Raw genomic sequence first — 48,176 nt, 5'->3', positions numbered from 1 at the left:
AACCATCTTCCTGGTCACGAACCCGGGTCGCTTCGACGTGATCGTCACCGACAACCTCTTCGGCGACATCCTGACCGACCTGGCCGGCGCCGTCACCGGTGGCATCGGCCTCGCCGCTTCGGGCAACATCAACCCCGACGGCGCGTTCCCCTCGATGTTCGAGCCCGTGCACGGATCGGCGCCCGACATCGCGGGAAGCCAGAAGGCCGACCCCACGGCCGCGATCCTCTCCGTCGCCCTCCTGCTCGACCACCTCGGGCTCGCCGACGAATCCGCCCGCGTCACCCGCGCGGTCGAAGACGACATCGCGACGCGTGAGGGGTCGCGCACGACCGCTCAGATCGGCGACGCGATCGCCGCACGGGTCCAGGCGTAACCTGGACCGATCGGCCCGTACCGCCCCCGGCACACGAAGAGTTTTGGATCACAGATGACCACGATCGACACCGACCCCGACACCGGACTCGACCCGCTCGAGTTCGCCGTCACCCGCAACCTCGCGGCCAAGAGCGCCGCCGAGCGCGACGCCATCCTCGCCAGCCCCGGCTTCGGGCAGAGCTTCACCGACCACATGGTCGACATCTGCTGGTCGGTCCGCGGCGGCTGGCACCGCCCGCGCGTCTCGCCGTACGGCCCGATCTCGCTCGACCCGGCCGCGGCCGTCCTGCACTACGGGCAGGAGATCTTCGAGGGCATCAAGGCCTACCGTCACGCCGACGGTTCGGTGCACACCTTCCGGCCCGATCAGAACGGCCGCCGTCTGCAGCGCTCCGCCCGCCGTCTCGCGCTGCCCGAACTGCCTGTTCCCTACTTCCTGCAGTCGCTGAAAGAACTCATCGCCGTCGACGGCGCCTGGGTGCCCTCGGGCGAAGACCAGAGCCTGTACCTGCGTCCCTTCATGTTCGCGAAAGAGGCCTTCCTCGGGGTCCGCCCGGCCCACAAGGTCGCCTACTACCTCATCGCCAGCCCCGCCGGCGCCTACTTCAAGGGCGGCGTGCAGCCGGTCTCGATCTGGCTCAGCGAGGACTACTCGCGTGCCGGCAAGGGCGGCACGGGTGCGGCGAAGACCGGCGGCAACTACGCCGCAAGCCTGCTGCCCCAGTCCGAGGCGTACGAGAACGAGTGCGACCAGGTCGTCTTCCTCGACCAGGACCGCAACGTCGAGGAGCTCGGCGGCATGAACGTCGTGTTCGTCTACAAGGACGGCACCATCGTCACCCCGCAGTCCGACTCGATCCTCGAGGGCATCACGCGCGACTCCCTGCTGCAGCTCGCCCGCGACCGCGGCCACCACGTCGAGGGGCGCAACGTCTCGCTGACCGAGTGGCGCGAGGGAGTGGCATCCGGAGACATCGTCGAGGTCTTCGCGTGCGGCACGGCGGCCGTCGTCACCCCCATCGGCACGCTGAAGGGGCGCGACTTCATCGACGAGCAGCCCTCGGGCACCCTCGCGCTCGAACTGCGCGAGGAGCTCACGAACATCCAGTACGGTCGCGCCGAAGACAAGCACGGTTGGCTGTACCGCCTCGACGCCTGACCCGCGTCGCGACAGGAGGGGCTCCCGGATGCCGGGGCCCCTCCGTGGTTCGCGGGTGCGTCGTGGCGGCGGCGGTCGCCTCCCGCGCGTGCCGCCAGCAGGGGCGATAAACGCTGTCCCGGCTGAGAAACGCTGTGAGACCGCGTTTCTCACCATGGACGGCGTTTATCGGCGGGGGTCTGGGCGGTGCCGTCGCTGCGTCGCACCCCGCGGATAGGCTGGCCGGGTGAAGATCGCTCGATTCAGCCACCAGGACGCCCTTCGTTACGGCATCGTCGACGACGACCACCTCGTCGTTCTCAAGGGCGACCCCATGTTCGCCGGGTTCGACACGACCGGTGAGCGCATCCCCCTCGCCGACGCGGCCCTTCTCGCGCCGGTCATCCCGCGCTCCAAGGTCGTCTGCATCGGCAAGAACTACCACGATCACGCGGCCGAGATGGGCGGCGAGGCTCCCGAGGAGCCTCTGATGTTCCTCAAGCCCAACACCTCGGTCATCGGTCCGAACGACGTCATCGTCCGCCCCACGCGCCTGAGCTCGCAGACCGACTACGAGGGCGAGCTCGCCGTGGTGATCGGGCGCATCGCGAAGAACGTCCCCGCCGAGCGCGCGGGGGAGTACATCTTCGGGTACACCGTCGCGAACGACGTCACCGCGCGCGACCTCCAGCGCACCGACGGGCAGTGGTCGCGCGCCAAGGGGTTCGACACGTTCTGCCCCGTCGGGCCGGTGATCGAGACCGACCTCGACGTGGCATCCGCTCGCATCGTGACCCGCGTCAACGGCGAGGTCCGGCAGGACGGTCCGGTGTCGGACATGATCCACGACATCCCCACGCTCGTCGCCTACGCCAGCGCGGTCTTCACGCTGCTGCCCGGCGATCTGATCCTCACCGGCACGCCGGCGGGTATCGGCTCGTTCTCCGCGGGCGATGTGGTCGAGGTCGAGATCGACGGCATCGGGGTGCTGCGCAACACCGCGCGCGATGCCTGAGATCGCCGCGCCGGCGGGCGTCGATCTCGTCGCGACTCAGAGGCGCACCGTGCGCGTACTCGCCGCGGGGCAGGTGCTCACCGGCGTCGCGTTCGGGGCGACGCTGTCGCTCGGCGCCCTGCTGGCGGCCGACCTCTCGGGGCAGGAGGCGCTGTCCGGCTTCGCCACCGCGTCGGTCACGCTGGGAGCGGCGCTGACGGCGATCCCTCTCGCGCGCCTGGCCGGCCGCCGCGGTCGGCGATTCGCCCTCACGACGGGCAACCTCGCCGCCCTCGCCGGCATCGCGGTCGTCATCACGGCCGCGGCGACGCGCGCGTTCCCGCTCCTGCTCGTGGGGATCGCCCTCATCGGCGCCGGCAACGCGGGAACCCTTCAATCCCGTTTCGCCGCGACCGACCTCGCCCCCGCGACCCGGCGCGGACGCGACCTCGCGACCGTCGTGTGGGCGACCACGGTCGGCGGGGTGGTCGGCCCCTTGCTGCTCGCGCCCGGCGAACTGCTCGGAGCGAGCATCGGCATGCCGCGGCTGACCGGTGCCTACCTGTTCTCCTTCGCGGCTCAGGCCGTGGCGTACGCGCTCTACGCGCTCGTCCTGCGGCCCGACCCGCTGCTGCTGGCCCAGCGTCTCGACCGCGAGAGCGCGGCATCCGCGCCGGTCGCGCCGCAGCCCGACCGTCCCGCGCTCGCGCGGTTCGCGATGCTCGCGGTGGCCGCCTCCCACGTGACCATGGCGTCGGTCATGGCGATGACCCCGGTGCACCTGTCGCACATCGTCGCTCCGGATGCCGTGACCCTGGCCGTCGGGGTCACGATCGCGCTGCACGTGTTCGGGATGTACGGGCTGTCGCCGGTGTTCGGCGTGCTCGCCGATCGCTGGGGGCGCATCCCCGTCATCCTGCTCGGTCAGGCGCTGCTGGCGGCCTCCCTCGTCACGGCCGCCGTGTTCGCCGACGCGCAGATCGGCGTCCTCGTGGCGCTCGTGCTGCTCGGTCTCGGGTGGAGTGCCGCGACCGTCGCCGGGTCGGCCCTGCTCACCGAGGCGACACCCCTCGCGCTGCGCCCGCGCCGCCAGGGACGCAGTGACACCCTGATGACCGCGTGCGCGGCGGTGGGGTCGGTGTTGGCCGGGATCATCCTCGGGCTGTCGGGCTATGCGGGTCTGGCGCTGTGGGCACTGGTGTCCGTCGCCGCCGTGTGCGGGGCCGCGATCCTCGCCCGACGCTTCTCCGTTGCTCCCGCTCTCCCGTAGCGATCGGCAGGGCCCCGCTCGCTCGCGAGACGTGCCGTATCGCCTCCCTGAGCGCGAGCACAGACGGCAGGCGTCAGATGGCTGCGGCTCTCACGCGGAGGAGGGAAAGTCAGATCGCGTAGACCAGTCCGTCGAAGGCCGACAGGTCGTCGCCCCCGCGCACGCCGAGCGCGTGCAGCGCCCGGTCGACGTCGAGCTCGTCGTTGAAGACGTGGAACGCCACACGCGCCCGACCCGCGCGCCCGGATGCCGTGATGCCGTGTGCGGTGAGCTGGGCGAGCGCTTCGCCCGTGGCATCCGGCCACGTGACGATCGCCGAGGGGCGAGACGGATGGGGCAGTCCGAGTCCGTCGCGGAACCGCGCGGCGAGGCTCGTCGCGTGCACGTAGGTCGAGGTGATGTCGGCCTGCGCGAACATCTCGAGAGCGGGCGCCGCCCCGACGAAGGCCTGCCACGCGGGCGAGACGTCGAAGCGTCGCGCGTCGGGGGCGAGGTCGCCGCCGGTGCCGTAGCACGACGACCACGGGTCGTCGCCGCTGTACCAGCCGGCCTGGACGGGGCGGATCTCGTCGGCGAAGTCGGGGGTGAGCGTGAGGAAGGACACCCCGCGCGGGCAGCACAGCCACTTGTAGGCGTGGCAGACGGTCGCGTCGAACATCGTCGCGTCCACCGGCAGCCACCCCGCCGCCTGGGTCAGGTCGCACAGCGTGCGCGTGCCCGCGCGCGCCGCGGCGGCGGCGATGCCCGCGGCATCCGCCACCTCCCCGGTCGCGGACTGCACGAGCGAGAACGCGACGAGCCACGTGCCGGGCGTGATCGCGGCGGCGAGGTCGTCGAGGGGCGCGGTGCGCAGGCGGATGCCGCGACCCGCGCGCGCGAAGGGCGCGACGAGGGAGGAGAAGTCGCCCTCGGCGCACAGCACCTCCGCGCCGTCGGGGACCGAGGCGGCGATGAGCGCGACCTGCACCGAGGTCTGCGACCCGATCGCGACGTCGCCGACCGGGGAGCTGACCAGCCGCGCGTACGCGGCGCGGGCCTTCTCGACTGCCTGCGACGCCGCGACGACATCGGGACGACCGGATGCCGCGGCGTCCAGGTCGGCGCGGACGGCGCGCACGGTCTCGCGCGACGGCAGACCGAGGGTGCAGGCGGCGAGGTAGTCACGGCCGCCGGCGAAGTGCGAAGCGAGGCTGCTCATGGATCCAGGCTCCCGCGTGGTCGCTCATTGCACTAGAGCAGGTGTTGCATGAAATGCATCTGATCTGGTTATGTATCCGCATGAGCGAGGGAGAAGACGGTCTCGACGCCCACGGACTGCGCGTGGTCAAGGCCATCGCCGACACCGGGTCGATCACGGGTGCGGCCCGCGCTCTCGGATACAGCCAGCCCGCCGTCAGTCAGCAGGTGCGCCGCCTCGAGCAGCGTGCGGGACTGCCGCTCGTCGAGCGCGTCGGGCGCGGCATCCGGCTGACCGAGGCGGGCCGGGTGCTCGCCCGTCACGCGGCGACCGTGACCACCGCCCTCGACGCCGCCGCGGGCGACCTCGCCGAACTGCGGGGACTGCGCGCGGGGCGCGTCCGCATCGCCGCGTTCCCCTCCGCATCGTCGACCGTGGTCCCGCGCGTCATCGCCGCCGTCACCGCGCGCCGTCCCGGCGTCTCGATCAGCTTCGTCGAGGCCGAACCTCCCGAGGCGATCGCCGCCGTGCGAGAGGATCGCGCCGACATCGCCCTCATCTACAGCTACCCGGGCGACCGGCGCGAACAGCTCACCTCGGCGGCCGCCGGTCTGTCGGTGCGGCACCTCGCCGACGACGACACCGTCGTGGTCGTCCCGGCCGAGCACCCGGCGGCATCCGACGATCCGATCGACCTGTCCCAACTCGCGGGGGAGCGGTGGATCGCCGGCTGCCCGCAGTGCCGCGGCCACCTGCTCGAGGCGTGCGGGCGCGCCGGTTTCGTCCCCGACATCGCCTTCGAGACCGACAACTACATCGCGGTCGAGAACCTCGTCGCGCTCGGCGTGGGCATGGCGATCCTGCCGCGCATGGCCGTGGCATCCCTGCCCCTTCCGGCCGGCATCGCCGCGCCGCGCCTCCCGGCCGCCGAAGCGCGCACGCTGCACGTCGTCACCGCCCGCGGCGCGGAGAGCGTCCCCGCGGTCGGCGCGGCCCTCGAGGTCGTGGCGGAGGTGTTGGGCGACCATCGGCCCGGCAGCGCCCGCCGGTAGGATCGAGGGGATGTCTGCCACGCCCGATCCCCGCACCACGACCGCCTCCGGCGCCGACGTTCGCGTCCGCTTCTGCCCGTCTCCGACGGGTCTGCCGCACGTGGGTCTCATCCGCACCGTCCTGTTCAACTGGGCCTACGCCCGGCACAACGGCGGAAAGCTCGTCTTCCGCATCGAAGACACCGACGCCGCGCGCGACAGCGAGGAGAGCTACCAGCAGCTCCTCGACGCGCTGCGGTGGATGAACATCGACTGGGACGAGGGTGTCGAGGTCGGTGGCCCGCACGCTCCCTACCGCCAGTCGCAGCGACACGAGATCTACCGCGAGGTGCTCGACAAGCTCGTCGCCGCGGGGGCCGTGTACGAGAGCTACTCGACCGCCGAAGAGATCGACGCCCGCAACGAGGCCAACGGCCGCGCCAAGCAGCTCGGCTACGACAACTTCGATCGCGACCTCACCGAGGAGCAGAAGGCCGCCTTCCGCGCCGAGGGCCGTCAGCCCGCGTGGCGCCTGCGCGTGCCCGACCACGATCTGAGCTACGTCGACCTCATCCGCGGCGAGGTCACCTTCCCGGCCGGGTCGTTCCCCGACTTCGTGCTCGTTCGTGCCGGGGGAGTGCCCCTCTACCCCTTCGTGAACCCGGTCGACGACGCCCTCATGGGCATCACCCACGTCATCCGCGGTGAGGACCTGATGCCGTCGACGGCGCGCCAGCTCGCGCTGTACTCCGCGCTCGTGGATGCCGGGGTCACGACCTTCATCCCGCGCTTCGGTCACATGCCGCTGGTGCTCGGCGAGACGGGCAACAAGAAGCTGTCGAAGCGCGACCCGCAGGCCGACCTCTTCCTGCAGCGCGAGAAGGGCTTCATCCACGAGGGTCTGCTCAACTACCTCTCCCTCCTCGGGTGGTCGCTCGCGAGCGACCGCGACGTCTTCTCGCTCGAGGAGATGATCGCCGCGTTCGACATCGCCGACGTCAACCCGAACCCCGCGCGCTTCGACCAGAAGAAGGCCGAGGCGATCAACGGCGACCACATCCGGATGCTGGATGCCGACGATTTCGCCGCGCGCATCGTGCCCTACCTCGCGGGTGCGGGGTACGTCGCCGAGGAGCCCTCGCCGGATCACCGCGAGATCATCGCCGCCGCAGCTCCCCTCGTGCAGGAGCGCGTGCAGTTGCTCGGTGAGGTGCCGGGCATGCTCGGGTTCCTCTTCGTCTCCGACGTCGACTACGCCGAGGATGCGCTGAAAGGTCTTCCGGCCAATGCGGGTGAGGTGCTCGTCGCGTCGGTCGGGGCTCTCGAACTCGTTCCCGAGACGGAGTTCACCGCCGCCGCGGTGCAGGAAGCCCTGTCGAAGGCGCTGGTCGACGAGCTCGGCCTCAAGCCGCGCGTCGCGTACGGCCCGCCGCGCGTCGCACTCACGGGCCGGCGGGTCTCGCCGCCCCTGTTCGAGTCGATGGAACTCCTCGGCAAGCCCGAGACACTGCGGCGCCTCGACGCCTTGGTCCGGCACCTCGGCTGAGCCCGGGCCGCCCAAGCGTGCGGCGCCCGACACGCGCAGAACGGCGAGAACCTCGCAGATTCCCCGGTGGATCCTGCGAGGTTCTCGCGTTTCTGCGCGTTCTCGCGAGCTACCCGAGCGCCCTCGCGACGCGCGCGGCCCGGCCTCGCGACGCGCGCGGCCCGGCCTCGCGACGCGCGCGGGCCTGCCTCGCGACGCGCGCGGGCCGGCCTCGGTTTGGCGAAGGGCCCCGCGTCACGTAAGCTTGATCCTCGGCACGAGTTACGGCTCACCGCCTTGGGGTATGGTGTAATTGGCAACACGGCGGTTTCTGGTTCCGTTGTTCTTGGTTCGAGTCCAGGTACCCCAGCAAGACGAAAAGCCCCGGTCACCGCACGAAGTGCGAAGAGCCGGGGCTTTTGCTTTGCCGTCCGCGCCTGGCGTCCGACAAGAGACGCTGATAGGCAGGGGCCATGACGGCGACCACGACCCCTCCCCGTCGCCCCTCACCGGGCGAGCGTCGCGCGCGTCGAGAGCGCCTCGCAACCTGGATCACCCTCTCGGTGGTCCTCGTCATCTGTGCGGCTGCCGGTTTCGGGGCGTGCGCGATGGCGCTCTCGTGGTGGGTCGACGAGGCGCCGACCCCCGCGGCCGTCGACGGGATGTCCGCGACGGGTCGCGTGTCTGTCGACGCGGCGGGACGGATCTCGCTGGAGGACGTTTTCGCGCGCTGACGCGTTTCTTCGGAGCCCGCGCCCAGCTGACGCGCCAGAATGGGTCCATGGGACTCTTCGTGCAGCGTCCGGAGGAACCGAGTGAGTGGGCGGGACTCCCCGGTGAGCCCGTCCGGCCCCGCAGTCGGGCGGAGGTGCTCCCCGACGACGAACCCGTGAATGCCGCTTCGGCCGATCTTCTGGGGGTGGGGGAGACCTCCCTGTCGTCGATCACCATCTCCCTCGATGAGGTGGTGCCTCCGGCAGCCGAAGAGTCCTCCGCGGCGGATCCCGTGGCGTCCGCAGAGAGCTGACGCCGCTGCTCCCAGGCGCAGGATGAGCCCTCGGGTGAGTCCAGATGCCCGCGGACGGTGCGCCGCGCAGTATCACGCCGTGCTCGCCGGGTCGTCGCTACCGCCTTTGTGCTCGTCTGCCTCGCTCTCGCGGGGTGCAGCGGTGCCGTCGGAGCGGGCTCACAGGTCTCGGCATCCGGATCACGCACCCCCGGTGGTCAGCTATCCGCCGGCTCTGTGGCACCCGCCACCGAGCAAGCGCAGCGCGGGGGTGTGCGGAGTCACCGACGCGAGCTCCGGTCGGCTCGGACGTGCTCGAGGAGCAGTGGGGCGGATGCCAGGGCCGCGGCGCCCTGATCGCACACCGCATCGTTCCTTCCTCCCGCCGACGCATCCGCGCCTTCCCCGGGCGGGTGAGGCGGTTCGGGCGTGCTCGGCACCTCGTCTTAGGGTGAAAGCGTGCGCGCCCGTTCCCTGACCACTCTCCTTCTGGTTCTCGGCATCGCACTCGCCGGCTGCGCGTCCCCCTCGACGCCCCCGACCTTCCCGCCGTCGCCGACACCGAGCGCGAGCGTCACGTCGAGCGCTCCCGCGGCTGTCTCGTCATCCGGGTGCGGTTCCACCCCGCCCGCCCCCGTCGGCGCGACCACAGCCGGCACGATCACCGTCGACGGACAGAGCCGCAGCTACCTTCTGCGTCTTCCCGGGGGCTACGACGCCACGAAGCCGGCCCCCGTCATCCTCGCCTTCCATGGCCACGGAATGTCACAGAGCGCGCTCGAGAACCTCGGCGATCTCGACGGCAGCGGGTCGCTCGTGGCGTACCCGAAGGCGGCGGGAGTCTCGCCGAAAGACGGTTGGCAGGGCGCTCCGTATTCCTCGGGTGCCGACGACGTGGCCTTCGTCTCGGCGCTCATCGATACGCTCTCGAGTCGCTACTGCGTCGACAGCAATCGCGTGTCGGCGGTCGGGATCTCGAACGGGGGAGGGTTCGTCGCGCTCCTGTCGTGCGCGCTCCCGCATCGCATCGCGGCCTTCGCGGTCGTCGCTGGCGCGGTGTACCCCGCGTACAACCCGGGCTGCCCCACGGCCGACCCCGTGCCTCTGCTCGAGTTCCACGGCACGGCCGACCCCATCACGGCCTTCGAGGGCGGCGACCGCAACGGAACCCCTCTCGCATCGGTCTCGACCTGGCTGACCAGGGAGGCGCGGCGAAACGGCTGCGTCGCGACCCCGACGCGCACCGAGCTGGGCACCGACGTCGATCGGGACACCTGGACCGGATGCCAGGGCCGCGGCGCCCTGATCGCGTACCGCATCAACGGCGGGGGCCACACGTGGCCCGGCGCGGTCGCTCCGAGCGGCCCCGGCGTGACCACGCAGACGATCTCTGCGACCTCGCTCGTCCTCTCCTTCTTCGCCGACCACCCGCTCGCTTGACGGTCGCCCGTTCGCGGGACCGTCTGGCGGAGCGAGAACGTCGCTCGCCACCGCCCGCTCGTTTCGGGTGAGGGAGAGGTGCGCGGGGTAGCATCCGGGACAACAGTGCCGCGAGTCGTCGCGGCCGAGGAGGTCTGACGTGAAGCGTTCGTCGTTCATCGTGGCGGGGGCCGTCGCGGCGACTCTCTTCCTGGCCGGGTGCACGGCCACGGCGGATTCGTCGTCCAACGGAGGGGATACCGGCTCGTCGTCGTCGGTGAAGCCCGGACCGTCGGCGAGCACGCAAGCTCTCCCGCCCACCCTCGTGTCACCGGGCGACCTCGACGGGCGGGATGTGACGGTGATCGTCGGCACGTCGCTCGTGATCGCCGCGCCCGACGGGACGGACGCGGAATGGACGGGAACGACCGCCGACCGCACCGTTGCCGAGTTCTCCGCGGGCGGGGCGTCCGAGGGCGCGACCTTCCACCCCGGTTACATCGCGCGCGCGACCGGCACCACCGACGCAACCCTCACGGGCCCGGACGGCAAGGAGATCACCTTCCGCATCTCGGTCGTGGCTCCCTGACCCGGGAGGCGCTGTCCCGCGTCGGGTCGTGACGCCCGCCCCCGTCACGCCCCCGGGGCTTCCGGGTGCCGGCGGTCCGTGGACCGGAATCGCCGCGCCACAGTCATCCGCGGGGTCGCTCAGGCGTGGGCCGACATCGTGTGGCATTCGTATTGCTGTGTGTGGTTTCGTGTTGTATCGTGTGGGAATCTTCGAAGGAGATTTCCGTGTACGCAATGGAGCGCCAGCAGCTCATCGAGCGCGAACTGCGCGAGGTCGGACGCGTCAGCGTCGTCGATCTGGCCCGTCGCTTCGACGTGACCACGGAGACCGTCCGTCGTGACCTCGACCGGCTCGAGACGGTCGGTTCGCTCCGCCGCGTCCATGGCGGCGCGGTCGGCATCGATCGAGCCAGCACGGCCGAGTCGACGCTCACCGAGCGTCGTGAGCGACAGGGAGACGCGAAGCGCGCCATCGCCGCCGGCGCCCTCGCGGTGCTGGGGTCTTCCTTCCGCGGGTCGATCTTCGTGGACGCGGGAACGACGGCGGCTGCGGTTGCGGCGGTTCTCCCGGGCGCGCTCAGCGCGGGCACGGGCGTCGAGGTCGTCACGCACTCGCTCGAGGCGGCCCACCTGCTCGCGGGGGAGGAGCGTCTCTCGCTCACCACGATCGGCGGACGTGTGCGCGGGGTCACTGCCGCGGCGGTCGGCGCCCACACGGTGCGCGCGATCGGGCAGCTGCGCCCCGACATCGCCTTCGTCGGGACGAACGGTCTCAGCGCGGGTTTCGGGCTGAGCACCCCCGACCCCGAGGAAGCTGCGGTCAAGACCGCCATCATCCAGTCCGCGCGTCGGGTCGTGCTCGTCGCCGACGCGGCCAAATTCGGAGAGGAACTGCTCGTGAGCTTCGCCCGTCTCGATGAGATCGACGTTCTCGTCACGGACGCGTCACCGTCCGCACCCTTGGCCGAGGCCCTTGCCGACGCCGACGTGGAGGTACGTGTCGCATGATCATCACCCTGACCGCCAACCCTTCCGCCGACCGCGCTGTCGTGCTGGCGGAGGCGCTCGCCCCGGGGGAGGTGCAGCGCGCGCTCTCGTCGCGCGAGGACGCCGGCGGCAAGGGCGTCAACGTCGCCCGTGTCGTCACCGCGGCGGGAGCTTCGGCCCGCGCCGTCGTGCCGGTCAATGCCCACGACCCCTACCGCATGCTGCTGGAAGACACCGGCATCGCGCTCGACACCGTCGAGGTGGCGGGGCGGGCTCGGGCGAACCTCACGATCACCGACCCCGCGGGCGAGACCACCAAGCTCAACCTCCCCGGCGCCGAGCTCTCGACGGCTGAGGCCGACGCCCTCGTCGAGGGGGTCGTCGCCGCGGCGGAAGGGGCGACCTGGCTCGTCCTGGCGGGCTCCCTTCCGCCCGGGGTCCCCGCGTCGTTCTACGCCGACATCATCGTCGCCGTTCGCACGCGATGGGGGAGCGCGTCCCCGCGCATCGCGGTGGATGCCTCCGGGCCCGCTCTCGCAGCCGTCGTCGAGACCGCGCACCCGGACCTCATCAAGCCGAACCACGAAGAGCTCGCCGAACTCGTCGGCGAAGACGCTGCCGCCGACGCGGATGTTCTCGTCGAGGCCGCGCGGCGTGCGCGAAGCCTCGTACCCGAGCGTGTGGCATCCGCCCTCGTCACCCTGGGAGCCGACGGCGCGTTGCTCTTCTCGGCCGACGGCGCCTGGCGCGGACGCGCCCCCAAGATCCAGGTCGCCAGCACGGTCGGGGCGGGCGACAGCTCGCTCGCCGGCTACCTGCTGGCCGATCTCGACGGGGCCTCGGCCCCCGACCGCCTCGCGCGCAGCATCGCCTACGGTGCCGCTGCCGCGACCCTGCCGGGGACGCAAGCCCCCACTCCGGCCGATCTGCCCCCGGGCCCGATCGCCGTTTCCGCCTTCGCCACCCCACTCGCAACATCCTGACCACGAAAGGTCACTGACAATGTCCGACATCATCACTCCGGAGCTCGTCACCCTCGACGCGCCCCTGGGCACCGACAAGCAGTCGGTGATCCGCGCCCTCGCCGAGCGCGTCGTCGCGCAGGGCCGCGCGACGAGCGCCCAGGAACTCTTCGACGACGCGTGGGCCCGCGAACAGAAGGACGAGACCGGCCTGCCCGGCGGCATCGGCATCCCGCACGCGCGCAGCGCGTCGGTGACCGAGCCGACCCTCGCCTTCGCCCGCCTCACCCCGGGCGTCGACTTCGGCGCTCCCGACGGTCCCGCCGACATCGTGTTCCTCATCGCCGCCCCCGCGGGTGCCGATGAGGCCCACCTCGCGGTGCTGTCGCAGCTGGCCCGCAGCCTGATGAACGATCAGTTCATGTCGGGCCTGCGCGCGGCCTCGACCCCCGCCGACGCGGTGCGCATCATCACGGATGCCGTCTCCCCGGCGCCCGCGCCCGCTTCGACCGCCGCTGCCGAGGCCCCGGCCGCCACCCGCGCCGAGGCGCGCACCGCCACCGCCACGAAGACGAAGAAGATCGTCGCCGTCACCGCGTGCGCGACCGGCATCGCCCACACCTTCATGGCCGCCGACGCGCTCACCGCCGCCGGGGCCGAGACCGAGGGCGTCGACCTCATCGTCGAGCCGCAGGGGTCGAGCGGCTACAAGGCCCTCCCGCAGAGCGTGATCGACGACGCCGACGCCGTGATCTTCGCGGTCGACGTCGACGTGCGCGAGCCGCAGCGCTTCGCGGGCAAGCCCGTCGTGCGCGCCGGCGTCAAGCGCGGCATCGAGCAGCCGAAGCAGCTCATCGCCGAGGCCCTCGCCGCCAGCGAGAACCCGAACGCCGCCCGCGTGCAGGGCGGTGCCGCGGCGGCATCCGCCTCGGACGCCCCCGTGGTGCAGCAGTCGGTCGGCCGTCGCATCCAGCGCTGGCTGCTCACCGGTGTGAGCTACATGATCCCGTTCGTCGCCGGTGGCGGTCTGCTGATCGCGCTCGGCTTCCTGCTCGGCGGCTACCAGGTCACCAAGGATGCCGCGAACATCATCATCCAGAACTCGCTGTGGGACCTCCCCACCGAGAACCTGACCTCGCCGCTCGGCCCGATCGGCCAGTACCTCGGCTCGGTCGCCTTCATGATCGGTGCGACGTCGATGGGCTTCATCGTCGCCGTGCTCGCGGGCTTCATCGCCTACGCGATCGCCGACCGCCCCGGCATCGCGCCCGGCTTCGTCGCCGGTGCCGTCGCGGTGCTCATGAACGCCGGCTTCATCGGCGGCATCATCGGCGGTCTGCTCGCCGGTTTCATCGCCTGGTGGCTCGGTCGCTTCGACGCCCCGCGCTGGTTGCGCGGTCTCATGCCGGTGGTGATCGTGCCCTTCCTCGGCTCGATCTTCGCGTCGGGGCTCATGATCCTGTTCCTCGGCCGCCCGATCGCGGCCCTCATGGCGGCGCTCACCGAGGGCCTCACGGGCCTCGCCTCCAGCGGTGCCGGCGCGATCGTCCTCGGCGTCATCCTCGGTCTCATGATGTGCTTCGACCTCGGCGGACCGGTCAACAAGGTCGCCTACGTCTTCGCCACCACGGGCCTCGCCGCGGCGAGCCAGACCAACACCGCTCCGTACCTGATCATGGCTGCGGTCATGGCCGCCGGTATGGTCCCGCCGCTGGCGATGGCCCTCGCCTCGACGATCCTCGCCCGCGGCAAGTTCACCCCGGTCGAGCGCGAGAACGGTGCCGCCGCGTGGCTGCTGGGCGCCTCCTTCATCTCCGAAGGTGCCATCCCGTTCGCCGCGGCGGACCCGCTGCGCGTCATCCCCGCGTCGATGGTGGGCGGTGCGATCACCGGTGGACTCAGCATGCTGATCGGCGTGCAGTCGTACGCTCCGCACGGCGGCATCTTCGTGCTGTTCGCGATCAACCCGGTGTGGGGTTTCCCCCTCGCGATCATTGTGGGTACGGTCGTGACGGCGCTGATCGTCGTCGCCCTCAAGGGCATCGGCCGGAGCACCAAGGACGCCGCCGTCACCGAGGCCGCTCCCGTGGCCACGGTCGCCGCGTAAACACCCCCGTCGAATCGGAAGGATTCACCATGGCAGAACGTCAGGCCACCATCGCCAGCGCCTCGGGCCTCCACGCCCGCCCCGCGAAGCTCTTCGTGCAGGCCGTGCAGGAGAAGAAGGTCCCCGTCACGATCGCGGCCCAGGGCGGCCCCGACCTCAACGCCGGCAGCATCCTCTCGCTCATGGGCCTGGGCGCCGGTCACGGCACCGTCGTGACGCTCAAGGCCGAAGGTGAGGGTGCCGAGCAGGCGCTCGACGAGCTCGTCGCTCTTCTCGAGACCGATCTCGACGCGCAGTAACACTGCGCTCCGCAGAACACCGGATGCCACGGCCCCAGGGGTCGTGGCATCTGGTGTTTCTGTGCGCGGGACGTGCGCGGGCTCGGGCAGAACTCCGGAGCAACGGACCGCGCCTTCGCGGACACCCCGCGATGCCCGGCCTCCGCGGCCGATGTTCAGGAGTTCGGCCCGCCCGCGGCCCTCACACCTCCGTCGTGTCGCCGGGCTTCAGGTCGACGAACGATCCGCCGTTCTGTTCGGCGGCCCAGGTGAGTCGCGCGTCGCCCATCTGCTTCCCGGCGGCGGACAGGGTCATGTCGTGTGTTGCGAAGACGCGAGCCGGCTTGACGTCGAGGACGAAGTCGATCGCGTCACCGATCTTCAACCAGGGGGCGCCCACGGGAGCCGCGAGCAGTGCGACCTTCTTGTGCCGGGGCACGGTGTAGGAGTCCCCGGGGTAGTACAGCGCGTCGTTCACCAGGACGCCGACGTTGTCGACGACCGGGAGGGATTCGTGGATGACGGCGTGCTCCCCACCGAAGAACTCGAGGTGGAAGGGGTCCAGGTCGAGCGTGTCTCCCGGATGCACGACGGTGACGTCGAACCCCGCGGCGGCGCGCTGGACACCCTCGGGCCCGTAGATCGGCGTGCCGGGGTGCACGTCGAGCAAACGGGTGAGGTGATCCGGGGTCCAGTGGTCGGCGTGCTCGTGCGTGAGGACGATGCCCACCAGAGCATCGAGGCTCTCGATCGGCGAGGTGAAGCTCCCCGGGTCGATGACGAGCGAATGTCCCGACTCGGCCAGGACGAGGGTGGCATGTTCGTGCTTGGTTACTCGCATACCCGAAAGTCAACTCTTCGCCCGAGGGTGCGGCAACCACTGGCGTGCGGGATCGCGGGGGAGTAGATATGCCCGTCTGGGGATACTCGGCGTGCTCTTCCCTCTGTTCCGCGATGGCGGTACCGTGGCCGGACACGCCCGAGATCTGCGGCGATCCCGCCCCGATTTTGCATGCGTGTTTTTGTGGTGCATACTTGAACGGTTGCGACGCGGCCCCATCGTATAGCGGCCTAGTACGCCGCCCTCTCACGGCGGTAACGCGGGTTCGAATCCCGCTGGGGTCACCAACAGCGAAAAGGCTCCGACCGAATGGTCGGGGCCTTTTTGCTGTGCGCGGGGCGGGTGGCCCGGGCGTCGCCGGAGACGCCGCACCGCCCGGACAGGTCACCCCTCGTGGGCCTCGCGACGCCGGCGAACCACCCGCCGCACCGCCCAGACGACAGCACAGACCACCGCGGCCACCGCGAGCCACGGCAGGAGGAAACCCAGCCCGATCACGACGCCGTTGAGCGCCGCGACGAGGCCGTTCCAGCCGGCCAGCAGTCCGTCTCCGAATCCCGCGGGGTCGGCGGACACGGTCGAGCTCGAGGGGAAGACCTGGACCGACAGCGACGACATCGCGACCTGGGTCTCCAGCAGGGTCAGCTGCTGACGATCGGCGTCGAGCTGCGCCTGCCGCTCTGCCAGCGCAGACTCCGCCGTGATGAGGTCGGACACCGACGCCGCCTGCGACATCAGTTCGGTCAGACGGGCCACGGATGCCTCGCCGGCGGCGACGCGCGCCCGGAGGTCCACCGCTTGGTCGGTGACGTCGCTCCTCGACACGCTCGAGGCGGTGACGGTGCCGACGGCGGAAAGCCCGTCCATCACCTCGGCGAGCGTGTCGGCGGGGACGCGGACCGTGACCCACGCCGTCGACCGGTCGCCGTTCGTGCCCTCCCGAGCACCGTCGAGCGGCACGGCACCGGAGGAGCCCCCGACCTGCGAGGACTCGACATAGCCGCCGGCCGAGGTCGCGGCATCCGAGATCCGCGAGACGGCGGCGTCGACGTCGTCCGCCTCCACGGTGGCGGACCCGTTGGCGATGATCTCGCGAGTGGTGGTGGTCCCGCCGCCGGGAGCCGTCTCGGTCCGCGCGCCGTCGAGGGACGGGGCGGCGGGGAGGCTGTCCGCGCTGCCCGAGTACTGCTCGGTGAGGTCGCCGCCGCCTGCGGCGGACTGCTCGAACAGGGCACGGCTCCCACCGTTCAGGACCGCCGGGCCGACGATCGCCGCGATGAGCACGACGCTGGCCGCCGCTGCGGTCCATCCGCCGATCCGGGCGCGCCGTCGCCGTCGATCGGACCGGGTGACGTCGTCGATGCGGGCGAAGATGCGGGTCTCCATCGCGTCGATGCGGTCGTCGTCGAGAGGGGGGAGGGATGGCGTGGTCATGGGGTCTCCGTCTCCATCGCGGTGGCGCGCACCCGGGTGCGGATGCGGGAGAGGCGATTGCGCACGGTGCCGTGGGTGACGCCGAGTCGCTCGGCCGCAGCCTGGTAGGCGTAGCCCTCGGCGGCGCACAACCGGAAGATCTCCCGGTCGAGTTCACCGAGGCCGTGGATCTCCGCGAGGATGGCGCGCACCATCTCGGCCTCCACGACCTCGCGTTCGACGTCGATGCGCGCGGGCATCTCGGTGTCGAGCTCGTCGTGGGCTCCGTGTCGCGCTCGCGCCCGCAGGCGGTTGGCCGCCTGCAGTCGGCAGATCGTCGCCAGCCAGGGCAGCAACGACGTGCCCTCGAGCGTCATCCGCGGCAGCTTCCGCCATGCCACGACGAAGGTGTCCTGGACGACGTCGTCGGCGTCGGCCGGGTTGCCGACAAACCCGAGCGCCGTCCAGTACACGGGGCGCACGTACGCGCGATACAGCGTCCGGAAAGCCATCTCCGACCCCGCGGCGGCGCGTGCCACGAGGACCCTGTCGTCGATCTCGTCGTCAGCCATGGCATCCGTTCGTCCTGCCGGCGGTCGCCGGTGCGAGCACTCTCTCATTGAGAGGTGTCTCGTCGCGCGCGATCGTCTCACGCAAGTACGCGCGCAATGAGCACTACGTGCACAAGCCGCCCGCCGCGCGGGGGACGGCCGATAAACTCGAGCGTTTCCCCCCGAGAAAGGCCCGCGATGGAGCTGCAGCTGGACCCGCTCTTCCAGACGATCACGCTCGTGGTGCTCGTGCTGATCCTGGTCGCGGATCTGCTGATCATCCTCAAGCGTCCGCACATCCCCGCCGCCAAGGAATCGACCCTCTGGGTCGTGTTCTACGTCACGCTCGCGCTCATCTTCGCGGGCGTGTTGTGGATCGTCGCCGGGGGAGAGGTCGCGGGGCAGTTCGTCGCCGGATGGCTGACGGAGTACAGCCTCTCGGTCGACAATCTGTTCGTCTTCGTGCTGATCATGGGACAGTTCGCGGTGCCGCGCCGGTATCAGCAGGAGGTCCTGATGGTGGGCATCATCATCGCCCTCGTCCTGCGCGGAGCGTTCATCCTGGTCGGCGCGACGATCATCGAGAACTTCAGCCCGATCTTCTACCTGTTCGGACTGTTCCTGGTCTACACGGCGATCCGACAGGCCTTCCCGGGCGACGACGACGATGACGCGCAGAAGGAGAACCTCATCGTGCGGACGCTGCGCCGCGTGCTGCCGATGAGCGACTCCTACGACGGCAAGAAAGTCATCACCCGCGTCAACGGCAAGAAGCTCTTCACGCCGATGATCATCGTGTTCGTGGCCATCGGGGTGACCGACCTGCTTTTCGCGATCGACTCGATCCCCGCGATCTTCGGTATCACGCAGAGCCCGTTCATCGTCTTCACCGCGAACCTGTTCGCCCTCATGGGGCTGCGCCAGCTGTACTTCCTGCTCGGCGACCTGCTCGACCGCTTGAAGTACCTGCACTACGGCATCGCGTTCATTCTCGCCTTCATCGGCGTCAAGCTCATCCTGCACGCGATGCACGTCAACGAGCTGCCGTTCCTCAACGGCGGGGAGCCCATCGAGTGGGCGCCCGAGATCTCGACCTGGGTGTCGCTCGCGGTGATCGTCGTGTCGATGGCCGTGGCCACCGTCGCGAGCCTGATCGCCGCGCGTCGCGAGCCGGCGGCGGAGGGGCGTCAGGATGCCGCCGCCGACGTCGCCGACGAGAAGGGCACCCCCTCGACGGTGGAGCGCCCCGAGCGCGACTGACCCGCGCGCGGCGTCGGCGCTGCGCGCGGAGGGCGTCTCCCGCTCGTCCCACTTCTGGGGGGTAGGTGTCCCACATCTGGCTGTCGGGAGGGCGCCGACCGGCCATAAGTGGGACACGGGGGCTCGGCCGGGCGGGCGGCATCCGCAGTCGAGAACGCCTGCGGGCCCGCCAGGGAGGGGACGAGGCGGTGCCGGCCCCTTGTCCCACTTCTGGCGGTGCGTGTCCCACTTCTGGCCGGTCGAGTGCTCGCTAACCGGCCATAAGTGGGACGAGGGGTCGCCGCCGGCCCGAAACCTAGAACGCGCGGAGGTTGGCCTGGAGCCCGCCGCCGACGTACTCCTCGCGCAGGATGCCGCGCCGCCGCAGGATCGGCACCAGATCGTCGAGCACGCGGTGCACGGTGACCGGATGCAGGTCTCCCCACAGCAGCACGCCGTCGTTGCCCCAGGTGCCCAGCTCCTCGATGCGGTCGGCGAACTCGTCGGCCGTGCCCACGAAGCCCGAGCCGTCGTTCAGTCGTCCGAGGCGCGCGTGGGCGGCCAGCAGCGTGCGCAGAGGAGCGTCGTCGTCGTGCTTTCCGACGAGCCTCTTGATGCTGCCCTCCGACACGTGCTCGCCGAAGATCGAGCGGTCGAGGGGCTCGTCGAGGTCGAGCCCGGTCAGGTCGGTCTCGAGATCGCTCGACTGCTTGCGCGCGATCGCGACGAGGGCCTCGTCGGACGGATCCGCGGATGCCGCGACCAGACGGTCGGCCTCTTCCGGCGACGAGACGAGCACGGGCTGGATCGCGAAGAGGATCTTGATGTCGGCCGCGGTGCGTCCCGCGGCTTCGGCTGCGGCGTGGATGCGTCCGCGATAGGCGCGGATGCTCGTCTCGTCGAGGGGAGCCAGCGCGAGCTGCACGTCGGAGTTGTGGCCGGCGAACGACAGTCCGCGTCCCGAGCCGCCCGGGGAGACGATCGCCGGCTCGCCGTCGGTGAACGGCACGGCGTTCAGGGGCCCGTCGAAGCCGAAATGCTCGCCGCGGTGGCGGACGGCATCCAGCTTCGATCCGTCGGCGTACACGCCCGACTCCTCGTCGACGACGAGTGCCCCCTCGCCCCAGCTCCGCCAGAGCTGTCGGATGCCGTCGAGCCACTCCTCGGCGCGGTCGTAGGCCGCGTCGTGCCCGAGCTGGGGAGCCGTGGAGAAGTGCCGCGCGCTGCCGGTGTCGGTGACGACATTCAGACCCAGGCGGTGTCCGCTGAGGTGCTGCAGCGTCGCGAACTGTCGCGCCGCGGTGTAGGGCAGGTACGCCGCAGGGTTCACCGTGGGCACGACCCCGAGGTGCTGCGTCGCCGCGAACAGATAAGGGGCGAGCAGCAGCGGGTCGTGCTTGGGGCCGCCGAAGGCGTGGCGCACCCGCAGGTCGATGGTCTCGGCGCTTCCGAGGGAGGGGGCGTCCTCGATGATGAGGAGGTCGAAGCCGGCCTGCTCGAGGGTCCGTGCCGAGTCCTGGTACAGCCCCGGTTCCGTCCAGCGGTGGTTCCAGCGGAGGTACGGGTGACCCCAGCCGTGCGGGCCGAAGCCCCGTGCGAGGAACCAGCCGAAGTGCTGCAGGCGGCTCACAGCACGACCGTCTCGCGCTCGGCGACGGGCACTCCGACGAGCGCCTGCTCGAGGTCGGCGAGGAGGTCATCGATGTCTTCGATGCCGATCGACAGGCGGATCGTGCCGGGGAAGACGCCCGCACGCTCGCGCTCCTCGACCGTGCGAGCCGAATGCGAGGTGCTCTGCGGGTGTAGGACGAGCGAGCGCACGTCGCCGAGGTGCGTCATGTGGGTGACGAGCTTCACGGACTGCACGACGTGCCGTGCCGCCTCGAGGCCGCCACGCAATGTCACGGTGAACACCGAGCCGGTCCCGCGAGGAAGGTAACGCGCACCGAGTGCGTGGTGCGGGTGAGAGGCGAGTCCGACGTGGTCGACGCGCTCGACCTCGGGACGGTCCTCGAGCCACTGCGCGACCGCGAGGGCGTTCTGCGACTGGCGCTCGACACGCAGACTCAGCGTCTCGATGCCCTGGCCGATCAGGAACGCGTTGAGCGGCGAGGGTGTCGGTCCGAAACGTGGAGCCACGCTCTCGCGGATGTACGCGCCGCGGGCGCGGGTGCCGTGCTTCTCGGCGTAGCTGGCCCCGCCGAGGCGGTCCGCGTGCACGAGGTGCGGGAAGAGGTGCCCGGATGCCGCGGCGTCGAAGCGTCCGTCGTCGACGATCACGCCGCCGAGAACCGCGCCCTGACCGGCGAGGAACTTGCTCGCGGAGTGCACGACGATCGCCGCTCCGTGCTCGATCGGACGAAGGAGGTACGGGGTCGTGAACGTGCTGTCGACCACCAGGGGGATGCCGCGTTCCCGGCCGATCGCGGAGACGGCTGCGATGTCGAGCACGTCGTTCCGGGCGTTGGAGAGGGTCTCGGCGAACAGCGCCTTCGTGCGCGGGGTGATGGCATCCCGCCACGCGTCGAGGTCGGAGGTGTCGACGAACGTCGTCTCGACGCCGAGCCGCGCGAGGTTGTCGAGAAGGAGCCCGCGGGTGCCCTCGTAGATGTGCTCGGAGACGACGACGTGATCGCCCGCGCCGGCGAGCGCGAGGAGGGCGACGGTGACCGCGGCCTGACCGCTGGAGACGAGGACGGCCTGGTCTCCGCCCTCGAGGGACGCGAGGCGATCCTCGACGGCGTGCACCGTGGGGTTCCCCGTGCGCGTGTATCCGAAGCCCGCGCCGGTGCCGAAGTGCTCGGCGGACTCGTCGAGGTCGGTGAACGTGAAGCCGGCCGTGAGGTAGATCGGCAGGGCACGCGGCGAGGCGGGCGCGGACGAGGTCCCCACGTGGACCTGTCGGGTCGAGAATCCGGGCTCTGCGTTCGCGGCCATGCGGCACGCTCCTTCCTGCGGCGTCCCGCCAGGCTCGCACGAGGGGGCGGATGACACCGAAATGTGCGGCGTCGTGTTACGTCCAGCGAGAGCGCGCGAGCGCGGGCCGCGCGGCGAGACGGGTGAGGCCCGGTGGTATCGTGACGAGGTGCGGATCGTCGGCCTCCTCCTTAGCGGCCGCGACGAGACCTTGTTCTAGGCCTTTCTCGTCGCGGAGTTCGTCGCGGGCCTCACACCCCTCCCGAGGAGAAACGCAAACCATGAGCACGATTCCCGAGAACCCTCGCACCCTGGCTGAGAAAGTCTGGGACGACCATCTCGTCGTCAAGGGCGAAGGCGGTCAGCCCGACCTCATCTACATCGATCTGCACCTCGTGCACGAGGTCACCAGCCCCCAGGCCTTCGACGGCCTGCGCACAGAGGGGCGCCCGGTGCGCCGCCTCGACCTGACGATCGCCACCGAGGATCACAACACCCCCACCCTCGACATCGACAAGCCGATCGCCGACCTCACGAGCCGCACGCAGATCGAGACCCTCCGTCGCAACGCCGACGAGTTCGGGGTGCGCATCCACTCGCTCGGCGACAAGGAGCAGGGCATCGTCCACGTCGTCGGGCCGCAGCTCGGTCTGACCATGCCCGGCATCACCGTCGTGTGCGGCGACTCGCACACCTCGACCCACGGCGCGTTCGGCGCGATGGCGTTCGGCATCGGCACGAGCGAGGTCGAGCACGTGCTCGCCACGCAGACCCTGCCGCTCAAGCCCCTCAAGACGATGGCGATCACCGTCGAGGGCGAGCTGAAGCCCGGCGTCACGGCGAAAGACATCATCCTCGCGATCATCGCCAAGATCGGCGCCAACGGCGGTCAGGGCTACGTGCTCGAGTTCCGCGGTTCGGCGATCCGCTCCCTCTCGATGGAGGGGCGCATGACGATGTGCAACATGTCGATCGAGGCCGGCGCCCGCGCGGGCATGATCGCCCCCGACGAGACGACCTTCGCCTACGTCAAGGACAAGCCGCACGCCCCGCAGGGGCAGGACTGGGACGACGCGGTCGCCTACTGGCGCACGCTGCCGAGCGACGAGGGTGCGGTGTACGACGCCGAGGTGTTCCTGGATGCCGCTGAGCTCGAGCCCTTCGTCACGTGGGGCACGAACCCGGGTCAGGGCGTGTCGCTGTCGGACGTGGTGCCGACCCCGTCCGACATCGCCGACGCGAACGAGCGCGCGGCCGCCGAGCGGGCCCTCGAGTACATGGACCTCGAAGCCGGCACCCCGATGAAGGACATCCCCGTGGACGCCGTGTTCATGGGCTCGTGCACCAACAGCCGCATCGAAGACCTGCGGGCTTTCGCCTCCGTCATCCAGGGCCGCACCAAGGCCGAGAACGTGCGCGTGATGGTCGTCCCCGGATCGGCGCGCGTGCGCCTGGAGGCCGAGGCCGAGGGCCTCGACAAGGTCTTCACCGACTTCGGTGCCGAGTGGCGCTTCGCCGGTTGCTCGATGTGCCTCGGGATGAATCCCGACCAGCTCGCGCCCGGTGAGCGGTGCGCGTCGACCTCGAACCGCAACTTCGAGGGACGCCAGGGCAAGGGGGGCCGCACGCACCTCGTGTCGCCGCTGGTCGCCGCGGCCACGGCCGTGCGGGGGACGCTGTCGAGCCCGGCAGACCTGGACCCCGTCCCCGGGCAGAACGCGCCCGAGACCGTTTCGACCGGGGCGGAGGCCTGACATGGAGAAGTTCACGACGCACACCGGTGTCGCCGCGCCCCTGAAGCGTTCCGCGGTCGATACGGATCAGATCATCCCGGCCGTCTTCCTCAAGCGGGTCACCAAGACCGGTTTCGACGACGCGCTGTTCGCCAACTGGCGTCAGGATCCGGAGTTCATACTGAACCAGGACGCCTATCGCTCGGCATCCGTCCTCGTCGCCGGTCCCGACTTCGGCACCGGATCCAGCCGCGAACACGCCGTGTGGGCTCTGCGCGACTACGGCTTCCGCGTCGTGCTGAGCCCGAAGTTCGCCGACATCTTCCGCGGCAACTCGGGCAAGCAGGGCCTGGTCACGGGCGTGATCACCGAGGACGAGGCTGAGCAGATCTGGGCTGTCCTCGAGGAGAACCCGGGCATCGAGATGACCGTGGACCTCACCGCGAAGACCGCCACGGTGGGCGACCTCCAGGTCTCGTTCGAGATCGACGATTACACTAGGTGGCGGCTTCTCGAAGGGCTCGACGACATCGGGCTCACTCTGCGTGACGAAGACAAGATCACGCAGTTCGAGGCGCGCCGCGAGGCATGGCGGCCGCGGACCCTCCCGGTCCGCTGAGCCCGATCGACCCGATCGGGTCGATTCGCCGCCCCTCGTCCACGAAGTGAGGTCCACCCCCCTATGAGCACACTCGTCAGCGACACCGGAGAGCACCCCATCGGGCAGCCGGACTGGGAGGCGGCAGAGACCCTCACCATCCGCGGCGGTCGTCCGTTGCGCGGCACTGTCGAGGTCAAGGGAGCGAAGAACCTCGTCACCAAGGCGATGGTGGCCGCACTCCTCGGCGACACCACCAGCACCCTTCGCGACGTGCCGATGATCAGCGACGTCAAGGTCGTGCGCTCGCTCCTCGAGGTGCACGGCGTCACCGTGACCGAGGGCGAGGAGGAGGGAACCCTTCACCTCGACCCCTCGGGCGCGGTCGCCGCGCACTTCGAAGAGATCGACGCCCACGCGGGTGCCTCGCGCATCCCGATCCTCTTCTGCGGTCCGCTGCTGCACCTTCTCGGTGAAGCGCTCATCCCCGACCTGGGCGGATGCCGCATCGGCGACCGTCCGATCAACTTCCACATGGACGCGCTCCGCGCCTTCGGCGCCGTGGTCGACAAGAGCTATGAGGGGATCCGCATCACGGCCCCGAACGGCCTGCACGGCGCGAACATCACGCTGCCGTACCCGAGCGTCGGAGCAACCGAGCAGGTGCTGCTCACCGCGGTGCGCGCCAAAGGCGTGACCGAGCTGCGGAACGCCGCGATCGAGCCCGAGATCATGGACCTCATCGCCGTCCTGCAGAAGATGGGCGCGATCATCTCGTACGAGCCCAACCGCGTCATCTTCATCGAGGGTGTCGACAAGCTCGTCGGCTACGACCACCGCGCGATCTTCGACCGCAACGAGGCCGCCTCGTGGGCCTGCGCGGCCCTTGCCACCGACGGCGAGATCTTCGCCAAGGGCGCTCGGCAGCAGGACATGCTGACGTTCCTCAACGTCTTCCGCAAGGCCGGCGGCTGGTTCGACGTGCGCGAGGACGGCATCCTGTTCCGTCGTGGTGACGCGCTCAAGCCCGTCATGGTCGAGACCGACGTGCACCCGGGCTTCATGACCGACTGGCAGCAGCCCCTCATCGTCGCGCTCACCCAGGCGCCGGGCACCTCGACCGTCCACGAGACCGTGTACGAGAACCGCCTGGGCTTCACCGCCGCGTTGAACAAGATGGGGGCCGACATCGTCGTGCACCCGAAGGGCATCGCGAGCCCGGATCGCCGCGTCCCGCGCCGCGACCTCGAGCAGGCCGCGGTCATCAACGGACCGACGCCCCTGCACGGCGCCGACGTCGAGGTCCCCGACCTCCGCGGCGGCTACAGCTACGTGATCGCCGCGCTGGCGGCCGAGGGCGAGTCGACCGTGCGCAACATCGGCATCATCCGCCGGGGCTACGAGAAGTTCCTCGAGAAGCTCACTGCTCTCGACGCCGACTTCTCCGTCGTGGGCTGACGCCGGTGGCTTCGAACCCCGAGAAGAGCCGCCCGAGCGCCTTCTGGCCGCTCGCGGCGATCATCGTCCCCGTCACGGGACTGTTCGCGCGGATCGAGATCCGCGGCGCGGAGAACCTCCCGCGCGAGGGGGCGTACGTGCTCGCTCCGAACCACAACTCGGAGTTCGACCCGGTGACGGTCGCCGTCGCGGTCTGGCGAGTGGGTCGTGCCCCGCGGTTCATGGCGAAAGAGAGCCTGTTCAAGGTCCCCGTCCTGGGAGCCGCATTGCGGGCGACCGGAATGGTCCCCGTGCCGCGATCCTCCACGAGTGCGAACCAGTCCATGAAGGCCGCACAGCAGATCGCGAAGGACGGACGCGGCGTCATCGTCTACGCCGAGGGCACGCTCACGCGCGATCCCGACCTGTGGCCGATGCGCGGCAAGACGGGTGCCGTCCGACTCGCCCTCGCCGGAGACCTCCCCCTCATCCCGATGGCGCAGTGGGGAGTGCAAGAGATTCTCCCGCGCTACGGCAAGCTCAGGTTCCCGCGTCGCTCCCACGTGATCATCGAGTTCGGCCCGGCGATGGATCTGTCGGAGTACGCCGGCTCCACCTCGCCCGCGGTGCTCACGAGCGCGACCGACGCGCTCATGGGACGCATCTCGCAGATGCTCTCCGGTATCCGGGGCATTCCCGCCCCGGCCGAGCGCTGGAACCCGTCGCAGCACGGGCAGAACGAGACGGGCCGCCTTGAGTCGTAGGAACGTCGCGCCCGTCGCGGGCCCGAAGGTGGCCGTCGTCGGTGCCGGAAGCTGGGGCACGACGTTCGGCAAGATCCTCGCCGATGGCGGTGCATCGGTGGTGATGTGGGCGCGTCGCGCGGAGCTGGCCGCCGAGATCACCGAGTCGAAGCGCAACAGCCGCTACCTCTCGGGCATCAATCTGCCTCGCACGATGACAGCGACGACCGACCTCGCCGAGGCTCTGCGGGGGGCGGAGCAGATCTACCTCTCGGTTCCCAGCCAGTCGCTCCGGGAGAACCTCGCCGCGATCAAGCCGCTCGTCGCGCACACCGACGTCCCGATCGTGTCGCTCATGAAAGGTGTCGAGAAGTCCACGGGCCTGCGCATGAGCCAGGTCATCGAGCAGGTGCTCGAGTGCGACCCTGCCCGCATCGCGGTGGCATCCGGCCCGAACCTCGCCCTCGAGATCGCGCGCGAGCAGCCCACGGCCGCGGTCATCAGCTCCTTGAGCCCCGAGACGGCCGAGGCCGTCGCGCGCCGCGCGCGCAATCGCTATTTCCGCTCGTTCGTCAACACCGATGTCATCGGCACCGAGTTCGGCGGGGTGCTGAAGAACCTCATCGCGGTGGCGATCGGCATCGTCGACGGCGTCGGCTACGGCGAGAACACCAAGGCGTCGATCATCACGCGCGGACTCGTCGAGATGACCGACTTCGCCGTCGCGCAGGGCGCCCAACCCGAGACGCTGCAGGGTCTCGCCGGGCTCGGCGACCTCATCGCGACGTGCCAGTCGCCGCTCAGCCGCAACAACACGGCGGGGCGCCTGCTCGGGCAGGGATACGGCTACAAAGAAGTCGTCACCCAGATGCAGCAGACCGCCGAGGGTTTGGCATCCGTCGCCCCGGTGCTCCAGCTCGCGAAGCAGGTCGGTGTCGACATGCCCATCGTGCAGCAGGTCAAGATGGTGCTCGACGGCACCATGGACCCGCGCGACATCGCGCCCCACCTGACGACCGACGACGACCAGCCGCAGGGCGAGAGGACGCGAAATGACCAAACCGGTGGTGGTGGTGCTCTTCGGCGGGCGCTCCAGCGAGCATTCGATCAGTTCCGCCACGGCGGGCGGGGTGCTGCGGGCGATCGATCGTGACCGCTTCCGGGTGATCCCGGTCGGCATCACCCGCGACGGCGCGTTCGTGCTCGAGGAGGACGACCCCGACAAGTTCGCGCTCCGTCCGGAGGCGCTGCCGCAGGTCGTCGACAACGGCACGCGCGTCCGGCTTCCCGACTCGACGCTGTCGCGCGAGTGGACGGTGACGGATGCCGAGGGCACGCGGTCGCTCGGAGACGTCGATGTCGTGCTGCCGATCCTGCACGGGCGGTTCGGTGAGGACGGCACGGTACAGGGACTCCTCGAGCTCCTCGGCATCCCGTACGCCGGTGGCGGCGTGCTCATGTCAGCGATCGGGATGAACAAGCACGTCACCAAGCAGGTGCTTCGAGCAGCGCACGTCCCGGTGGTGCCGTGGGTGGCCGTCACGCGCGCCGATCTCGCCCGGGACCGCGCGCTGTGGGAGCGCCGGATGCGGGCCCTCGACCTGCCGGTCTTCGTGAAGCCGAACGAGGCGGGCTCGAGCGTCGGTGTGACGAAGGTGTCGCGATGGGAAGACCTGGATGCCGCCCTCGACACCGCGTTCGCCGAGGACGGCCTCGTGCTCGTCGAGAAGGCGATCGTCGGTCGGGAGGTCGAATGCGGCGTGCTCCCCGGCCGCGATGGCGGGCCGGTCCGCGTGAGCGTCGCCGGCGAGATCATCGTCACGGGCCGCGAGTTCTACGACTTCGAGGCGAAGTACCTCGACGCGCCCGGTGTCGACCTCGTGTGCCCCGCCGACCTCGGCGACGGCGAGCTGGCTGAGATGCAGCGGATCGCCGCGCAGGCGTTCGAGGCGATCGGCGGTCAGGGTCTGGCCCGCGTGGACTTCTTCTACACCGGCACCGAGTTCTACGTGAACGAGGTCAACACGATGCCCGGGTTCACCCCGATCTCGATGTTCCCGACGTGCTGGATCGCTTCCGGGCTGAGCTACCCCGACCTGATCAGCGACCTGCTCGATGCGGCGCTGGCGAAGGCCTGACCGCCCTACCGGAATCTCGTCTGCGTCGGGGAGGTCGCTCCCGCGACATCGCTACGGGGTCGTTGTCGGCGACGGCTCCGGAGCGGGCGTCGCATCCGACAGCGAGGTGCACTTCGCGCCGGTCGCAGCGAGGTTGTCGCGGATCAGCGGTCCCAGCGCCTGGGCGACATCGCCGCTGCTGGCCACGCCCTGATCGAGGAAGACCTGCACCGCGGGTTCGCGCCCGTAGGTGGTGAGCGTGTACTTGTTCTCGGATGCTCGGGACTCGTCGACGATCCAGTCCACGCCGTCCGACGTCCGACACGGCAGTGTCGTCGGGGCGGGGGCCTCGAGACCGCAGGTCATGAGGATGGATGCCGGATTGCCCCAGGCCGCAGTCGACTGTGCGTCGGTCCAGCGGCGTTCCTGTCCCGAAATGGTCTTCGGCAGTCGCGCCTCGACGTTGGCGCACGCGGGGTCGTTGGCGAGCTTCGCCGGCTCCATCGCGACCGTCGCGCTGCACGCCGCGAGCCCCGGGAGGAGCAGGAGGGCAGCGAGCAGCGGGAGAGTCCGAGAAGAGCGGGGCACCCCTCCAGGCTAATAGCGTGGGGGAGTGACCGACGCCGAGACCAGCCGTGAGATCACCGTGGGAGAACTGTCCGAGGGGCAGATCCTCCGCGGCATCCTGGATCGCCTTCCGCCCTCGGCGGCTCCCGTCGGACCCGGCGACGACGCGGCCGTGCTCGCGTTCCCGGATGGACGCGTGGTCGCGACGACGGACACGCTCGTCCACGGCCCGGACTTCCGCCTCGCGTGGTCGTCGGCACACGACCTCGGCTTCAAAGCGGCCGCGGTCAACATGGCCGATGTCGCCGCGATGGGCGCGCGGCCGATCGCTCTCCTGGTCGCGCTCGCGATGCCCGACGCGACCCCCGTCTCGTTCGTCCGCGGCTTCGCCGACGGGCTCGCCGCGGCGTGCGCCGAGCTCGCCCCGGACTGCGCGGTCGAGGGCGGCGACCTCACCGTGTCCGACACGCTCACGATCGCCGTCACGGCCCTCGGCTCTCTCGACAGCCGTGACCCGGTGCGACGCTCGGGCGCGCGCGTCGGCGACGGCGTGTACGTCATCGGCGAGCTCGGCCCGGCCGCTCGGGGGATCGACCTGCTCTTCCGACGCTTCACGGATGCCGACGGCACCCCCATCGCCGTCACGACCGAGGCGCGCGCGACCCTCGGCAACGCGGACGCCCACGCGCTGTCGCGCCAGCTCGCCCCTCGCCCCCCGATCGCCGACGCGCTCCGCGCGGCGGACGCCGGGGCCACGGCGATGATGGACATCTCGGACGGGCTCGCGCTCGACGCGACCCGGATGGCGGATGCCTCGGGCGTCACGATCTCCCTCGACTCCGCTTCCCTGGGTGACGACCCCGCGGGCGCTCTCGCCGGCGGAGAGGATCACGGCTTCCTCGTGACGTTCCCCGTGGATGCCACCCCTCTCGGTCGTCGGATCGGAACCGTCCAGGCGCGGGGCGATGAATCGATCATCGTCGACGGACGTGCGTGGACAGGCCGGGTGGGCTGGGACCCCTATCGCGACTGGGACGCCGGGCGCGGCTGACCCGTGCCGCTTCAGGCGTGCGGTCGCCCCCACCACATCGTGGTGTCGCCGTACGCGCGCTCCCTCTCGGGCTCGAGACCGGCGGCCTCCCACTCGGGGGCGGGCGAGCGCGTGGCGCGCTCAACGATGACCGCGGCATCCGGGCTCAGGTGCGGAGCGAGGGCGATCAGCACGCGGGTGAGCTCATCGTCCCCCACGTCGTACGGAGGGTCGATGAAGACGAGGTCCCACTCGGCCCCGGATGCCGCGAGGTACGTCGTGACGTTCGCCCGGTGCACCCGCGCGGGGGCGTGGACGCCGGCCGTCCGCACCCGGTCTGCGTTCTTGCGGATCACGGCGGATGCCGGAGCGGAGAGCTCGACCAGGTCCGCCGAGATCGCTCCTCGACTCAGGCTCTCGAGCCCCAGGGCACCGGAGCCGGCGTAGAGGTCGGCGACGCGCGCGCCGTCGAGGAGGTCTGCGGACTCGAGCGCACCGAAGAGCGATTCGCGCACCCGGTCGCTCGTCGGGCGTGTGCCCTTCGGGGGGACCTCGAGCACGGCGCCGCCCGCGCGGCCGGAGATGATGCGCGTCACCGCTCCAGCCTAAGGTTCTCGGGCGCCTGCCCCGGGCGTCGCGGTCGATGTCGGTGGTCGTCCCTAGACTCGGAACATGCCCGGTCTGTCGCTCGCCTCTCGTCTCGATGGTGCGATCGGCGGCAAGACGGCGGCGGCGTTCGACCGCGCTTTCGGCATGAAGACGGTCGGCGAGCTTCTCGAGCACTACCCGCGGCGGTACGCGCGGCGCGGCGAGCTGACGCCGATCTCGACCTTGCCGCTGGGCGAGCCTGTCACGATCGTCGCCGAGGTCGTGAGCGCGAGCGAACGGCGAATGCAGAACCGCCGGGGTTCGCTGCTCGAGGTCGTCATCAGCGACGGCGACGGACGGCTGTCGCTCACCTTCTTCAATCAGCCGTGGCGACTGAAAGAGCTGACGCCCGGGCGCCGGGGCATCTTCTCGGGCAAGGTCGGCGAGTACCGTCGTCAGACGCAGCTGACGAACCCCGACTACGAGCTGTTCGACGACATCGCCGAAGCCCGCGCCGAAGCCGAGGTCAGCGCGAAGCGTCCGATCCCGATCTATCCGGCCACCGCGACCGTGCCGAGTCCGCTGGTGCAGAAGACGATCTCGCTCGTCCTCGACGCGCTCGGTGACATCGAAGATCCTCTGCCCGACGATCTCCGCGCCCGACGCGGTCTTCTGCCCGCCCGCGCGGCGCTCGAGCAGATCCACCGGCCCGAGAGCGACGACGACATCCCACCGGCGTTGGCCACGTTGCGCATGCACGAGGCTTTCGTGCTCCAGACGGCGCTCCTGCAGCAACGGCAGTTCGTGCGGGCGCTGTCGGCGACCAAGCGGCCGGCGGGTCCCGGCGGCCTTCTCGACCGCTTCGACCGCATCCTCCCGTTCGAGCTGACCCCCGATCAGCAGAGCGTGGGCGCGCAGATCCAGGCCGACATGGTGGGCGACTGGCCGATGAACCGTCTCGTCCAGGGTGAGGTCGGCTCGGGCAAGACCCTCGTGGCGTTGCGGGCGATGCTCCAGGTGGCCGAGTCGGGCGGTCAGTCCGCGCTCATCGCGCCGACCGAGGTGCTCGCCGCGCAGCACCTGCGGTCGATCGCGCGCATGCTCGGCCCCGAGCTCGCGCCCGAACTCATGCCGACGCTGTTGACCGGTCAGCTCCCGGCCGCCGAGCGGCGGAAGGCCGCTCTTCGGGTGGCATCCGGTCAGGCACGCATCGTCGTCGGCACGCACGCGCTTCTCAGCGCCACGACGACGTTCGCCGACCTCGGGTTCGTCGTCGTCGACGAGCAGCACCGCTTCGGCGTCGACCAGCGCGAGGCGCTGCGCGCCAAGGGCGACTCCCCGCACACGCTCGTCCTCACGGCGACACCCATCCCGCGCACCGTGGCGATGACGGTCTTCGGCGACCTCGATGTGTCGACCATCCGCACCATGCCGGCCGGGCGGGCCGGCATCCAATCCTTCGTCGCTCCCCTCGCCGAGAAGCCTGGCTGGTTCGCCCGGGTCTGGGACCGCGTGGCCGAAGAAGTCGCCCAGGGACGCCAGGCCTTCGTCGTCTGTGCGGCGATCGACGCCGATCAGTTGACGGCCGACGAGAAGACCGACGAACCGGCCGACGCGCCCGAGGCTCCCGTCCCCGCCGCCGCGAGCGAGGGCAACCGCACGCGATGGGGAGTGGTCCAGGTCGAGGCGGTGCTCTCGCGACTGCCGGCCTTTGCCGACATCCGCGTCGAGATCCTGCACGGCAAGATGCCGTCCGACGAGAAGGACGCCGTCATGCAGGCCTTCGCCCGCGGCGACATCGACGTGCTGGTCGCGACCACGGTCATCGAGGTCGGGGTCGACGTACCGAACGCCTCGACGATGGTCATCCTCGAGGCCGACCGCTTCGGTGTGTCGCAGCTTCACCAGTTGCGTGGACGCGTGGGTCGAGGCGGCCTCCCCGGCCTGTGTCTGCTCGTCACCGAGGCGGCTCCCGGCACGTCGTCGAGGGCCCGCGTCGACGCGGTGGCGGCGACCCTCGACGGGTTCGCCCTGGCGGAGGTGGATCTCGAGCTGCGCGGCGAGGGAGACGTCCTCGGGGGAGCGCAGTCGGGCGTGCGGTCGTCGCTGCGCCTTCTGCGCGTGGTGACGGACGCCGACCTCATCACAGAAGCACGCGCCGAGGGGGAGCGGCTGCTCGCCGACGATCCCGCCCTCCAGCGGCATCCGGGATTGTCCGCCGCGCTCGAGAGACGTCTCGGCGTCGAAGAACGCGCGGCCCTTGCCAAGTCCTGACCACCGGCGTAATCGGTAGGCTGGCGGCATGGACCCCCGGATCGCCGTCGTCCCCGGCTCGTTCGACCCGCCCACGCTCGGGCACCTCGACGTCATCCGGAGGGCTGCCGGCCTCTTCGACCAGTTGCACGTCCTCGTCGTGCACAACCCCGGCAAAGAGGCGATGCTGCCGATCGCCCAGCGCCAGTCGCTGCTCGAGCAGTCGATCGCCGAGGCGGGCGTCGAGGGAGACGTGATCGTCGCAGCCTGGAGCATGGGACTCCTCGTCGACTATGCGACCGAGGTCGGCGCGAAGGTGCTGGTCAAAGGCATCCGTTCGCAGGTCGATGTGGCCTACGAGACACCGATGGCGATCGTCAACCGCGACCTGGCCCACGTCGAGACAGTATTCCTCCTCCCCGACCCCTCGCACGCTCTCGTGTCGAGTTCTCTCGTCCGGCAGGTCGCCGGTCTCGGTGGGGACGTGTCGCCGTATGTGCCGCCCGCGGTCGCGCGGTTCCTCGACACCGGTGCGCGCGGCATCTGATCGCCCACCCGCGAACGACCCGCGTGCCCGGCCCGCGTCGCGAACCGCGCGGGTAGCATTGACGACCGTGAGAACCCGACGGCCCGGCCCCTTCCAGCTCCCCGTGCGCGACATCGAGCGCAAGCCCGGTGAGATGCGCGAGCACACCCTTGAGCTGCCCGCTCCGGAGAAATGGGGCGAGGGTCTCGTCTCGGTCGCCGAGACGGAGCTCCTCGATCTCGAGGTACGTCTGGAGTCGGTGCACGAGGGCATTCTCGTGTCGGGCACGGTCGACACCACCGCCACCGGCGTGTGCGGACGGTGCCTGATCGACATCGAAGAGCCTGTCGAAGTCGAGTTCCAGGAACTTTTCGCGTATCCTGGGGATGAAGCGAGCGACTTCGACGTTCAAGACGACCACGTGGATCTTGAAAATCTGGTCCGGGACACGATTGTCCTGTCGCTTCCGTTCCAGCCGGTGTGTCAGCCGGATTGCCCCGGGCTCGACCCGAACACGGGCGAGAGGCTGACGGAAAGCCCCGGCGACACGGAGCAGACGTCCGTTGATCCTCGATGGGCTGCGCTCCAGCAGTACACCCCAGACGACGGCGATGCGCTCCGCGCCGCCCCCAAGACAGAGAAGAGCTAGACATGGCAGGTAACCCCCCGAAGCGGAAGGTCTCCCGCTCGAACACCCGCTCGCGTCGCGCGCAGTGGAAGGCCGAAGCCCCCGCGCTGGTCAAGACCATCGAGAACGGCAAGGTCGTCTACAGCCGCCCCCACCAGGCGAAGGTCGTCACCGACTCGCAGGGCACCGAGCTCTTCCTCGAGTACAAGGGCCGCAAGGTCGCCGACGTCTGATCGGCGATTCGTGACGCGTCACAACGTCGAGCGCTCAGCGCTCACCGAGAAGCTCGGGGTCGACATCGACCCCGAGCTTCTTTCGCTCGCTCTGACGCATCGCTCGTTCGCCTATGAGAACGGCGGCATCGCGCACAACGAGCGCCTCGAGTTCCTCGGCGACTCCGTACTGGGGCAGGCCGTCACGGTGCGCTTGTTCACGCGGCATCCCGACCTCGACGAAGGGCAGCTCGCCAAGCGGCGCGCTGGAGTCGTCTCGACGATCGCTCTCGCCGAGGTCGCGCGCGGTATCGGTCTGGGTCCGCACGTGCGTCTGGGGCGAGGAGAGATCCTCACCGGGGGACACGACAAGGACTCGATCCTCGCCGACACGATGGAGGCGATCATCGGTGCGACGTACCTGTCCGCAGGGCCTGATGCGGCCACCGCGATGGTTCTTCGGTTGATCGAGCCTCTGATGGCCGACCCCGCGCGCTACGGCGCGGCCATGGATCCCAAGACGAGCCTGCAGGAGATCGCGGCACGTCTGTCGGTGCCGGCACCGACGTACTCGGTCGAGGCGTCCGGCCCCGACCACGACCGACGGTTCACCGCGACCGTGCGGGTCGGTGACGTCGTGACAACCGGCACCGGGTCGAGCAAGAAGCAGGCCGAGATGGCCGCGGCGCTGACGGCGTGGCGCGAACTCGACGCGCGTGCCTGAGCTTCCCGAGGTCGAGGTCGTCCGCGCCGGCCTCGAGCCCGCTGTGACCGGTGCGCTCATCGCGTCGGTCGACGTCCGCGACGAGCGTGCGCTCACCCGTCACACCGGCGGGGCGGCGCACTTCGAGGCCGAACTCACCGGCCGGCGGATCTCGGCAGCGGTTCGTCGCGGGAAGTTCCTGTGGATGCCGGTCTCCGACGACGAGGCGATCGTGACGCACCTCGGCATGAGCGGGCAGATGCTCCTGCGTGTCCCCGGCGCTCCCGAAGAGCGACACGAACGCATCCGCATCGAGCTCGAGCACCCCCTCCACGGCCCCCTCTCGGTGGTCTTCGCCGACCAGCGCACGTTCGGTTCCCTCGCGATCGACCCGCTCGTCGACACGCCCGACGGTGCCGCGGCCGGTCGGGGATCGGATCTCCCGCGCGTGCCGACCCAGGTGGCGCACATCGCCCGCGATCCGCTCGACCCCGCGTTCGACGCGGCCCGATTCCGCGCGCGCATCGCACGGACGAATTCCGGCATCAAACGCGTGCTCCTCGATCAGACGGTCGCCAGCGGCATCGGCAACATTTACGCCGACGAGTCGCTGTGGGCGGCGCGAATCCACCCCGAGACGCCGGGCGCAGCCCTTCCGACCCGCGCGGTGAACCGCCTGCTGGGGGAGGTTCGAGCGGTACTCGAGAAGGCGTTGGCCGAGGGCGGAACGAGCTTCGACGCGCAGTACGTGAACGTCAACGGTCAGGCCGGGTACTTCGCGCACTCGTTGAACGCCTACGGGCGGACCGGTCAGCCGTGTCCCCGCTGCGGCCGACCGATCGTCCGAGTCTCGTTCATGAACCGGTCGAGCCACTTCTGCCCGCACTGCCAGCGCGTGCGCTGACGCGCCGGCAGTGCGGGCAGAAGTGGCTCACCCCCCGCCCGGCGTTCAGACGAGCACCTTCTTCCATGCGCCCTCGTACGCGACCGGGACGAAGCCGATCGCCTCATTGATCGACAGCATCGGGCGATTCTCCTCGGCGTTGTAGGTGAGCACGCGCGGCGAGTGGGGCGCGATCTCGCGCCAGGCGAGCAGACCTGCGCACTTCACGAGCAAGCCGAGGCGATGTCCGCGATGCGTGCGGACGACCAACGTGTCGTGCTGAGACGTCGCCGCCGTTCGGTCCTTCCCAATCGCGAGTTCGTTGAAAGCGACGAGGTCGCCGCTGTCGATGTGCTGCGCCGCGGTGACCAGCAGAAGGCGCCCGGCGTCGAGGTAGGTGCGCTCATAGCGGCGCAGGCGCTCGGCATCCCACTCCTCCTCGTCGAACTCGAGGCCCGCCGCCGGGGCATCGGTGACCATGCGCTCTTTCATCAGCGCCATGGCGTCGACGAACTCGTCGGGTGTCGGCAGGGTCCATTGCACGACGCGGTACCCGGTGGATGCCGCTTCCGCCTCCGCGAGCAACTCGCGAAGGCGTGGCTCAGCGGTCGTGAGGTCGAGCGCGCTGTTGCGTTCCACCTGCTCCAGAGTGTGACCGGATGCCAGGAAGTACCGCGCGATGTGATCGTGCGGCACCGAACCGAATCCGGTGGGCGCGTTCAGGTGCGGGCCGTCGGCAGCGGGGTGCTCGGCCCAGGATTGCAGCACTGTCCGACCGTGTTCGCGTGCGGTCTGCTCGACCAGCGCGTAGGCGGCGCGTCCGATTCCGCGGCCCCAGACGGAGCGGCGCAGCTCGACGAGCCAGAAGCCCGATCGCGCCCCTTCCTCCTGCGGAAGGTCGAGACCGACGCGACCGACGACCTCGCCGTCGAGCACCGCGAGCCAGGAGAAGCGCACCTGGGCGGGGTCCGGCTGAAAGTTGGGCAGGAGTTCGTCGGCGGGCATGGCGTGATCGTCGTGTCCGGAGATCTCGGCGTACACGAGGTTGCGCACGCGGGTCATCGCGCGGAAGTCGGCGGCGTCGTCGCCGGTGATCGAAGCGGGGATGTGCAGGCGTCGGAACTCGACGCCGGCGGGGAGCGAAGTCATGGGCTGTCTTTCGTCGGGGAGGAAAGGTCGAGGTGTGCGCCGCCCGGGGGACGGCGCACACCTTTCAGAAGGGCGGACGCATCAGGGCCGCCGTGCGGTACCAGTCGCGTTCGCGCTGGCGTCGCTCGGCCGACTGCGCGTGCGCGCGGTGGGCGCTTGCCGTTCGCAGCTCGATGACGTGCACGCGCGCCGCGTGACGCGTCAGGAGCCAGAGGCCGAGTCGCAGAGTGAGGCGATCGAGGAGGCCGACCGGGCGTTCGACGATCGTGGGGAGGGAGACGGTGGGCGTGGCCGCGGTGTGCTGCGGCGCGCGCGTGGGCAGATTGCTCATGCGGAGGCTCCGATGGAAAGAGAGCGGGAAGGGAGGCGGCGAGCGATGCTCGCGAGGGATCGAACGATCCTGAGTGCTCGGCATCCGATGGATGCGGCACGCGAAGCGGAGACGAGAGACGTCTCGACGCGACGGGGTCAGCCCAGGAAGGCGGGCATTCCGACGACGGTGGTCACTCCGGCAAAGGGTGCGGACAGCACGGGGGCGGCGATGAAGCCGGTGGCGGAGAAGCCGGTGGTGTTGCGAATCATGGGAGGACCTCCTCTCGACGTCGGTTGCGACCCCCGACGCTAGCGAAGCGACTCAGTGAATGTCAAGCTCTCGTCCAGATTCGGCGATCGCCCGGGCGCGTCTGAAGGGAGCGACCGGCCTGGTGCCCCGGAATCCCGCGGTTCCTCGGGTAGCGTGAAAAGTCGAGGATCAGGCGGGAGGCGCGGCGACATGCACTTGAAGAGCGTGACGCTCAAGGGCTTCAAGTCGTTCGCGCAATCCACGACCTTTGTCCTCGAGCCCGGCGTGACCTGCATCGTCGGTCCGAACGGCTCGGGCAAGTCCAACGTCGTCGATGCGCTCGCCTGGGTGATGGGGGAGCAGGGTGCCAAGACCCTGCGCGGCGGCAAGATGGAGGACGTCATCTTCGCCGGCACCTCGACGCGCGGACCGCTCGGTCGCGCGGAGGTCCAGCTGACGATCGACAATTCCGACGGCGCCCTCCCGATCGACTACAGCGAGGTGACGATCAGCCGGACGCTGTTCCGGACCGGCGCGAGCGAGTACGCGATCAACGGACAGACGAGCAGGTTGCTCGACGTGCAGGAGCTGTTGAGCGACTCCGGCCTCGGCCGCGAGATGCACGTGATCATCGGGCAAGGGCGCCTGGACACGGTCTTGCAGGCGACCGCGGAGGACCGCCGCGGCTTCATCGAGGAAGCCGCGGGGATCCTCAAACACCGACGCCGCAAAGAGAAGACCGTTCGCAAGCTCGAGGCGATGGAGACGAACCTCACGCGGCTGAGCGACCTCGCCGGGGAACTGCGGCGCCAGCTGAAGCCCTTGGGCAAGCAGGCCGAGATCGCGCGAGAGGCCGCCACGATCGCGGCGGTCGTCCGCGATGCCAAGGCCCGGCTCTTCGCCGACGAGCTGGTGCGACTGCGCGGGCAGCTCGCGGACGCGGCGCGGGCGGAGAACGAGCGTCACACCGAGCGCCTCGTGCTGCAGGAGCAGGCGGAGGGCCTTCGTCATCGCGTCGAGCGGCTCGAGGAGGAGCAGCGTTCCGAGGCCGTCGACCGTGCACGACGCGTGGCATTCTCGCTCGAACAGATCCAGGAGCGCCTCCGCGGCCTGTACACGCTCGCGGGGCAGCGACTCGCTCTGCTGTCCGACGACGACAGGGACACGAATGCTTTCGCCCCGACGGTGTCGCAGTCGATGATCGACGACGTCCGCAGCGAGATCGACGACATCGCCGGGGGTCTCGGAGATGCGCAGGACGCTGCGGCGGACGCCGCTCGAGCGGTGGTTCGCGCACGCGCCGACCTCGACGCCCTCGACGTCGACATCGCGGCGCAGAGCGCCCTGGTCTCCGAACACGACATGAAGCTCACCGCCCTGCGGGGTGCGGCCTCTTCGGCCGCCTCGACACGGGATGCCGTGCTCGCGGGCGTCGAGCGCCAGCAACGCGCTCTGGATGCCGCGTTGCTCCGCCGCGCGGAGGCCGAGCAGGCGTTGGCGGACCTGGATCCGGCGGCGGCCCCCGAGGCGGCTTCGGCCGAGCACGCAGCGGACTACGAGCGGGCCCAGCGCGACGCCAACGATGCCGAGACCTCGGTCGCGCAGCTTCGGGAGCGTCTTCACGCCGCAGAGCGCGAGCGCGATGCCTTGACCGCGCAGACGACGGCTCTGGGGCGCGCGCTCGATGTACGCAACGCCGCGGCTGACCTCGTCGCCTCGGGTCAACCGGGTGTCCGTGGGCTCGTGGGGGACGCCATCAAGGTCACCGCGGGCTACGAGGCCGCGGTCGCCGCGGCGCTCGGCTCCCTCGCCGAGGGCGTTCTGGTCGACGACACAGCCGCCGCATTCGCCACGGCCCGGACCGCGACCGAGGACGACCTCGGCGTCGTCGAGATCGCGGTCGCCGACGCGTCGCGCGGCACGGCACCGGTGTCGGTGCCGGTGGGGGCCGTGCCCGCGGTGGACATCGTGACGGGCCCGCCGGGGATACTCGGCATCCTGTCCCGAGTGGTCGTCGTGAGCGACCTGGATGCCGCGCAAGCGGCGCTCGTGGATCTCGATGAGGGCGTGATCCTGGTGACGCGGGCGGGCGAGGTCCTGACCGCGCGCACGCTGCGCGCGGGATCGGGCGCCGGGCGTTCGCGGCTCGAACTGGCCGCCGAGCGCGACGCCGCCGTGGAGCGACTTTCCGAGATCGTCGTCGTGGCCGACTCGCTCCGGGAAGCTCTGAGCGATGCGCAACGCGGCCTCGTCGACGCGCGGCAGCGCACGAAGGACACCCTGGCGACGCTCCGCGCGCACGACGCCGCGTTGGCGGCGCAGGCCGAGAAGGTCAATCGCGTCACGGTTCGGCACGAGGCGGCGGTCGCCGAGTGCGAGCGCCTGGAGGCAGGGCTCGCCCAGACCTCCGTCGCGGTCGCCGAAGCCGAAGACGCGGCGGTGGCCGCCGAGACGGCTCTCGCGCGCGCCCTCGAGGCTCCGCGCCCGATCCTCGACGCCTCGGCGCGTGACGGCCTGGTGGCCGAGCTCGAGTCCGTGCGCGAGGCCGAGATGCGGGCACGGCTCGACATCGAGACGCTCAAGGAGCGGGTACGTGCCGGCGAGGCGCGAATCGTCGAGCTGGAGAACCAGCGTGAGCGCGAGCGGGCGGCGGCCGAGGAAGCCGCGCGCCGTTCCGTCGTGCGGCGAGCGCAGCGGGAGATCGCGGCGGATGTCGCAGCACAGCTCCCCGCGCTTCTCGACTCGGTCGACCGGTCGGTGAGTCGTGCGCGCGTCGAGCTCGCGTCGGCGGAGGCGACGCGGACCGCCGTGTCCGCGGATCTCACTCGCGCGCGAGGCGAGGAGTCGGAGGTTCGGGAGCGGCTCGCGCGCCTGACCGAGAGCGTCCACGGCCTCGAGCTCCAGATGCATGAGAAGCGTCTGCACGTCACGAGCCTGCTCGAGCGCGTTCAGTCCGAGTTGGCGCTCGACGAAGACATTCTCATCTCGGAATATGGTCCGGACCAGCCCGTCCCGACGGAGGTCGACGGAGAGCAGACCCCGTTCGACCGGGCGGGTCAGAAGCGCCGCTTGCAAGACGCCGAGCGCAAGCTCGGTCAACTGGGCCGCGTGAATCCGCTGGCGCTCGAGGAGTTCGCCGCTCTCGAGCAGCGCCACGCCTTCCTCACCGAACAACTCGCCGACCTGCAGCAGACACGCGCAGACCTCCAGACGATCATCGCCGAGCTCGACGAGCGCATGCAGACGATCTTCGTCGCCGCCTTCGAGGACACCCGGGCCGCGTTCACCGAGATCTTCCCCATCCTCTTTCCCGGCGGGGCGGGGAGCATCTCGCTGACCGATCCGGAGCACCCGCTGACGACGGGCATCGAGGTCTCCGTCCGTCCCGTGGGGAAGAAGATCGAGCGCCTCTCGCTGCTCTCGGGAGGAGAGCGTTCTCTCGCCGCCGTCGCTTTTCTCACGTCGATCTTCACGGCGCGTCCGAGCCCGTTCTACATCCTCGACGAGGTCGAGGCCGCTCTCGACGACGCGAATCTCGGGCGCCTCCTCGGGGTCTTCGAGAAACTGCGCTCGAGCAGCCAGCTGATCGTCATCACGCACCAGAAGCGGACGATGGAGATCGCCGATGCACTGTACGGCGTATCGATGAGGCAGGACGGGGTGTCCGCCGTCGTCGGGCAGCGCGTCGGTGATCGAGCGGCGGCCGCGCGTGAGGCTGCCCCCGTAAGCTGAGGGAATGGCTGAGAACTCCTGGTCGCTGGGCCGCGCGCTGCGCGGGTTGTTCGTCAAACCCACCATCGACGAGACGACCTGGGACGACCTCGAGACCGCGCTGCTCACAGCCGACTTCGGCCCCGACGTCACCGAGCGTCTGATCGACGAGCTGCGCGAGAAGGTCGAGCGCTTCCGCACCACCGACCCCCGCGATCTGCAGCGCATGCTCAAGGAGACGCTCGAGGAGCACTTCGCGAAGTTCGACACGACACTGCGCCTGACCGAGCGGCCGGCGGTCGTGCTCGTCGTGGGCGTGAACGGTGTCGGCAAGACGACGACGATCGGTAAGTTCGCCAAGTTCCTGCAGCGATACGGGCGCACGGTCGTCGTCGGCGCCGCAGACACCTTCCGCGCCGCCGCGGTCGACCAGCTGGCGACGTGGGCGGAACGCGGGGGAGCCACGATCGTCCGCCCCCAGCACGAAGGTCAGGACCCGGCATCCGTCGCCTTCCAGACCGTCGCCCACGCGAAAGAGACCGGGACGGAGATCGTGCTGGTCGACACCGCCGGGCGCCTGCACACCAAAGGCGGGCTCATGGACGAGCTCAGCAAGATCAAACGCGTCATCGAGAAGCAGGCGCCGATCGCGGAGGTCCTCCTCGTGCTCGATGCCACCACGGGTCAGAACGGCCTCATGCAGGCGCAGGCGTTCCTCGACAGCGCGGGGGTGACCGGGCTCGTGCTGACGAAGCTCGACGGTTCCGCGAAGGGGGGCTTCGTCCTGGCCGTTCAGGAACGCACGGGCATCCCCGTCAAACTTCTGGGACAGGGCGAGGGCATCAACGACCTCACGGGCTTCACCCCGCACGTCTTCGCCTCGTCGCTCGTCGACTGACGCCCGGCGCGGGCTCACCCTGCCCGGCGTCGCCCGGCCGCACCGGGCCCGGCGCGGGCTCACCCGGCCCGGGCGGGTCGCCTTCCCGAAGAGGGTGCCTACTGGTTTCATAAGGGTATGGCGATCGAGCACGATTTCTTCGGACTCCTCGAGTCCGGACCCGACGGGTCGATCTTCTGGTCCGAGAACGTCGAATTCGGCGATCAGAGCGTGACCGTGGATCTGACGGCCCCCGACCAGGACGACGTGTCCGTCGAGGCCCTCGACGTGGCGGCAGCCATGATCTCGGCGCTCGAGTCGATCGACCTCGCGGCGCGCAACGCCATGGTCGGCGAACTCGACTCGCGCACGAGCGAGGTCACCGAGTACATCCTCCAGCAGCAGGCGACCCTCGGCGAGGAGATCGACGACCTCTTGATCGACCCGTCCGGCGACACCCACATCGACGTCATCAAGTCGATGCAGTTGATGAGTGTGACGATCCTCGCCGACGAGCACGGGGGAACCGATCCGTTCGCGGTGCTCGAGTACGCGCTCGACCCGGATGCCACCGACGATGTGCTGCTCGTCAACCTCGCCTCCGACGGCTCGGTGCAATCGGTCACGAGCGCCGACTGACGTCGACCTCGCTCAGTGAAAGAGCGGGATGACGAGATAGATCCCGTACAGGACGGCCGCGGCGAACGCGACGAAGCAGGCGACCCCCGCGGCGGTGGCGGCGACGGGACGGGCCCGCTCCCGGGCGGCGACGGTCGCGGTGGGCCCCTCGGGGTCCTCCCCGTCGACGACGTCGTCGTCGGGAGCGCCGACGGCGAACAGCCGGATACCGAGCGCGTACAGCCCGACGATCACCAGGCTCGCGGTGAGCCCGACGACGAAGACCAGAAGGATCGAGCCGCCCTCGGAGGCGAGGACTCCGCCGATCTCGGACCGGAGCACGGGTGCGATCATGCGGGTTCTCCCTGCGGACGGCGCGCACCGAGCCGGTCCGCGTCGAGTGAATCGTCATTGACGGTGTCGGCGGAGACAGGGCGGCGGCGTGCGAGGACGAACAAGCCCGCGCAGACGGCCACGCCGACCACGAGGACCCCGATCAGCCCGACGAGACCCGCGGACGCCGCCCAGGCGGCGCCGCCGCCGACGATCGCCGCGGCGGGGAGGGTCACCACCCACGCGAAAGCGATTCGGGTGACGACGTTCCACCGGACGGAGGCGAGTCTCTTGCCGAGTCCCGATCCGATCACGGCTCCCGAGGTCACCTGCGTCGTCGACAGGGGGAAGCCCAGGGTCGACGAGATCAGAATCGTCGACGCGGCGCTCGTTTCCGCGGCGAAGCCCTGCGGGGGCTTCACATCCGTGATGCGCTTGCCGACGGTGCGCATGATCCGCCAGCCGCCCAGGTAGGTGCCGAGCGCGATGGCGAGCCCGGCGCAGAGGATCACCCAGAGCTGCGGGCTGGTTCCCGCTTCTTGCGCGCCGGCGACGATGAGCGTGAGGGTGATGACCCCCATGGTCTTCTGCGCGTCGTTGGTCCCGTGCGCGAGCGACACGAGGGATGCCGAGATGGTCTGGCCGTGGCGGAATGCGCGGGATGAGCCGGCCACGGTGGCCATGCGGGTGATCCGGTAGACGAGGAACGTGGCGCAGAGAGCGACGATCCCCGCGATGAAGGGGGAGAGGAGAGCGGGAAGCACGATCTTCGACAGCACCCCACCCCACTCGACGGCCTGGATGCCCACGCCGATGACCGCCGCGCCGATCAACCCGCCGAAGAGCGCGTGTGTCGAACTGGAAGGCAGGCCCAGCCACCAGGTGAGCAGATTCCAGACCACCGCCCCCATGAGACCGGCGAAGATCATCGGAACCGTGATCTGGGGCAGGCCCCGGTCGTTCTGGGCGAGGATTCCCTCCGACACGGTCTTGGCCACGGCTGTCGACAGGAACGCTCCGACGAGGTTCAGGACGGCGGAGATGAGGACGGCGACCTTGGGCTTCAGCGCGCCGGTGGCGACCGAGGTCGCCATCGCGTTCGCGGTGTCATGGAAGCCGTTGGTGAAATCGAAGAAGATCGCGAGCGCGACCACGAGGAGGACGGGGACGAGAACGGTGGGGTCCACCGTGACTCCCTTCGAACGATGATGCCGAGAGCGGGCCTGTTGACCCGGCGACACGGTAGACCGAGGGAGTGACGGGACTGTGCCCTTCCGCAGGGGCGCCGGAGGGGTCTACTATCCGCCCGTCCCGCGCGATCAGACCGCCTGCGCGAACCCTGCGTCCGCGGCGGCGATGTCTTTCGCGAGGTGCCCGAGATGCGGGGGGATCTCGCGGCCCTTGGAGATCATCGACTGCGCCCAGAGGCGACCGGCACGGTACGACGAGCGCACGAGGGGCCCTGCCAGGACTCCGAGGAAGCCGATGCGTTCCGCTTCCTCTTTGAACTCGACGAACTCGGCGGGCTTGACCCACCGCTGCACGGGGAGATGGCGCGGCGTCGGACGCAGATACTGGGTGATCGTGATGATGTCCGTACCCGCCTCGTGCAGGTCGCGAAGGGCCTGTACGACTTCCTCCGGTTCTTCGCCCATCCCCAGAATGAGATTGGACTTCGTGATGAGCCCGGCGTCGCGCGCGGCCGTCAGCACGCCCAGTGAGCGCTCATAGCGGAACGCGGGACGGATGCGCTTGAAGATGCGCGGCACGGTCTCGACGTTGTGGGCGAAGACCTCGGGCCGAGAGGAGAAGACCTCCGCGAGCAAGGCGGGGTTCCCCGAGAAGTCGGTGGCGAGGATCTCGACCCCGGTCCCCGGGTTGTCCGCGTGGATGCGCCGCACCGTCTCGGCGTGCAGCCACGCTCCCTCATCGGGGAGGTCGTCGCGGGCGACGCCCGTCACGGTGGCGTAGCGCAGTTGCATCCGCGTCACGCTCTCGGCCACGCGACGAGGTTCGTCGGTGTCGTAGTCGGCGGGCTTGCCGGTATCGATCTGACAGAAGTCGCACCGTCGTGTGCACTGCGAACCGCCGATGAGGAAGGTCGCCTCGCGGTCCTCCCAGCACTCGAAGATGTTCGGGCACCCGGCCTCCTGGCATACCGTGTGCAGGTTCTCGCTCTTCACGAGGCTCTGCAGGGCCGTGTATTCCGGCCCCATCCGTGCTTTCGTCTTGATCCAGTCCGGCTTGCGCTCGATCGGCGTCTCGGCGTTGCGGACCTCGAGCCGCAGCAGCTTCCGCCCGTTCGGAGCGGTGGATGCCGGGACCCCGGCCGTTCCGGTCCCGCAGGTGCTCATGCCGCCACCCCCGCGTACTCGGCGCGGAAGACGTCCACGATGCGGGGCACGAGATCGCCCGGGGAGACGTCGGCACCGATCACCTCGCTCACGGTCGTCACGCCGGCATCCGTGATCCCGCAGGGAACGATGCGGCGGAAGCCGGAGAGGGTGTTGTCGCAGTTGACGGCGAAGCCGTGCATGGTCACTCCTTTCTCGACGCGGACGCCGATCGCCGCGACCTTGTCGAGGCCGAGAGGTCGCTGGACCCAGACGCCGCTGCGGCCCGGGACGCGGATGCCGTCGACGCCGAGCGGGGCGAGAGCGGCGATGATGAGGGATTCGAGGCGACGGACGTGCGCGACCACGTCGACAGGTTCGGGCAGCCGCACGATGGGATACCCCACGAGTTGGCCGGGACCGTGCCACGTGATCTTGCCGCCACGGTCGACATCGATCACCGGGGTCCCGTCGTCGGGCCGCTCGTGGTCCTCGGTGCGCTTGCCGGCCGTGTAGACGGTTTCGTGCTCGAGGAGCAGAAGGGTGTCGGGACGTCGCCCCGAGACGACCTCGGCGTGGACCCGCCGTTGCTCGGCCCAGCCGTCGAGGTAGGGCACGTAGTCGGGGGCGAACCCCGCGTGGTGGATGTCGAGCATGACCGCTCCCGCCATTGTTGGATGGGGTCTAACAATACACGCGAGGTGGTCTTCTAGGCTGTGGTGATGACCTCACCGAGCCGGAGCGGGCGACCCCGGGCGTCGTCGCGCGAGGTCCTCGCCGAAGCCGCCTGCGAGCTGTTCCTCGAACGCGGGTACGAGGCGACCTCGGTGTCGGACATCACTCGTCGCGCCGGCGTGAGCCGCTCGAGCTTCTTCAACTACTTCTCCGCGAAGAGCGATGTGCTCTGGTCGGGCTTCGATGAGCAGTCAGCGCGAGGAATCGGCCTGCTTCGCGACGGCGCGGACCCGATAGAGGCGCTCACGGTGATCGGAGAGGGTCTGGCCCCGGACGCCCTCGCCCTCGCGATCACCCACGCGGATGCCATGGGCATCGCCGCCGAGCTCGACCGCGACCGCGCGGTGCGTCAGTTCCATCTGCAGCGCGAGGTCGCCGCTCGCCTGGCGCGAGGAGGCGTGGCGCCGCTGGCGGCGCAGGTGCGCGCCGGGGCGCTGTCGGCCGCGGTGCTCGCGGCCGTCTGGGCGTGGGCGGACCGCAACGCCACCGGACGATCGTTGCCCGCGACCCTGGCCGAGGCCCTCGAGACGGCCTGACCGTGGCGTCGGGGCGGCGGCGGTGCCTCGTCCCGCGTAAACTCGACTCATCATGGCGACTTTCGGCACCCTCTCCGACCGGCTCACAGAGACCTTCCGCAACCTCCGGAAGAAGGGCCAGCTCACGCCCGCCGATGTCGACGGGACGGTGCGCGAGATCCGCCGGGCCCTGCTCGACGCCGACGTGGCGCTGCCCGTGGTCAAGGAGTTCACCGCGGCAGTGCGCGAACGTGCTCTCGGCGACGAGGTCAACCGTGCACTGAACCCGGCGCAGCAGGTCGTGCAGATCGTCAACGACGAGCTCATCGGCATCCTGGGTGGTCAGCAGCGCCGCCTGCAGTTCGCCAAGAACCCGCCGACGGTCATCATGCTCGCCGGACTCCAGGGCTCGGGAAAGACCACCTTCGCCGGCAAGCTCGCGAAGATGCTCGAGAAGGACGGCCACACCCCGCTCCTCGTCGCGTGCGACCTGCAGCGCCCCAACGCCGTCAACCAGCTGCAGGTCGTCGCCGAGCGCGCCGGGGCCGCGATCTATGCCCCCGAGCCGGGCAACGGCGTCGGCGACCCGGTCACGGTCGCGCGCGACGGTGTCGCCTACGCCACGCGTCAGCAGCACGACATCGTCATCATCGACACCGCCGGCCGACTCGGTGTCGACGCCGAGCTGATGAAGCAGGCCGCCGACATCCGCACGGCGACACAGCCCGACGAGGTGCTCTTCGTCATCGACGCGATGATCGGTCAAGATGCCGTGAACACGGCCAAGGCGTTCCAGGACGGCGTCGACTTCACGGGCGTCGTGCTGTCGAAGCTGGACGGCGACGCGCGCGGTGGTGCCGCGCTGTCCGTGGCTTCCGTCACCGGGCGCCCGATCATCTTCGCGTCGACCGGTGAGGGTCTCGACGACGTCGAGCCGTTCCACCCCGACCGCATGGCATCACGCATCCTCGACCTCGGTGACATCCTCACCCTGATCGAGCAGGCGCAGCAGGCCTTCGACGAGGCCGAGGCGATGAAGGTCGCCGAGAAGCTCGCGACGGAGACCTTCACGCTCGAGGACTTCCTCGAGCAGATGCAGCAGATGAAGAAGATGGGCTCCATGAAGAAGATGCTCGGGATGCTCCCGGGCATGGGGAACATGAAGCAGCAGCTCGAGAACTTCGACGAGCGCGAGATCGACCGCACCGAGGCCATCATCCGGTCGATGACCCCGGGCGAGCGTCGCAACCCGAAGGTCCTCAACGGCTCGCGGCGCCTGCGTATCGCGCGAGGCTCCGGCATGACCGTCACCGATGTCAACCAGCTGGTCCAGCGCTTCGAGCAGGCCGCCAAGATGATGAAGACGGTCGCACGCGGTGGTGTGCCCAACATCCCCGGCATGGGCCCCGTCGGCGGCAAGCCGGGCGCGTCGAGCAAGCGTGGCAAGCAGCAGAAGGCGAAGGGGTCGCGTTCGGGCAACCCCGCCAAGCGTGCGGCCGAGAACGCCGGGATCGCGGCATCCG

47 protein-coding genes and 2 tRNA genes are annotated in these 48,176 nt (G+C 70.1%); 35 read left to right on the top strand and 14 right to left on the bottom strand.

All coding sequences use genetic code 11. The features are described 5' to 3' along the window. The 4 genes from NS220_RS07120 to NS220_RS07105 form a co-directional block, all read left to right on the top strand. On the top strand, nucleotides 1–376 hold a 376-nt coding region (locus tag NS220_RS07120; protein WP_242864557.1), incomplete at its 5' end, for an isocitrate/isopropylmalate family dehydrogenase. 54 nt (nucleotides 377–430) lie between these two features. Continuing rightward, entirely contained in the window at nucleotides 431–1,537 is a 1,107-nt protein-coding gene (locus NS220_RS07115; RefSeq protein ID WP_058623387.1) for a branched-chain amino acid aminotransferase, read from the top strand. 226 nt (nucleotides 1,538–1,763) lie between these two features. Further along, nucleotides 1,764–2,531 (top strand): fumarylacetoacetate hydrolase family protein, encoded by a 768-nt coding sequence (locus NS220_RS07110; protein WP_058623386.1) that lies wholly within the window; start codon nucleotides 1,764–1,766, stop codon nucleotides 2,529–2,531. Next, on the top strand, nucleotides 2,524–3,780 hold the full coding sequence (locus NS220_RS07105) for an MFS transporter (RefSeq protein ID WP_058623385.1): 1,257 nt from the start codon (nucleotides 2,524–2,526) through the stop codon (nucleotides 3,778–3,780). The genes NS220_RS07110 and NS220_RS07105 overlap by 8 nt, the downstream gene beginning before the upstream one ends. 109 nt (nucleotides 3,781–3,889) lie before the next feature. Here NS220_RS07105 and NS220_RS07100 read toward each other — a convergent pair whose 3' ends face one another. Beyond that, nucleotides 3,890–4,978, bottom strand: coding sequence for an aminotransferase class V-fold PLP-dependent enzyme (locus NS220_RS07100; protein WP_058623384.1), 1,089 nt, complete (start codon nucleotides 4,976–4,978; stop codon nucleotides 3,890–3,892). Between the two features lie 80 nt (nucleotides 4,979–5,058). Between NS220_RS07100 and NS220_RS07095 the strand changes: the two genes are divergently transcribed. The 11 genes from NS220_RS07095 (at nucleotide 5,059) to NS220_RS07045 (ending at nucleotide 14,863) form a co-directional block, all read left to right on the top strand. Next, complete coding sequence (locus tag NS220_RS07095) at nucleotides 5,059–6,009, top strand: LysR family transcriptional regulator (protein WP_058623383.1); 951 nt, start codon at nucleotides 5,059–5,061, stop codon at nucleotides 6,007–6,009. Nucleotides 6,010–6,019: 10 nt separating this feature from the next. Continuing rightward, nucleotides 6,020–7,534 carry a glutamate--tRNA ligase gene (gene gltX / locus NS220_RS07090; protein WP_058623382.1) on the top strand — a complete coding sequence of 505 codons (1,515 nt, stop codon included), beginning with the start codon at nucleotides 6,020–6,022 and terminating at the stop codon, nucleotides 7,532–7,534. A gap of 277 nt (nucleotides 7,535–7,811) precedes the next feature. Next, nucleotides 7,812–7,883, top strand: a tRNA-Gln gene (locus NS220_RS07085). A 103-nt stretch (nucleotides 7,884–7,986) separates the two neighbouring features. Beyond that, nucleotides 7,987–8,247, top strand: a complete 261-nt coding sequence (locus tag NS220_RS07080; RefSeq protein ID WP_058623381.1) for a hypothetical protein — start codon at nucleotides 7,987–7,989, stop codon at nucleotides 8,245–8,247. A gap of 47 nt (nucleotides 8,248–8,294) precedes the next feature. Beyond that, entirely contained in the window at nucleotides 8,295–8,540 is a 246-nt protein-coding gene (locus tag NS220_RS07075; RefSeq protein ID WP_058623380.1) for a hypothetical protein, read from the top strand. A gap of 438 nt (nucleotides 8,541–8,978) precedes the next feature. Then, entirely contained in the window at nucleotides 8,979–9,959 is a 981-nt protein-coding gene (locus NS220_RS07070; protein ID WP_058623379.1) for an alpha/beta hydrolase family esterase, read from the top strand. Between the two features lie 139 nt (nucleotides 9,960–10,098). After that, nucleotides 10,099–10,527, top strand: coding sequence for a hypothetical protein (locus NS220_RS07065; RefSeq protein ID WP_058623378.1), 429 nt, complete (start codon nucleotides 10,099–10,101; stop codon nucleotides 10,525–10,527). Nucleotides 10,528–10,733: 206 nt separating this feature from the next. Further along, nucleotides 10,734–11,516, top strand: a complete 783-nt coding sequence (locus NS220_RS07060; RefSeq protein ID WP_193755299.1) for a DeoR/GlpR family DNA-binding transcription regulator — start codon at nucleotides 10,734–10,736, stop codon at nucleotides 11,514–11,516. Then, a complete protein-coding gene (locus NS220_RS07055) occupies nucleotides 11,513–12,478 on the top strand; it encodes a 1-phosphofructokinase family hexose kinase (RefSeq protein WP_058623376.1) in 966 nt (321 codons plus the stop codon). The genes NS220_RS07060 and NS220_RS07055 overlap by 4 nt, the downstream gene beginning before the upstream one ends. Nucleotides 12,479–12,497: 19 nt before the next feature. Next, nucleotides 12,498–14,564 carry a PTS fructose transporter subunit IIABC gene (locus NS220_RS07050; RefSeq protein ID WP_058623375.1) on the top strand — a complete coding sequence of 689 codons (2,067 nt, stop codon included), beginning with the start codon at nucleotides 12,498–12,500 and terminating at the stop codon, nucleotides 14,562–14,564. A 29-nt stretch (nucleotides 14,565–14,593) separates the two neighbouring features. Further along, on the top strand, nucleotides 14,594–14,863 hold the full coding sequence (locus tag NS220_RS07045) for an HPr family phosphocarrier protein (RefSeq protein WP_058623374.1): 270 nt from the start codon (nucleotides 14,594–14,596) through the stop codon (nucleotides 14,861–14,863). 181 nt (nucleotides 14,864–15,044) lie between these two features. Here the strand turns inward: NS220_RS07045 and NS220_RS07040 are convergent, their stop codons facing one another. Then, nucleotides 15,045–15,683, bottom strand: a complete 639-nt coding sequence (locus tag NS220_RS07040) for an MBL fold metallo-hydrolase (RefSeq protein ID WP_058623373.1) — start codon at nucleotides 15,681–15,683, stop codon at nucleotides 15,045–15,047. 211 nt (nucleotides 15,684–15,894) lie between these two features. On the opposite strand from NS220_RS07040, the gene NS220_RS07035 reads away from it, so the two are divergent. Next, nucleotides 15,895–15,970: transfer RNA gene (locus NS220_RS07035), tRNA-Glu, on the top strand. Between the two features lie 97 nt (nucleotides 15,971–16,067). Here NS220_RS07035 and NS220_RS07030 read toward each other — a convergent pair. Both NS220_RS07030 and NS220_RS07025 read right to left on the bottom strand, forming a co-directional pair. Further along, nucleotides 16,068–17,117 carry a DUF4349 domain-containing protein gene (locus NS220_RS07030; RefSeq protein ID WP_058623372.1) on the bottom strand — a complete coding sequence of 350 codons (1,050 nt, stop codon included), beginning with the start codon at nucleotides 17,115–17,117 and terminating at the stop codon, nucleotides 16,068–16,070. After that, nucleotides 17,114–17,668, bottom strand: a complete 555-nt coding sequence (locus NS220_RS07025) for an RNA polymerase sigma factor (protein ID WP_058623371.1) — start codon at nucleotides 17,666–17,668, stop codon at nucleotides 17,114–17,116. The genes NS220_RS07030 and NS220_RS07025 overlap by 4 nt, the downstream gene beginning before the upstream one ends. 177 nt (nucleotides 17,669–17,845) lie before the next feature. Here NS220_RS07025 and NS220_RS07020 point away from each other — a divergent pair, with 177 nt between their 5' ends. Further along, entirely contained in the window at nucleotides 17,846–18,907 is a 1,062-nt protein-coding gene (locus tag NS220_RS07020) for a TerC family protein (RefSeq protein ID WP_058623370.1), read from the top strand. A 295-nt stretch (nucleotides 18,908–19,202) separates the two neighbouring features. On the opposite strand, the gene NS220_RS07015 is transcribed toward NS220_RS07020, so the two are convergent. Together NS220_RS07015 and NS220_RS07010 are read right to left on the bottom strand one after the other, a co-directional pair. Next, nucleotides 19,203–20,516 (bottom strand): LLM class flavin-dependent oxidoreductase, encoded by a 1,314-nt coding sequence (locus NS220_RS07015; protein ID WP_058623369.1) that lies wholly within the window; start codon nucleotides 20,514–20,516, stop codon nucleotides 19,203–19,205. Then, the gene (locus tag NS220_RS07010) at nucleotides 20,513–21,823 is read right to left on the bottom strand and encodes an O-acetylhomoserine aminocarboxypropyltransferase/cysteine synthase family protein (protein WP_058623368.1); all 1,311 of its coding nucleotides are present in this window, start codon (nucleotides 21,821–21,823) and stop codon (nucleotides 20,513–20,515) included. Before NS220_RS07010 ends, NS220_RS07015 begins: the two co-directional genes overlap by 4 nt. A 260-nt stretch (nucleotides 21,824–22,083) precedes the next feature. Between NS220_RS07010 and leuC the strand changes: the two genes are divergently transcribed. The 6 genes from leuC to NS220_RS06980 all read left to right on the top strand — a co-directional run bounded on the left by leuC (nucleotide 22,084) and on the right by NS220_RS06980 (nucleotide 28,451). Further along, nucleotides 22,084–23,556 (top strand): 3-isopropylmalate dehydratase large subunit, encoded by a 1,473-nt coding sequence (gene leuC / locus NS220_RS07005; RefSeq protein WP_058623367.1) that lies wholly within the window; start codon nucleotides 22,084–22,086, stop codon nucleotides 23,554–23,556. Between the two features lies 1 nt (nucleotide 23,557). Then, entirely contained in the window at nucleotides 23,558–24,154 is a 597-nt protein-coding gene (leuD, locus tag NS220_RS07000; RefSeq protein WP_058623366.1) for a 3-isopropylmalate dehydratase small subunit, read from the top strand. 63 nt (nucleotides 24,155–24,217) lie between these two features. Then, nucleotides 24,218–25,591 (top strand): UDP-N-acetylglucosamine 1-carboxyvinyltransferase, encoded by a 1,374-nt coding sequence (gene murA / locus NS220_RS06995; protein WP_058595866.1) that lies wholly within the window; start codon nucleotides 24,218–24,220, stop codon nucleotides 25,589–25,591. A 5-nt stretch (nucleotides 25,592–25,596) separates the two neighbouring features. Continuing rightward, on the top strand, nucleotides 25,597–26,334 hold the full coding sequence (locus NS220_RS06990; RefSeq protein WP_153004196.1) for a lysophospholipid acyltransferase family protein: 738 nt from the start codon (nucleotides 25,597–25,599) through the stop codon (nucleotides 26,332–26,334). Further along, a complete protein-coding gene (locus NS220_RS06985) occupies nucleotides 26,324–27,466 on the top strand; it encodes an NAD(P)H-dependent glycerol-3-phosphate dehydrogenase (protein WP_058623364.1) in 1,143 nt (380 codons plus the stop codon). Before NS220_RS06990 ends, NS220_RS06985 begins: the two co-directional genes overlap by 11 nt. Then, a complete protein-coding gene (locus tag NS220_RS06980; RefSeq protein WP_081323027.1) occupies nucleotides 27,366–28,451 on the top strand; it encodes a D-alanine--D-alanine ligase family protein in 1,086 nt (361 codons plus the stop codon). The genes NS220_RS06985 and NS220_RS06980 overlap by 101 nt, the downstream gene beginning before the upstream one ends. A gap of 51 nt (nucleotides 28,452–28,502) precedes the next feature. Here the strand turns inward: NS220_RS06980 and NS220_RS06975 are convergent, their stop codons facing one another. Then, entirely contained in the window at nucleotides 28,503–29,018 is a 516-nt protein-coding gene (locus tag NS220_RS06975) for a DUF3515 family protein (RefSeq protein ID WP_058623363.1), read from the bottom strand. 25 nt (nucleotides 29,019–29,043) lie between these two features. Here NS220_RS06975 and thiL point away from each other — a divergent pair, with 25 nt between their 5' ends. Next, complete coding sequence (thiL, locus tag NS220_RS06970) at nucleotides 29,044–30,048, top strand: thiamine-phosphate kinase (protein ID WP_058623362.1); 1,005 nt, start codon at nucleotides 29,044–29,046, stop codon at nucleotides 30,046–30,048. An 11-nt stretch (nucleotides 30,049–30,059) separates the two neighbouring features. Here the strand turns inward: thiL and NS220_RS06965 are convergent, their stop codons facing one another. After that, on the bottom strand, nucleotides 30,060–30,623 hold the full coding sequence (locus NS220_RS06965) for an RsmD family RNA methyltransferase (RefSeq protein WP_058623361.1): 564 nt from the start codon (nucleotides 30,621–30,623) through the stop codon (nucleotides 30,060–30,062). A gap of 76 nt (nucleotides 30,624–30,699) precedes the next feature. On the opposite strand from NS220_RS06965, the gene NS220_RS06960 reads away from it, so the two are divergent. The 6 genes from NS220_RS06960 (at nucleotide 30,700) to mutM (ending at nucleotide 35,841) form a co-directional block, all read left to right on the top strand. Beyond that, on the top strand, nucleotides 30,700–32,889 hold the full coding sequence (locus NS220_RS06960; RefSeq protein ID WP_058623360.1) for an ATP-dependent DNA helicase RecG: 2,190 nt from the start codon (nucleotides 30,700–30,702) through the stop codon (nucleotides 32,887–32,889). Between the two features lie 28 nt (nucleotides 32,890–32,917). Then, entirely contained in the window at nucleotides 32,918–33,415 is a 498-nt protein-coding gene (coaD, locus tag NS220_RS06955) for a pantetheine-phosphate adenylyltransferase (RefSeq protein WP_058623359.1), read from the top strand. Between the two features lie 133 nt (nucleotides 33,416–33,548). After that, nucleotides 33,549–34,043, top strand: coding sequence for a YceD family protein (locus tag NS220_RS06950; RefSeq protein ID WP_058623389.1), 495 nt, complete (start codon nucleotides 33,549–33,551; stop codon nucleotides 34,041–34,043). A gap of 2 nt (nucleotides 34,044–34,045) precedes the next feature. After that, nucleotides 34,046–34,255 (top strand): 50S ribosomal protein L32, encoded by a 210-nt coding sequence (gene rpmF / locus NS220_RS06945; RefSeq protein WP_013586329.1) that lies wholly within the window; start codon nucleotides 34,046–34,048, stop codon nucleotides 34,253–34,255. 10 nt (nucleotides 34,256–34,265) lie between these two features. Then, nucleotides 34,266–34,958, top strand: a complete 693-nt coding sequence (rnc, locus tag NS220_RS06940; RefSeq protein WP_058623358.1) for a ribonuclease III — start codon at nucleotides 34,266–34,268, stop codon at nucleotides 34,956–34,958. Next, nucleotides 34,951–35,841, top strand: coding sequence for a bifunctional DNA-formamidopyrimidine glycosylase/DNA-(apurinic or apyrimidinic site) lyase (gene mutM / locus NS220_RS06935; protein WP_058623357.1), 891 nt, complete (start codon nucleotides 34,951–34,953; stop codon nucleotides 35,839–35,841). The genes rnc and mutM overlap by 8 nt, the downstream gene beginning before the upstream one ends. Before the next feature lie 45 nt (nucleotides 35,842–35,886). On the opposite strand, the gene NS220_RS06930 is transcribed toward mutM, so the two are convergent. Together NS220_RS06930 and NS220_RS06925 are read right to left on the bottom strand one after the other, a co-directional pair. After that, the gene (locus NS220_RS06930) at nucleotides 35,887–36,969 is read right to left on the bottom strand and encodes a GNAT family N-acetyltransferase (RefSeq protein ID WP_058623356.1); all 1,083 of its coding nucleotides are present in this window, start codon (nucleotides 36,967–36,969) and stop codon (nucleotides 35,887–35,889) included. Between the two features lie 64 nt (nucleotides 36,970–37,033). After that, a complete protein-coding gene (locus NS220_RS06925) occupies nucleotides 37,034–37,300 on the bottom strand; it encodes a hypothetical protein (protein ID WP_058623355.1) in 267 nt (88 codons plus the stop codon). Between the two features lie 441 nt (nucleotides 37,301–37,741). Here NS220_RS06925 and smc point away from each other — a divergent pair, with 441 nt between their 5' ends. The 3 genes from smc (at nucleotide 37,742) to NS220_RS06910 (ending at nucleotide 42,758) form a co-directional block, all read left to right on the top strand. After that, nucleotides 37,742–41,263, top strand: a complete 3,522-nt coding sequence (smc, locus tag NS220_RS06920; RefSeq protein ID WP_058623354.1) for a chromosome segregation protein SMC — start codon at nucleotides 37,742–37,744, stop codon at nucleotides 41,261–41,263. 4 nt (nucleotides 41,264–41,267) lie between these two features. After that, nucleotides 41,268–42,140, top strand: coding sequence for a signal recognition particle-docking protein FtsY (ftsY, locus tag NS220_RS06915; protein WP_058623353.1), 873 nt, complete (start codon nucleotides 41,268–41,270; stop codon nucleotides 42,138–42,140). 117 nt (nucleotides 42,141–42,257) lie between these two features. Further along, on the top strand, nucleotides 42,258–42,758 hold the full coding sequence (locus NS220_RS06910) for a DUF2004 domain-containing protein (protein ID WP_058623352.1): 501 nt from the start codon (nucleotides 42,258–42,260) through the stop codon (nucleotides 42,756–42,758). 12 nt (nucleotides 42,759–42,770) lie between these two features. Here the strand turns inward: NS220_RS06910 and NS220_RS06905 are convergent, their stop codons facing one another. The 4 genes from NS220_RS06905 to lipB form a co-directional block, all read right to left on the bottom strand. Then, the gene (locus NS220_RS06905; protein ID WP_058623351.1) at nucleotides 42,771–43,091 is read right to left on the bottom strand and encodes a hypothetical protein; all 321 of its coding nucleotides are present in this window, start codon (nucleotides 43,089–43,091) and stop codon (nucleotides 42,771–42,773) included. Next, the gene (locus NS220_RS06900; protein ID WP_058623350.1) at nucleotides 43,088–44,257 is read right to left on the bottom strand and encodes an inorganic phosphate transporter; all 1,170 of its coding nucleotides are present in this window, start codon (nucleotides 44,255–44,257) and stop codon (nucleotides 43,088–43,090) included. The genes NS220_RS06905 and NS220_RS06900 overlap by 4 nt, the downstream gene beginning before the upstream one ends. Nucleotides 44,258–44,389: 132 nt before the next feature. Next, nucleotides 44,390–45,424 (bottom strand): lipoyl synthase, encoded by a 1,035-nt coding sequence (gene lipA, locus NS220_RS06895; RefSeq protein WP_058623349.1) that lies wholly within the window; start codon nucleotides 45,422–45,424, stop codon nucleotides 44,390–44,392. After that, a complete protein-coding gene (lipB, locus tag NS220_RS06890) occupies nucleotides 45,421–46,059 on the bottom strand; it encodes a lipoyl(octanoyl) transferase LipB (protein WP_058623388.1) in 639 nt (212 codons plus the stop codon). The genes lipA and lipB overlap by 4 nt, the downstream gene beginning before the upstream one ends. A 66-nt stretch (nucleotides 46,060–46,125) precedes the next feature. Between lipB and NS220_RS06885 the strand changes: the two genes are divergently transcribed. Together NS220_RS06885 and ffh are read left to right on the top strand one after the other, a co-directional pair. Beyond that, on the top strand, nucleotides 46,126–46,674 hold the full coding sequence (locus NS220_RS06885) for a TetR/AcrR family transcriptional regulator (protein WP_058623348.1): 549 nt from the start codon (nucleotides 46,126–46,128) through the stop codon (nucleotides 46,672–46,674). A 52-nt stretch (nucleotides 46,675–46,726) separates the two neighbouring features. Continuing rightward, a partial coding sequence (ffh, locus tag NS220_RS06880) for a signal recognition particle protein (RefSeq protein WP_058623347.1) occupies nucleotides 46,727–48,176 on the top strand: 1,450 nt, incomplete at its 3' end.

Origin of the sequence: Microbacterium testaceum (assembly GCF_001476655.1) — a bacterium.
GTDB lineage: Bacteria > Actinomycetota > Actinomycetes > Actinomycetales > Microbacteriaceae > Microbacterium > Microbacterium testaceum_C.
The sequence above is the reverse complement of the archived record's forward strand: the minus strand, read 5'-3'. Positions and strand labels throughout refer to the sequence as shown.

Bases quoted from the DNA above. Each gene is read 5' to 3' on its own strand.
- NS220_RS07115 (WP_058623387.1), top strand. From the start codon at position 431: ATGACCACGATCGACACCGACCCCGACACCGGACTCGACCCGCTCGAG.
- NS220_RS07105 (WP_058623385.1), top strand. From the start codon at position 2,524: ATGCCTGAGATCGCCGCGCCGGCGGGCGTCGATCTCGTCGCGACTCAG.
- NS220_RS07100 (WP_058623384.1), bottom strand. From the start codon at position 4,978: ATGAGCAGCCTCGCTTCGCACTTCGCCGGCGGCCGTGACTACCTCGCC.
- NS220_RS07095 (WP_058623383.1), top strand. From the start codon at position 5,059: ATGAGCGAGGGAGAAGACGGTCTCGACGCCCACGGACTGCGCGTGGTC.
- gltX (WP_058623382.1), top strand. From the start codon at position 6,020: ATGTCTGCCACGCCCGATCCCCGCACCACGACCGCCTCCGGCGCCGAC.
- NS220_RS07080 (WP_058623381.1), top strand. From the start codon at position 7,987: ATGACGGCGACCACGACCCCTCCCCGTCGCCCCTCACCGGGCGAGCGT.
- NS220_RS07075 (WP_058623380.1), top strand. From the start codon at position 8,295: ATGGGACTCTTCGTGCAGCGTCCGGAGGAACCGAGTGAGTGGGCGGGA.
- NS220_RS07055 (WP_058623376.1), top strand. From the start codon at position 11,513: ATGATCATCACCCTGACCGCCAACCCTTCCGCCGACCGCGCTGTCGTG.
- NS220_RS07050 (WP_058623375.1), top strand. From the start codon at position 12,498: ATGTCCGACATCATCACTCCGGAGCTCGTCACCCTCGACGCGCCCCTG.
- NS220_RS07045 (WP_058623374.1), top strand. From the start codon at position 14,594: ATGGCAGAACGTCAGGCCACCATCGCCAGCGCCTCGGGCCTCCACGCC.
- NS220_RS07040 (WP_058623373.1), bottom strand. From the start codon at position 15,683: ATGCGAGTAACCAAGCACGAACATGCCACCCTCGTCCTGGCCGAGTCG.
- NS220_RS07030 (WP_058623372.1), bottom strand. From the start codon at position 17,117: ATGACCACGCCATCCCTCCCCCCTCTCGACGACGACCGCATCGACGCG.
- NS220_RS07025 (WP_058623371.1), bottom strand. From the start codon at position 17,668: ATGGCTGACGACGAGATCGACGACAGGGTCCTCGTGGCACGCGCCGCC.
- NS220_RS07020 (WP_058623370.1), top strand. From the start codon at position 17,846: ATGGAGCTGCAGCTGGACCCGCTCTTCCAGACGATCACGCTCGTGGTG.
- NS220_RS07010 (WP_058623368.1), bottom strand. From the start codon at position 21,823: ATGGCCGCGAACGCAGAGCCCGGATTCTCGACCCGACAGGTCCACGTG.
- leuC (WP_058623367.1), top strand. From the start codon at position 22,084: ATGAGCACGATTCCCGAGAACCCTCGCACCCTGGCTGAGAAAGTCTGG.
- leuD (WP_058623366.1), top strand. From the start codon at position 23,558: ATGGAGAAGTTCACGACGCACACCGGTGTCGCCGCGCCCCTGAAGCGT.
- murA (WP_058595866.1), top strand. From the start codon at position 24,218: ATGAGCACACTCGTCAGCGACACCGGAGAGCACCCCATCGGGCAGCCG.
- NS220_RS06980 (WP_081323027.1), top strand. From the start codon at position 27,366: ATGACCAAACCGGTGGTGGTGGTGCTCTTCGGCGGGCGCTCCAGCGAG.
- NS220_RS06960 (WP_058623360.1), top strand. From the start codon at position 30,700: ATGCCCGGTCTGTCGCTCGCCTCTCGTCTCGATGGTGCGATCGGCGGC.
- coaD (WP_058623359.1), top strand. From the start codon at position 32,918: ATGGACCCCCGGATCGCCGTCGTCCCCGGCTCGTTCGACCCGCCCACG.
- NS220_RS06950 (WP_058623389.1), top strand. From the start codon at position 33,549: ATGCGCGAGCACACCCTTGAGCTGCCCGCTCCGGAGAAATGGGGCGAG.
- rpmF (WP_013586329.1), top strand. From the start codon at position 34,046: ATGGCAGGTAACCCCCCGAAGCGGAAGGTCTCCCGCTCGAACACCCGC.
- NS220_RS06930 (WP_058623356.1), bottom strand. From the start codon at position 36,969: ATGACTTCGCTCCCCGCCGGCGTCGAGTTCCGACGCCTGCACATCCCC.
- NS220_RS06925 (WP_058623355.1), bottom strand. From the start codon at position 37,300: ATGAGCAATCTGCCCACGCGCGCGCCGCAGCACACCGCGGCCACGCCC.
- smc (WP_058623354.1), top strand. From the start codon at position 37,742: ATGCACTTGAAGAGCGTGACGCTCAAGGGCTTCAAGTCGTTCGCGCAA.
- ftsY (WP_058623353.1), top strand. From the start codon at position 41,268: ATGGCTGAGAACTCCTGGTCGCTGGGCCGCGCGCTGCGCGGGTTGTTC.
- NS220_RS06910 (WP_058623352.1), top strand. From the start codon at position 42,258: ATGGCGATCGAGCACGATTTCTTCGGACTCCTCGAGTCCGGACCCGAC.
- NS220_RS06905 (WP_058623351.1), bottom strand. From the start codon at position 43,091: ATGATCGCACCCGTGCTCCGGTCCGAGATCGGCGGAGTCCTCGCCTCC.
- lipA (WP_058623349.1), bottom strand. From the start codon at position 45,424: ATGAGCACCTGCGGGACCGGAACGGCCGGGGTCCCGGCATCCACCGCT.
- lipB (WP_058623388.1), bottom strand. From the start codon at position 46,059: ATGCTCGACATCCACCACGCGGGGTTCGCCCCCGACTACGTGCCCTAC.
- NS220_RS06885 (WP_058623348.1), top strand. From the start codon at position 46,126: ATGACCTCACCGAGCCGGAGCGGGCGACCCCGGGCGTCGTCGCGCGAG.